This window comes from Sphingobacterium paramultivorum (assembly GCF_014109745.1).
Lineage (GTDB): Bacteria > Bacteroidota > Bacteroidia > Sphingobacteriales > Sphingobacteriaceae > Sphingobacterium > Sphingobacterium paramultivorum.
In genome coordinates, this window is record NZ_CP058555.1 from 3170790 (window position 1) to 3228460 (window position 57671).

Here is a 57671-nt window from a genome sequence, read left to right on the forward strand (position 1 = left end):
TCCAGACCTACCCCAGCATTGGCACTCTGATTATTTCCAGCTCTATTTTTAACCAGCGCATCATTTTCATATCCCTTGGTATCCACCTCAGGATCCCATCCAGAATAATTGCTAATCGTAAATAAGTTTTCCGCCATACCATATACCCGTATCGATTGAACCGCTTTTGTTTTCAATGGAATGGTATAACCCAGTGTCAGATTACGCAGCCGCAAAAAGGAAGCATTCTCAATAAAATGGTCATTGATATAGCCACCATAGTTCATGTAGTAAAATCCGTTTCTTGGAATCTCCGTATTGGTGTTTGTCGGAGTCCATCGATTTAAAGCTTCTGTGGTACGTTTCCACTCCAGATTCATACGTGTCATATTGAGGAGATCGTTTCCGACATTTCCATAAATGAAGGCCGTCAGATCAAAGTTTTTATACGCGAATGTATTGGTCATACCAAAATTGAACTTCGGATAACCACGACCGATGATCGTCCGGTCCGCAGAATTGATTGTACCATCGCCGTTCACATCCGCGAACTTCGGATCGCCGGGTTTAGAATTTGGCTGTGGCGCATAGTTTTCTCCTTGTTGAATAACCCCCAGGTATCTATAGCCAAATAAAGAGCCCAACGATTCCCCAACACGAATAACCGAATAAGCTTCTTCAGAAACATTACCCATTGGTTTTGACGAAGTCAACAATTGTTCAGGCTCTCCACCCAAGCTTGACACCTTATTGCGGTTCATCGTTAAATTCAATTTTGTCTCCCAGGTAAACGCTCCGGTCATATTCTTACTGGTTACCGAAAACTCCAACCCTTTGTTATTCATCGTACCTAGATTGCGCTGTCCGGAGGTATATCCTGTGTAATAAGGCAATATACTCTTAATCAAAAGATCATTGGTTTTCTTATAATAGGCATCTACGGTAAAGGCTAATCGATTCTTAAAAAATGAAAAATCAAGTCCGACGTTATATTGCGTCGTGGATTCCCATTTTAATTTATCGTTTTCAGGATAAGTTGGGTTTTGTTTAACGCCACCCGAATTGGTCACACCATCAAACGTATAGTGCCCATTATCCATCAATCCATAAGAAGCATAATCCGCAACGCGATCATTACCCGTCTGTCCGTAACCCAACCTAAATTTTAGATCCGAAAATAACTGCTGCTCTTTCATGAAATCCTCATTGTTGACCTTCCATGCAAAAGCTGCTGAAGGAAAGGTTCCCCAACGATGGTTGGGACTAAAGCGCGATGATCCATCACGACGTAAGGTTGCAGTCAACAGGTACTTATCAGCATAGGCGTAATTTACGCGCCCGAAAAAAGAGATGACCAAGTTCTCAGCTTTAGCAGAATTTACTCCCGTAATACTAGAGGCCATTCCTAAATTATTGTATTCCAGCAGATCCGTTGAAAAACCTTTTACATTGATCCCCTTATTGTTGCGCACATATTTCTCATACGAATAGCCCCCCATCACACTCAAATTGTGTTTCTCATTAAACACCTTTGCATAGGTAGCATAAAAATCAATCAGGTTATGGGTTTCATTATAATCGGCCTGACTTGCCACACCATCATCTATCCCACCCTGATAAGAGTCTCGAGTCAGATAACTGCCCAATTGATCATGTGTTATTTCCGTTCCTGCATCCATGCGCAAGGTCAGTTCCTTGATCGGATTTACCTCAAGAAAAATATTTCCATTCAACTTGTCCCTTTGCACATCATTGATCCGTGACATCAGGTTGGCCAAGGGATTGTCACCCTGCCCTCCTGGAGGTCTTCCAAAACTACCGTCTGCATTGTAAACAGGTACCGTCGGATCATAGGTCAATATGCTGTACAAAACATTTGAATTCAGGATATTTCCGTCATACACCTGCATATTCGATTTTTCCCGTTGCGCGGATAGGCTCGCCCCAGTGCGGATATAATCGTTTACCTTTTGATCCACGTTGATACGTCCCGAAATTCGATTAAAGTCTGTCGTCTTCAAAACACCCTTTTGATCAAAATAACCTATGCTCGTCAACACCTTGGTTTTCTCACCACCTCCGGAAAACTGTAAATTATGGTTTTGCAAAATGCCGTTCCGCATGGTCTCCTTTACCCAATCCGTATTGACATCAGACTCGAGCTGTGATTTGGTATAGACTGCATATTCCTGATTTTCTTGCCCCTGAATCTCCTTATAAAGTGCATTGGCAAGATTCATATATTGCTTACCGTCGAGAAAAGTGAACGGTATAATCGGTTTCTGTGTTCCCACATAGCCACTATAGGTAATGTTGTTTTTATCCGTAAGACCACGTTTTGTGGTAATGATAATAACACCATTGGCACCTCTGGAACCGTAGATAGCCGTTGCCGAAGCATCCTTTAAGATATCCATGGAAGCAATATCATCAGGATTGATGTTGATTCCATTATTTGTTGGGAATCCATCGATCACATAGAGTGGATCATTACTTCCACTAATCGAATTGGTTCCGCGAATCCGAATAGACGTGCTACCACCCGGCGCCTTTGAATTCTGGGTTACAACGACACCCGAAGCTTTACCTTGTAGGGCCTGCCCTACATTGCTCACCGCTCCTCCTTTCGTTAGTTCGTTGCTGGAAAGCGATGCAATGGCACCTGTCAGATCGCTTTTCTTTTGTTTACCGTATCCAATTACGACAACATCTTCTAGCTGATTCACCTGATCCTCCAAAATAATGGAAAGAGTGGTGGCTCCATCAGCGGAAACCTGCACATTTCGTTCTACATAGCTTTGATACCCGATGTATGAAAAAGTCAGTTCATACCCCTTTCCATTCGGTACATCAGCAAAACGAAAACTCCCATCACTCGCACTCGAGGCTGCTGTTGAAAAACTGCTGCCGGGATTTTTCAAAATTATACTTACCCCTGCCAGCCGTTGCCCCGACGAGTTTTTGATTACACCATTTATTGTTCCCGCTAGACATCGAAAAGATAACAGTGTCAAGACAAGAAAAACAAAAAATGGTTTCTTGGTTAAGTTGAAATTTACCATGATTCTATTTTTTAGGTTTGAGTATATATGTATTATGTTGTTTTTCAAGAATAAACGGATTCACCTCAACAATCAACTGCAGAATAGACGCCGCAAGATCCGTTTTGTCTTTCAGGTCCATTGTTGGATTCTTGCTAAACCGCCCCTTTATCCGATAGTTTTTAACGATTAATGAATCATAGGATATAGGTACATCAAGTTCATGATTGATATATTGAATAATATCGGATACAGCGGTTTCTTCCAATTGGAGCCAATTGGCGCTCTGGTGAATTGTTGCCGGATTGCGGTACGGTTTTTCCGTTGCGGAAAGCATAAGCTGGGCTGGTAGACTTTCCCTCGCGCTCATTTTTGGCGTACCTTTGAAATTTGAAACAAGCATCTTGTTCGCTCCGCCAAAATAAATCTGTTGGCCAGGTTTCAAAATGTTTGTCTCTACTACGGACGGTTCTATAGATTCAACGCGAACTTTCCCCTCAAATAATCGGATCAGAACATGTTCAACTGCCGCATTATAATCCACGATGAATTCTGTTCCCAGCGCTGTGGTCATCAACGTGCCGCTTTCGACAATGAAAGGTTTTGAAGGATCCTTTGCTACTTTAAAATTGACTCTTCCACTGAATAGTTTAACCCGCCGAAAATCAAGATCCGGTTTTATACCTAGCTGAATCAGTGCACCGGGTTCCAAGGTTAAAATCGAATTGTCTGCTGCAATAATTTCTTTAGGCTGAGCAGAAGGGTTGTAGTAAATTTCATGAATGAAGCTTGCTGTTTGTATAGGTTTATCGGTTGATGGGCTCAAAAGATTGGATAAAACGAACAGGAAACCAAACAGGACGAATACAGTAATAATTCTCAACAGGCTATCGCCACCACGTTTTGACTTATTTTCCTGATTGATATAGGATACCCAATCATCTTCCGAAATGAGATCGTCCAATAATGTCGGATCGTCATTCAGCCAGGTGAACACAAGTTTCGCTTCCTCAGCAGAACATTCATTCGCCAGGAATTTATTTAATAAGGATTTGCGATTCATAACAGTTTCTATCCTTTTAGCGGGATAGGTATATAACTGTTATACGAATAGTGATGGGCTTGTCCCCTAAGACAACTTAAAAAATTTTTTAATAAATTTCAGGCCAATGCTAACGTGATTTTCTACAGTCTTCGGGGAGATAGACAATTTGACGGCAATTTCTTTATAACTCAATTCTTCAATTTTATGAAGATAAAACACCTGTTGCCGCATAAAAGGCATTTGTGTAATCAGCTCTTTTACGTATTCTAACTCTCCTTTATAGGCAATTTGTCGTTCAAGATCTTCATATTGGGTCAGTACAAATGGTTTCTCAAACGCTACATATTTTCTATTCAATGCACGCCGGCGCAATTCATCAATCAATTTTGTGCGCGCAATTTGGAAGAGCTGGGTACTGAATTGGATTTGCTGATTCGCATTATTTTTGCGTTCCCAAACAATTAAAAAAGTCTGTTGGACGACATCTTCAGCAAGATTCGAACATTGGGTCTTCTGATACAGAAAATAGTATAATTTCCTGTACCAATAACGATAAGCTAAAAAAAACTCTTTTTCGTTAGTAGGTGCCCGCTGTAGGATTTTATTAATCATAATCTACATTTAGATAGTCTTGTTTCAATGCTGTTATCCTCTTTACAAAGAATATCGAAATTGGTATCTGACAGAATTTCAATTTGATCCATCAAAATGACCCATGCTTTTTGGTTAGTTATGCACCTCTAAAGTGATTATTTTTTATCAAAAAAACAAGATAATATTTTCAATAGAGCAATTGCTTCAATCCCCATTTTATGCACCTTTTTTCCTAAAAGCTTTTTAGTTTCACAAGAACCAACCGTCATGAAAGTAAACTGCTGGTTCTTTCTGGTCAAAAGAAACGAATTGTAAGAAACGACCTGTTTCAAAAAAGAAGGTATTTAGCTGATAAGAGTAAGTTCCTATCAGCTAAATACCTTTCAAAATAAAACGAACTTCGTGAAGTTGCTTGTTTTACTGATGCTTATATAGCAAATTAATAACCCGTATTTTGCTTCAAATTTGGATTGACGGCAATCTGTTGGCTCGGGATTGGATAAACCAATGTTTTGGGATCGGCATCCGCAGCCTTTTCTTGCCAGGCCAATAAAAATTTACCAAAACGAATCAAATCCTGTCTTCTCCAGCCTTCCCAATATAACTCGCGAGCACGCTCATCCAATAAATTATCGAGCGTCAATGCCGTCAAGTTATTAACACCACGGTTCGTCCGAATAGTATTGACCAAACCGAGTGCCTCTGTTGCTGTCCCTGTTCCACCTCTCAGAATAGCCTCTGCTTGCATCAGCAATACGTCGGCATAACGAAATACAACCCAGTCGTTGTTTCGTTGACCAGTGACGGCATAATCAAAAGCATACTTCATTGGACGGATACCAGCTGTTTCCAGGGTTGCACCCGAGGTACGGATGGTCACTTCACGCGTAAAGACCAAAGGTGCATTCGCTGGGTTCCGCGCCATTAAAGGTTTGTTTGTACTCCAATTGTATTGCTGTCCAGCAAAAAAACCAACATTTTGACGTTTGAATTCTTTTGTTCTGTTAGAAGTCGTATCAGCTGGATAATTATAATAAATTCCCCTTCTTTCATCGGTATCCGAAAATTTATCGTAATAATCTGATAAGGTACACCAGCCATTCCAACCCCCTGGATTCATATTATAGTGAGCAATGGTATTCCAGGTACGGTCCACATTTCCACCTCTATCTCCATTTTTATTGTATAAAGTGAAAATATTTTCGGTAGACTTCTCGTCGTTATCCGGCGCAAAATTATCAAAGTATTTGCCCTTCGCAGAAATAGTATAGGATCCCGAAACGGTAATTTCTTTGGCTAAGGTCACTACCTTATTCATATCCTCGGCAGCAAAAGAAGGAGCTTGTCTATTTAAAAAAGTTCCCTTATTCAAATAAATCTTCATCAATAATGCTTTCGCCGCATTTTTATTGGCTACATATGCCGCTCTCGGCCCGTTTGCAGGCAAACTCGCTATGATTTCGTTGAGATCCTTCACCATATAGTCAATAGCCGCCTGTGGCTGTAACACCTCTGGTGCGATTCTAAAATCTTCAAAAGAGGCTCCTTCCCGGACGGGTACTACGCCATAGAGATCCAACATATCAAACATGACCAACGCACGAATAAACTTCGCTTCAGCGCCTTGCTGCGCACTCGGATTATACCGCAACACATTGCCCGCATTATAGATGGCTGTACCCAAACTGACAAAAGTATTGTTCATGTAGCCATTATCTGCATTCCAGGTATGTAAATGGATCGCACGATGCATACCATTATCATCCCAGTCGCCACCCCGTGTAGGGGCCATGGCTGCGTCTGTTGATATTTCCTGCATCACCCAGCGCTGTTCCTGCTGATAAGGGGTATTCAATGAATTATAAGCTGTGATCAACAAGCTTCCAGGATCCACATTGGATGTCCCCTCCTCTAATTCTCCTTTAAATTCCTCCTTTAGTTTAGTACAAGAAAATGTACTTGTTACAATGGAGCCAATTATTCCGATATATAATAAAGTTCTTAATTTCATCTTTTTCATCCGTCTAAATTTGATTATTTATTCATCCATTTTGACTGTAAGGCATTCATACTGCCTTTGGTGTTTCATTCGTAATGGGGCGATCAGATTTATTCATTTTTATTCATTCACTAATACGTTTAAATCCATCTTGACGCTCTCCTCTTTTTATGATCTACAGTATACGCTTAAAGTGAGAAGTTAACCCCCAATAGGATATTTCTTGCCGGTGGATAGGGTAAATATTCGATACCCAACGAAGGAATACCATTTGTTGCACCATCTGTATTCACCTCAGGATCAAATCCTGTATACTTCGTGATGATGAAAAGATTCTGTCCAGTAAGGGATACATTTAAATTCTTAAGTGTTCTACCTACATTTCCAACACGATAGCTTAAAGTAAGATTGGCCATTTTTAGATAATCACCTTTTTCAAGGAATCGCGTCGAAGGCGCTGCTGAATTGGAAGTAGACTCTTTTACAGCCGTATTAAAGAATGCTGAACCGATATTACGTGATGACAGATTACTCAATCCCAAAGTCGTCGCTGCCGTATTATTGAATAGATAATGTCCAAAAGCACCATTCATATTGGCAGCCAAAGAAAACTGTTTGTAATTTACGTTGGTAGAAATACCCAATAAGGTCGTCGGATTTGGACTGTGCATATAGAATTTATTAATTGCAGGGTCGTTGGCCGTACTGATACTACCATCCTGTCCGCGATACATGCTCATGCCTGTCTGCGGATCAATACCTTGGTAATCGGCTAAGTACCATACATTCAATGGTTGTCCATTGGTCATACGTTGTCCCAATACACCTGAAAAACCTTGTCCACGCAATGCCCCTGTTTCGTAATAGCCAACTAGACCACTTACACTGTTTTTCAGGAAAGTTGCATTACCTGTCAAATCCCAAGTCCAATTGTCATTTTTAATAATTGTACCGGTCAACGCGATCTCAACCCCTTTATTTACAATCTCGCCATCCAAATTCACCCAGATACGCCCTGCTGGAGCTGGCTGTGCAAGAGTTTGCTCAAATAGTGCATCTGTGGTCTTTTTATTAAAATAATCAATGGATCCATACAGACGGTTACCCCAAATTCCAAAATCAATACCTGCATTGATCGTGGTCGAAGTCTCCCATTTCAAATCAGGATTACCATAGTTTGCCTGGCTTACACTTTGGTTACCAAAAACCAGCCTATTTAACGATGCCCCCGATGGAAATTCTTGGTTACCTGTTTTTCCCCAGCCTACCCTTACTTTCAACTGATCAAAAATACCGGTAGATTTCAAAAACTCTTCCTGATTCACATTCCAGGCAACGGCCAATGAAGGGAACATGGCGTATTTGTTGTTTGAACCAAATTTCGTCGAGCCATCCCTTCTTACTGTTGCAGTCAATAAGTAGCGATCCAAGTAATTGAATCCGCCACGCAAGAAAAGTGATTGCAATTGGTTGGTTGGACTTCTATACGACGATATTTCACGCGTGGAAACAGGTGTATATTGTAGATAGTCAAAATAATCTAGTCCCATGTAACGAAATCCACCGCCAAAGGAAATGTTGTTGTTGTAGTTATAATCCAAATACTCGTAACCTGCTACCGCATTAACACTCCAATCTGAATTGATTTGTTTATTGTAAGAGAGCATATGCGTCATTTGCAAGTTGGTTTCTCCATTATTGGAAATAAAGGCCTGCTCATTGTTCACAGCTGAAGGATCAATAAGTCCTGCGCGGTACATACCTTCACGGTTTCCAGTTTGTCGCATTGCACTATAGATAAAGCGATATTCCAAATCGTCTGTAATTTTATAGTATGGCGCCAAGTTGATTACCATGGTATTTGTTGTCGCCAAATCTTTAAAGGCGTCAATACTTGTCAATGGGTTTCGCGTAGTTGAACTGACAAAGGTTAAATTGCCTTGATCGTCCCGTAATGGTCGTGTCGGATTCCATTGTAAGGCTTGGGAAATCACATTTCCTTCCGAACCTACCATCGCATTGATCGGTGCGTATTTATTATCCATTTGCGTCAAAAAGACTGCAAAATCCAATCCCAATCGTTTGTTTTCCAGAAAACGGAAATTCCCGTTAAAATTGGCTGTGTATTTCTTCAGCTGTGATCCACGAATAATACCGTTTTGGTTTAAATATCCACCTGAAAGGCGATACTTACCATACTCGGTTCCGCCAGCTACATCAGCATAGTAATTTTGCGTGATCGCTTTTCTTGTGATCGCTTTAAAAGCATCCTCATTGCCACCGAAATCGGCATTTGCGACTTCAGATGGTGTATAATATTTCAACGCTTCTCTAAATCGAGCAGCATCTAATACATCAGGATATTCCCGCATGGTCGAAACTCCTGCTGAGGCTCCTACAGAAACCTCGGGCTGCCCTACTTTACCTCTTTTCGTCGAAATAATGACAACGCCATTTGCCCCACGTGAACCATAAATTGCCGTAGCCGATGCATCTTTAAGGATGTCCATACTAGCAATATCACCCGGATTCAAGTAAGTCAAAGGATTTCCTCTGTCGGAAGAAAAGCCTCCTCTTCCTTCGGGCAGAGGCGAATTACCCGACATAGGCACACCATCCAGCACAAATAATGGGTTGTTACTGGCCCGGATCGATGAGTTTCCACGGATACGTACTGTGGTTGATCCGCCAGGTTGCCCCGTATTATTAATCACCATAACCCCTGGTGTCTTTCCTTGTATTAATTGATCGGGACTCGTCATGATCCCCTTATTGAAGTTTTTCGCTCCAATAGTGACCATAGACCCCGTTAGATCTTTTTTACGGGCGGTACCATAACCGATCACAACGACCTCATCTAGGCCCTGACCGGCACTAGGTTCCAGCGCTACGGTGATATCGTTTCCCACAATGGGTACTTCTTTTAAAGTATATCCAATAAAGGATACTTCCAGCGTTTTCGCTTCACTGGGAATAGTAAATGTAAAGGAACCTTCCGTGTCTGTTGTTGTAGCCGCGGTTCCCCCTTTTACCTTAATTGTAGCTCCTGCCAATGGACCTTGAGTCTCATCTACAACCTTTCCCTTCAAGACTTTCGTCTGGGCAACTACAATAAAAGATACAAGCAAAAATGTAAGCGTCATTACGCATTGTGCAAGTAGTTTATTTTTCATACGCTTTTTGATTGGTGGTTTAATTGATTTTTATATCATGCATCTAGGATACACAAATGATACTAAGTGATTTTTAATGGTATTTTTTAGGCTCCAAAGCCCTTTTGAAATGCGTATAGTCTTCCCCAATAATGGCAAAGACGTAGCGCTCGGTATCAAGGCCTTTAAAGCCAAAATTCAAAACCAAAGTATCGTGAACATAATGTCTCACATGTAAAAACAAAAACCTAACAAACTGAAAAACAAGGATACAGGACTTACCTGTCATAATTCTAGGGCGAAACATACGTTTATATTTGGTTATTATTGTTTTATAAAAATGCATAAATCCTTGTAGCTAGTCCAATCAGAGCGTCTCAATTTTATATCAAAGCGTATCAGTAAAACTCTTTTTTATCTTTTAATTGACTATTTTTAGTTCAACGTAATCAGTTTTGAAAAGAATAACCACCATACTCCTTTTATATATCTTGCTAGCATGTATTAACGTGCAGGCACAATCGATCTATTTTAAAAATTATCAAACCCACGACGGTCTCTCCAATAGCACGGTCAAATGTATTACACAGGATGTTCAGGGTTTTCTATGGTTAGGGACAAGGAATGGTCTCAATCGCTTTGATGGCAATCAATTTAAGATATTTAGACACAATGCTTCAGACTCTACAAGTATCGGAAGTTCGTCCATTTTAAGTATTCTCACAGACAGTAAAGGAGTGCTATGGGTGGGAACCACACGCGGTACCTATTGTTACGATCCCATTAAAGAAAATTTTACAGCATTCAGGGGTGTACCAATCGGTGAAGTAAATGCCATACACGAATACGCCGGTTTTATCTGGTTACTTTCGAACGGAAAACTTTATCGCTATAATTCTTATACAACAGAAATAATTCCATTTGATCAGAACAAAAATACCATTGTAGCGATTACCAGCAGCAAAAAAGGCGGGTTGTGGACAACGGACAATAACAGTACCATACAACGGTATCAGGTAAATACGAGCAAATTTGTCGAAGTTGACCTTAAAAAGATCGATCGAAAAGCATTGGCAAATACAAAAACCGTTTACGCCATCAATGATTCCCTATTGATGGTCGGGACAATCAATTCGGCTTATTTGTTTGATTTCAAAAACGGCCGGTTAAAAAATCTATTTGCAAGTCATTACCCCAATAAAGTCATCCAGGCAAACTGTATTATTCAACAAACGGAGTCAGTATACTGGATCGGAACAGAAACTGGAATATATACCTATGATATTCACACGGGTCAGAGCCAGCACATCAAAAAAGATCTGCTCAATCCATTTGCTATATCTGACAATGCTGTCCTGAATTTCTATCGGGACCGTGAAGATAATATCTGGTTTGGAACATTTTTCGGCGGCTTTAACCAATACAGCAACCAATTCGACAATTTCAAAAAGTATCTATCCGGATTCGGAAAATCGGCCCTATCAGGCAATATTGTACACGATATCAAAAAAGATCGCTATGGAAATTTCTGGATAGGAACAGAAGATGGCGGCCTGAACAAAATTGATGCTCAAACACAACAGATTCAGCATTTCCTTGCCAATGGAAAAAAGGGAAGTATAGCGCATAACAATGTTCATGGCCTGGCAACAATCGGCGACGATCTTTGGGTAGGCTCTACAACACATGGACTAGACATTCTCGACGTAAAAACCGGAAAACTAAAAAAACACTATGATCGTATCGGCAAAGGCCCCTTACAAAGCAGCTTTGCCGTATGCCTCTATAAGTCTAAAGACAACAGCATGTTTGTCGGGACAGACCGCGCACTATACCGCTACAACAAAAATAGCGACAGTTTTGACCTCCTTCCAATTACCGCATGGATACAAGGCATTTATGAAGATGAATATGGTATACTTTGGATCAACACCTACGGTAGTGGGGTCTACCAATATAACCGCAGTTCGGGAGAAATTCAGCATCTGTTATCCGAACAAGGTAAACAAAATACACTCGTCAATAATTACGTCAACGGTCTATTTGAAGACAGCAAAAATAACTTGTGGTTTTGCACCGAAAGCGGCCTCTCAAAATACCGTCGTGATGGGCGCTTCACCAATTATCTGACCGAATCCGGCTTACCTTCTAATCAGGTATTCAAGGTCCTGGAAGATGACAACAGGAGCATCTGGATATCTACCGGTGGTGGACTGGTCAGACTGGACGAAGGTGTTCCGCGTAGGGTCATCTATACATCGAGAGACGGGCTTCCTGCAGATCAGTTTAATTATAATTCGGCTTACAAAGATAGCGACGGGACTTTATATTTCGGGACGATTAAAGGAATGGTTAGCTTCAACCCTACAAAATCCATTAAGAACAGCTTTATTCCACCTATATTCATCAGCGGCATTCAGATTAACAATGTGAGCGTACCGGTTCGTGAAAATGGCATACTGAAAGAATCCATCTCCCTATCAGAAGAGATCCAACTGACCTACGACAATTCCAATATTAGCTTCAATATCGCCGCCTTGAGCTTTGTTTCCCCAAAGAGCAATCCTTATCGTTATATCATGGAAGGTTACGATAAAGACTGGACCGATATTACAGGCAACCAAAAAATCTATTACAATAAACTTCCTCCGGGCACTTATACGTTTAAGTTTAGAGGTGCAAATAACAACAGCGTCTGGAATCCGGATGAAAAAAAACTGCTCATCATCGTTTCGCCCCCCTGGTGGCAGTCAGGTTGGGCATACTTACTTTATTTTTTGAGCTTCGGCACCATTGCATTGCTCGTATTACGGTATTACTTTCTCCTTATAAAGGCCAACAATGCCCAAAAGATGGATAGTTATGAACGAAAAAAAGAACAGGAAATATATAACCTCAAGCTGGAATTCTTCACCAACCTGGCCCACGAAATTCGTACGCCACTCACGCTGATCAAAATGCCCCTTGAGAAAATAATCAATAACCATAAATTTACCGATCGCGACACAGCCAAAGACCTTGCTCTGATTGAAAAAAACACGGCACGATTAATTCGCCTCACCAACCAATTACTGGATTTTAGAAAAGCAGAAACCAACAATATGAGCCTTATTTTTACTAAAACGGATATTAATGCCCTCCTATCCGAAGTATTTCACGATTTAAATTATCTCGCAAAAGATAAACAGCTGCACTATGACCTCAGTCTCCCGCGTATCAGTCTCACGGCTTATGTGGATGAGGAAGCCCTTCGAAAAATATTTACCAACCTGATTCACAACGCTATCAAATATGCGGATCAAGAAGTCTATGTCAAACTCCTCCCTTTTAATAGCGATGATATTATGTTCAATATCGAGTTTAAGAATGATGGTGAGCTCATTCCCTTTGAGAAAAGGGAAAAAATATTTGAACCATTTTATCGCTTAAATGAATCCGATAAAGATACGGGGACGGGCATTGGCCTTCCTTTATCTCGCTCCCTGGTCGAATTGCACCAAGGAAACTTATCCCTTGTACATCTAGAGGAAAACCGCAATATATTCCTGCTATCGATCCCAATTTTTCAAGAACAATCGCTCGACATCAAATCTTTTCAGGAAGATAACGACGATCATGTATTGAATGATAGATCCGATGAACAGGAGGAAGAAAAGCCGGTGATTCTGCTCGTCGAGGATAATAAAGAAATATTGGCCTACCTCAATAAAGAATTGAAAACCAGCTACACTGTTATACGGGCAGGGAACGGTGCCGAGGCCCTCGAAATATTAGACCAAGAGAATGTACAACTTGTACTAACAGATATTATGATGCCCATTATGGATGGTCTGGCGCTATGCAAACGCATCAAAACAGATATTCTGTATAGCCATATTCCCGTGATTTTTCTGACGGCAAAAAATGCGCTGGATTCAAAAATTCAGGGATTAAAAAATGGTGCCGATGCCTATATCGAAAAACCCTTTTCGCTTGAATTCCTCATGGTACAGATACGCAACATCCTCAAAAACCGTAAAATTATCAAGAATTACCTAACCAATTCTTCCAGCTCCAATTTAATGGATATTAACGTTTCAGCACCCGACAAAGATTTTATCAGTCAGCTGAATACGGTTATTTATGAGAATATTTCAACGATAGATCTCAATGTGGATGAACTGGCCAAATTGATGCATATGAGCCGTCCAACCCTTTACCGTAAAATCAAAGGACTATCCGACCTCACGCCCAATGAATTGATCAATATTTCACGATTGAAAAAGGCGGCAGAACTACTCACCCAAAAAGAATATAACATCACCCAGGTATCAACGATGGTCGGTTATACCGTACAATCCAATTTTTCAAGGGACTTTCATAAGCACTATGGCATGTCGCCAAGCAGCTATATTCTTGAAAACAGCAAGTGATGAACACCAGTTCTAGTACCAGGAAGAATATTATTCCAATGGCGTAAAAACTGTTCCCGAGATGCCGAAAGAATATAGGCACTTGATAAAGAAAGAAATAGCCCCTAGGTAAAGAAAGAATCGGGGACAAATACAAGGAACTCGAAAATCTTATTGAAAGACGCTAGTGAAGAAAAAAAAACGTAGACGTAGCGGGTTTAGCCTACGTCTACGATAATGGCATGAACTTAATTCTTACTCTTTGGAACAAAGAATGCCGCCAGCAACATAAATATGCCGGCCAACAACAAGCCATAAATGGATTGGCTATGAAAAAAATATTTGATGATCATTCCGCCAAAAAATCCACACACAATCTGAGGTAGGGTAATGAAAAAATTAAATAGCCCCATATAAACTCCCATTTTACCCGTAGGCAAATGATCGCTCAAAATTGCATAAGGCATTGCCAAAATGCTTCCCCAAGCGATACCAATACCGATCATAGGAAGAATCAGTAGATTGGCATCTTTGATCAGAAATAATGAAATTAACGAAAGCCCACCAATGGAAAGCCCAAAAGCATGTGTTTTTCCACGCCCAAAATGTTTAGCTATCCGCGGAATAAACAAGGCATACAAGGCCGAGACTCCATTGTAAATACCAAAAAGCACACCTACCCAATTGGCAGCCTCCATATAGAGATCCTGCCGATTTCCTTCCCGCAGGTAAAAAACCGAATCAGCAATAGCAGGAGTTGTATACACCCACATCATAAAAAGGGCAAACCAGGAGAAAAACTGGACCCAGCCCAATTTGCGCATGATCAATGGCATCTTACCGATATCACTAAAGATAGAACGCAAACCAAACTTTGGTGCCGCATCCTGTTCAATAGCAACCGCATCCGAAAAAGTCTGAAGCTCTGTTGGTGAGTACTCTTTTGTTTTGAACACAGACCATAACACCGTTAGAAGCAGGACAAAACCGCCTACATAAAAGGAGTAGATAACATTACTCGGTACTTGCCCGGCTTCAGAAGTCCCTGCTACATGAAAATACTTCGTCAACATAAAGGGAAGTAGCGAGCCAAGGACAGCGCCAATCCCGATTAAAAAGGTCTGTACCGAGAAGCCCAGACTCCGCTGACTGCTCGGCAGATTATCACCGATCAGCGCCCGAAAAGGCTCCATCGTCACATTGATGGAAGCATCCATAAACATCAATAAGCCTGCACCGATCCAAAGTGGCGCCAATAATGTTGTCAATAATGCCGCATTGGGCATTAAAAATAAAGTCAGGGTAGTCAACAGTGCCCCCACCAAAATATAAGGTCGCCGCCGGCCCAATCTATTCCAGGTTCGATCGCTATAATGGCCTATAATTGGCTGTACAATCATCCCTGTAATCGGAGCTGCAAGCCAAAAAAGTGAAAGATGCTCCACATCAGCACCAAATGTTTGGAGAATACGGGAGGCGTTGCCATTTTGCAGAGCAAAACCCATTTGTATCCCCAGAAATCCAAAACTCATATTGATGACCTGGCTAATGCTTAATTCAGGTTTATTTCCCATAATAGGCTATCAAAATTTAAGACAAAATACAATTTAATTACCATTTAACCCCTATTTTCAGCAGCATAAGATAGGTTCTTTCACTACTGAAAACTAGGGTTTATCTCAGCTGAAGCACCTGTTTTTTGCTTTGCCCAGGCAGCACGAAAGCTTCGGTTGCCGTCTGGATATGGACTGCAGTATCACTGACATTTTCGATCGTATAGCCATCGGCATCTACTGCAATCAGTAAAGTCGCTCCACGAAATAACACCCGGAATTTATATCCTTCCCATTCTTTGGGCAACATCGGATTTAAATACAATTGTCCGCCCTTAATCCGCATTCCTGCAAAGCCCTCTACGATTGTCATCCAGGTACCCGCCATAGACGTAATATGTAAACCGTCTTCGGTATCGTTATTGTAATCGTCCAGATCCAAACGTGAGGTGCGCAGATAGAATTCATACGCTTTTTCCGGCTTGTTCAATTTAGCGGCCAATATCGCATGTACGCAGGGAGAGAGCGAACTTTCATGCACCGTAAAAGGCTCATAGAATTCATAATGTCGACCTAGGGTCTCCAGGTCAAATTGATCCTCAAGGAAGTAAAAACCTTGCAATACATCGGCCTGTTTGATATAACAGGAACGCAGAATCCTATCCCAACTCCAATGCTGGTTAATAGGGCGATGCGATGGATCAAGTTCTGCCACAGGAATCAGCTCTTTGTCCAAAAAGCCATCTTGCTGCAAATACACATTCCGTTGCGCATCAAAAGGATAATACATGTTATCGACAATGTGCTGCCATTTTTGTTGTTCTCCCGATGCTACGGCCAACTTCGCTTTCAGTACGTCAGCATTCCCGTCGCTCAGCTGAGCCAGCTTTTTTAAACAGTCCAGTGTATATTGCAGACACCATGAAGCAATACGATTGGTGTACCAGTTATTGTTTACGTTGTTTTCATACTCGTTTGGTCCCGTCACGCCCAACATAACATATTGCTGGCGATCGGCACTCCAATTGACACGCTGTGCCCAGAAACGGCTTATCGCAACCAAAACCTCCAATCCATGTGACCAGATATAATCCTGATCTCCGGTGTAACGGACATAATTATAGATCGCAAATGCTATAGCTCCATTGCGATGAATTTCCTCAAATGTAATCTCCCATTCATTATGGCATTCCTCACCATTAATCGTAACCATGGGATAGAGTGCAGCGCCCCGGTTAAAGCCGAGTTTAGCGGCGTTTTCGATTGCCTTTTCCAATTGCTGATGACGATAAATCAACAAATTACGGGCAATCTTTGGTGACTGTGTTGCGAGATAAAATGGAATACAATATGCTTCGGTATCCCAATACGTAACACCACCATATTTTTCACCTGTAAAACCTTTAGGACCAATATTGAGGCGCTCATCTTCGCCGGTATACGTCTGGTTAAGCTGGAAAATATTATAGCGTATTGCCTGCTGCGCTGCGACATCACCACTAATTTCAATATCACTTTCTGCCCAGATCGCTTGCCAGGCTGCTGCCTGTTGAGCCTTTAACTGCTCATAACTCAGCCCATTCAATTGGTGTAGATTAACCGAAGCAGCCTCTTTTAGCTGAGCCGGCAGGTGATTCTGCGAGGTGACAATGGCAACGCGCTTCTCAACACGACAAATTTGAGATTCGGCAAGATCCGTCTGATAGATCTCTGTCATACAGCCCGGACTTGCAACGGTATCTTGCACTTCCACGACCGCTGTTGGACCAGTTACGCTCGTTGTAAGCATGGCATAGACTTCAAACCCCGTTTTCTTAGTGCGCGCTACCACAAAGGTATTTTCACCATCCCTACCCTGCGCTGTACTTTCCCAAAATTGCTCGTCATAGTTACTATCACGGTTAACGACTTCAGCATTTAACTGCGACCTGATCTCCAATGCAATTGGACCAGAAAGCGCCTGGATGTTGTACTGCAATGAAGCTGTTTCGGAAGCAAACAGATGATACATCCGGCTTGCTTCTACCTTAAGCTGTGCTCCGTCTGGCATTTCCACGATAAAACTGCGGTACAAAACGCCATGCTGCATATCCAGTCGGCGCTCAAAAGATTTGACCGTAACTTTGTTCAGATCCAGCACCTGCCCATTGACCAAAATATGCAGGCCTATCCAATCGATGGAATTGATGACCTTGGCGAAATATTCCGGATACCCATTTTTCCACCAGCCTACGCGTGTTTTGTCCGGATAATAAATACCGGCCAAATACGACCCTTGCAAGGATTTCCCGCTGAATTCTTCTTCAAAATTAGCCCTCTGCCCCATCCGACCATTACCAATAGCGAAGATACTTTCCGAAAATTCATTATGTTCGGGGCGAAATGTATCTTCGATAATTTGCCAAGGGTTATGTTTGATATATGTTTTCATCTTTTTATTTTTTTCACTGCATGCTCGGAATCGAAGGCAAATAAATGATTGCCCTATTTACCGATACCATCTACAGCATGCTTTCCGCTATTGAATTTCTCCTAAATTTTAAAATTTATCGACTAAGGTCCCTAAATCCGCTACGACCAAATCCGCTCCCTTTAGATGTTCCTCCAGGCCTACACCTATTACCTGCATACCGGCTGCCCGTGCTGCATCTATTCCAGCCTGCGCATCTTCCAGCACCAGGCAGTGGGCCGGCACAATCTCCAGAACCTTGGCCCCCTTAAGGAAAACTTCCGGGTTGGGTTTAGAAAGCTGCACTACATTCCCATCGATCAGCGCATCGAAATAGGGTATAATTCCGGTTTTTTCAAGGATACCCATTGCATTCTTGCTGGCCGAACCAAGTCCAATCTTAATTCCCTTTTCCTGTAGCTTTTTTAAAAGTTCCAAACTACCCGAAAGCAAGTGGTCAGGACTCAGCTGTTCAATCAACTCCAGGTACCATTGGTTTTTAAGCACCAGTAAATCCGCTTTTTCAGCTTCGGACTTTTCCACCCCGGCCCATTTTAAAATAAGCTCCAGGGATTCGATCCGGCTGACACCTTTCAGCTGCTCATTGTCAACAATGGAAAACGAATAGCCCAAGTCTTCGGCCAATCTATGCCAAGCTTGAAAATGGTAGATTGCCGTATCCACCAACACACCGTCCAAATCAAATATTACGGCTTTTACAGTAGTATAATTAATCATTGAAAAATGAATTCTATAGAATTTTAAATTGTATTAAAACTTAAGCTCCAACACTTTAGTCTCATAAGCTTCCAGTTTCAAGGTATTGTCAGCTGGAGTGGTTTCCTGTTTTTGGATAATATCAACATAGGATCTGACCCTGCTGTTTCTTTCCTTAAAACGATCCAGTTTGATCTCTTTCGTCGAATCATTGCAATTCATCACGACCATAACCGTCTGTTGCTCGTTGTAGCGGAAATACACATACACACCATCTTCGGGCACATACTGCATCGTTTTACCAGTTTGTAATACAGCATGTTGTTTACGATAATTGGCTAGCGTTTGAACAAAAGTCCACATATCCTGCTCTGCCTTAGTCCTTCCGACTGCGGTAAACTTGTTCAGTTTGTCACCCGCGAAACCACCCTGAAAGTCTTCCCGTAGCAAGCCATCTGGATTTGAGAAATTCTTCATCAGAATTTCCGCCCCATAGTACAATTGTGGGATGCCCCTTGTTGTCATAAGCCAAGCCATTGCCGATTTATATTTCTGCACATTTTCACCGACAACGGAGAAAAAACGATCTTTATCGTGGTTATCCAAAAAAAGCACATTTTGCTCGGGACGTGGGTACAGAAAGTCTGAAGCGAGCGTTGAATACAATTTATTGGCTCCGGCTGTCCATTCTGTCTTTTGGTTGAGTGCATCACCTATGGCATAATTAAGCTGAAAATCCGTGACACCCATCAGCTTGGAATCGACATCCTGGCCAACTCGTTTTCCACCCAGAAAATAGGCCTGGTTCCCCACACCATGTACCCATGTTTCACCAAAAAAGGTGAATTTTGGATACTCCTGCAGAATGCGATCTGTCCATTTGGCCATAAAATCAAGATCATTGTACGGATAGGTATCAATTCGGAATCCATCTATTGCCGCAGTCTCTATCCACCAGATATGGCTTTGGGTCAGATAATTTTGAACGTATGGGTTTTGTTCGTTCATATCGGGCATTGTGGGAACAAACCAGCCTTTGACCATTTTCTTTTTGTCATCTGCCGAGGCATAAGGATCAAAAACTGTCTGGTCTTTGTAAGATGTCTGCGTATAGGTAGGCCATTCATTGAGCCAGTCGGCCATCGGTTTGTCTTTTACCGTCCAATGATAACTTCCGATATGATTGGGCACCACATCAAAAATCAGTTTCATCTGACGTTTATGCAGCTGTTCACCCAATTGGACATAGGTATCGTTGCTACCAAAACGGGGATCAATATGATAGGTTTCGGTGTTGGCATAACCATGATATGAAGCCTGGGGCATGTCATTGGTCAACACAGGAGTCAACCACAATGATGTCACCCCAAGATCTTGTAGGTAATCCAGCTTTCCGATAATACCTTCCAGATCACCGCCATGACGCAGATACATCGAGTCTCGGTTTAAACTCATATCCAACATGCCTTTCACCTGATCATTTCCTTTGTTTCCATTGGCAAAACGATCGGGCATAATCAGGTAGATCAAATCAGCACTGTTCACACCCTGTGCTTTTACTTCTTGATCCCTTTGCTTCAACTCATAACGATAGGTTAGTTTTTTCTTTCCTTGGCTAAAGGTAAAAGTTGACCATCCTGGTTTGGCGGAAGCAGCCACCTTGACATCCAAAAACAGGTAGTTGGGATTTTCTACGCGATTGACTTTGACAAGTTCTATCCCTTTGTCCTCCACCTGTACCTCGCTTTTCCCTATCTGAGGTCCATACACAACAAGCTGCAAGGTCGGATTTTCCATTCCTACCCACCAGTTTAAAGGTTCTACGCGTTGGATGGATTGCCCCATTAGGGGGCTCCATCCAAGCACCGTTAGTGCCACGAATACTGTGGTAATCTTTTTATTTCGTTTAAACATCGTTTTTTATTTCTTCGTCAACGTATATGTATTTGCATTGAAATCCACGACGATATCATACGTACCGGCATTGGCAACCGCGATATTGGCCCCGCCGGCAATCAGACTGCCGTTAGCTCCGCCGAAATTCGTTCCCCAATCGTGGTTTTTACGGAATTTGATCTCGCCTGCAGTCAAGCTCACTGTGAGCTTCCATACCTGATTGGCATTGTCGAATTTCATATCCGTATCGGCATCCCAGCCCTTAGGCGTGGCACTACCAATAATGCCCCAATTGTGATCTTTAAATGAAATGGTATTTGCTGTCGTATTGACTTCTATTTCCAGATTTCCTGCACGGGGAGCCTTTATATTTCCACCGCCATTAAAAGCGAGTTTACCATCTGCAGCCTGTCCATAGGAATTTGCCCAATTGCGCTCTGTCGTTATCTTAAATTCCGAATTCGTTTCCGGAAAGGAGATAATGCCCGTATAGATGCCGTTGCTTGTTGGGGAGACTATCGATTCAGCAGTGGCCGGATCCCATCCCTGATAAGCTCCCGGAACATACAAATAGCTGGTCGAAGCAAAAGGGATTGCTTTAAGACTAGCTAACGCAGAAAACACCACCGTAATTTTAGTATTGATACTCGACTTGAGGCGTACATCAAAGTCCGAAGCCGTTCCCGTCGGAACACCAAGAGAAAGTAAATAGCTGTTCAATTCATAGCCTGTAAATCCAAGGCTTGTCCGACCGTTGGGAATGACAACTTCTTTTACTGTTTTAAAATTGTCTCCTTTAAGTGCAAACTGCAGGACGTTGGTTACTGCGGCCTGAAAACCAAAGTCAGGCTGAATCATATTGAGGTGCAGTACCGTATCCTTTGCGTTATCTTTTGACAAGGTTACATTCGTTTTATCGAGGCTTAAAGTTGCAGGCTTTATGCTCTCCCCGCTAGCCAATATAGCGCGCGTCTCGTCTTTTTTACAACTTTGGAACGCCACTATAAATAGCAGCATGATTCCGATATAGTGTCTAATTTTCATCTGTTTAATTTTTGTTTTCAATAGCTGATGAAAGCCCAGGTAACTGACCATTCGCCAATGCGTCGAACAATATGTATTGCCCGGTTTCATCTGTCAACAATTGTCTTATTACAGGTAAGGCTACATTGACCGGAAGAGACTCGCCGTTCTTCCTGTCCGATGCTGATTAATTATAGCCTGGATTCTGTACAAGATTGGAGTTCGCAATAATATCCGAAGCAGGAAGTGGGAACAGCGTCCTATACCCGGCAACTGCCTGACCTGCAAGCACACCACCTTTAAAAGGCCAGAGGTAATTATCACCCGTAAATTTGCCATAGCGGATTAAATCCGAACGTCTAAATCCTTCCCAGTATAATTCTTTCACACGCTCATTGAGAATATCATCCAAAGAAAGATTCGTTAAGTTCCCACTGTTGTTTCCATAGGCACGTACACGCAGTTTATTGACATAGTCCAGTGCTTTGGCCAAGCTGCCGCCAGAGCCGCCACGCAGGGTAGCCTCAGCATAGATCAAGTTCATCTCTGCCAAACGGATCAACGGGAAATCCACCGAAGCAACGAAACCTTCAGCTGCCGGAGGAGCAGTTTTTCCGTCCTTGTTCACATTGCGGAATTTGGTAACCGCCAGCCCTTGCTTATAGACAGCGATATCTTCAATTTTCACGCTTGTATTTAAGTGAAACATTGCCCTCTTGTCCGTTGCTCCAGTGTAGTCACCGAAAATCGTTGCGATATTGTCACGTGTCCGATTTCCGGCCCAACCGCCGCCGGGTACACCGAAAGAAGTGGGATCCATGGTTGCGTCAATAGCTGCATTGATCAGATAAGTTGTACCACCCTTGCTCTGTGTTTTGGTACCATCATAAGGCAGATAGAAAATAAATTCGGGGTTGTTCACATCATTATCCGCGTAGAAGAGCTCCCGATAATTTATCCCCAAACTATAGCCCGAGTTCAGTACTTTTTCTGCGTATGTAATCGCTTCGGTATATTTCTTATTACCAGCACCCAGGTAAACTTCTGCGTTGAGGTATAAACGAGCTAACAGCCCCCATGCCGCAACTTGATCTACACGACCATATACATTCTGTTTGGCACCTTTTAGCTGGCCTGCAACTTCCAACAGCTCTTTCTCTACATAAGCAAAAAGTTCAGGTCGTTTGATCTGGGGCGGCGATACTTTTCCGACAGGAGTTTCTTCGGTTACAAATGGTGGATTTCCAAACAAATCAAGCAGCACCCAATAATTATAAGCACGTAAGAATCTTGCTTCGGCACGATAATAAGCGATTTCTTTTTTATCGGCATCTGAAATACCGCGTTCGGCCAATTTAGCATCTGTACTTTCTCTTAAAAATTCATTGACAAGTGTGGCACTATAGACACAGCGGGTATAAAGACCGCGCAGCATGGGATTGCTATCGTCAAAATCGAGGTAATCCAGTCCGCTAATCCCCGAATCATTGAGCCAGGCACAGGCGGCCTCATCGGTCGTAAGTTCCTGTGCGTTCCAAAAGAGGCGTAAAAAATCCGATGTACCGGCATCCAATCCTCCCAGATCAGAGTTATTCGGCCCCGATGTACTGGTTAAGGTCAATGATCCATATAATCTTGCGAAAGATGAGGTATAGCCTTTAAAATCTTTATAGGCCACATCTGCAGTTACGTCGTTGGTCGGTTTTAGATCCAAATCCTTATGGCAGCTGCTCAGTGCTATAGCCAGCAAGCATACACCTATATATTTATTTAATTTTTTCATTGTTATATCGTTTAAAAACTCACATTTACACCCAATACATAAGTCCTTGGCCTCGGATAAAAGCGATCGTCTATACCGTTAGATATCTCGGGGTCAACACCTTTATAATTGGTGATCGTAAATACATTTTGTACAGTTGCAGAAATCGACATTGAAGCCTTACTATTCCGGATAAATTTTCCAAGGTTATAACTCAGGTTCACATTATCCATTTTCAAAAACGAAGCGTTCTTGATGTAGTAATCACTTCTTAGCTGTTTGAGCAGAAAATTGGTATTAAAAAAATCCACGGGTGCATTATTGATCACCAAAACAGCCTGATCGTTGATATTTGCCCCGCTTCCCAAATTAGAGGAAACATTGTCGTAGACATAATTATCCAGATTTGTGCGCAATACCGTTGTTGCCGACCATTTTTTGTAGCTGTATGCCGCTGTAAAACCCAAAAGATATTTCGGTAACGGTGATTTATACAGATAGCGATCGTTATCGCTGATAACGCCATCTCCATTACGGTCAACATAGACACCTTCGACAGGATGCCCCTGTTCATCATATACCTGTTGGAAAACATTGAAACTGTTTGGCATGAAATTAACCTTATGCGCCTGGATATTTCCGCCTGTACCACCACGGATACCACCTGTCTCTACAATAAAGTTTGGATCATCACTCTGTGTCAGATTGGTTACTTTACTCTTATTATAAGTTAGGTTAAAACCGATGTCCAAGGTCGAATTATCTGTTTTTAGTGGGACGAAGTGTACATTAAACTCCAGCCCCTGGTTTTCCATGTTACCCACGTTGGTCAATAGGAAATTGCTAAAGTTAGAGCCTACAGGAACGGGAATCGTGCTGAGCAGGTCTTTGGTCTTTTTCGAGTAATAATCCACGCTACCATAGACCCGATTGTTGCTAAAGCCAAAATCAACTCCGGCATTATAGGTTGTTGTATTTTCCCAACGAATGTCTTTATCGTAGGCCACAGGTGAATTTAAATAGTAGTATTCATCACCAAAGCGATACATCGACTCGTTGCCGCTGATGGTATAATTAGGCAGATAAGAATAGTTGGCGATGCCATCTTGCTGCCCGGTTTTTCCATAACTTAGACGGAGCTTCAGTTCGGATACTGCAGCTATATCTTTTAAAAAGCCTTCATTTTTGGCGCGCCAGGTAAATCCGACAGAAGGAAAATATCCCCAACGGTTATCAGGACTAAAACGTGAAGAACCATCCGACCGCAAGGTTCCCGACAGAACATACCGATTGTCATAGGTATAAATCAGACGCCCATAATAAGAGATCAACAGATTTTCGGGTTTATCAAAAGGTCGCGTTGGCTCATTTAGGATCTTATCACCTTCCGCATTTGTACGGTTAAAATTATAAACCTTACTGCTATTTTTATAGTAGCCATAGCCCAATGTCGCGTCTATCGTACTTTTGATTGTAGGTAATTCCTTATCATACTTTAAATAAAACTCCAGCGTTTTATTGTTGATATCGGTTTTATACTGGGTTCTTTCACCCCCTTCATTAAAATTACGTGCAGCTATCGCAGGTGTAAATGTGTTCCCTTTCGAACGCGCCAGATCGTATCCAACGTTTAAGTTGGCATGCAGCTCCGGCAGGAAATGAAAACTATAATCCACCTTTGCATTTCCGATACTTCTAAACACATCACCATTATCTTTGCGTAAATCCAACAAGGCTAAAGGATTTCGTGGTGCATTGGGATTAGGTTTCCCCCCCTGAATCCACTCATAATACCCGCCAAAACTATTTTTATCATCCACGTAGACAGGTTGAGTCGGGTCGAACTGAATGGCAGCTCCGATTGCGTCTTGCGTCGCAAATTTCGATTTTGACCAGGTACCACGGACATTTACATCCAATGAAAGATGATTGTCCAGAAATTTTGGCGTTAATGCCAATGCAGCAGTAGTTCGTTTTAAGTTATCATTTTTCAATACCCCATCCTGGTTCATATAGCCCGCAGAGATACGGTAAGGCATATTGCCCGCTTTGGAAGCGATGTTAACGTTATTATCCGTTGTAAATGCATTGCCATAAATCACATCCTGCCAGTCGGTATTTGCTGTTCCCAACAACTTTTTCATGGCATCACTACCATTTGTATTGACATAATCGCGGATTTGATCGGCGTTGAGCAACTTTACTTTATTGGCTACGGTAGCCAATGAATTCTGTGTAGAGAAGTTGATCTGTGTTCCTGAGCGGCTGCCTTTTTTTGTCGTGATCAAAATAACCCCATTCGACGCCCGCGAACCATAGATGGCTGTTGCATTGGCATCTTTCAAGATTGTAAATGTCTCGATATCATTTGGGTTAATCAAACTTAATGGGTTAGCTACCCCAGATACAGAACCACCTGCCAATGGAATTCCATCTACGACAATTAACGGATCGTTACTGGCGTTCAATGAAGCTCCGGTACGAATACGGATTGTGCTTCCTGCGCCCGGCTGCCCCCCACTTGTTGTAATCTGTACGCCTGGAACTTTGCCCATAATGAGTTGCTCTGGCGAGGAGATCTGTCCTTTTTGAAAATCTTTTGCAGATACTGTACTGATTGAACCCGTCAGGTCACTTTTCTTTTGTGTACCATAACCAATCACCACAACCTCTTCCAGTGCACTGGTATTGGATTTAAGGTAAAGGTTTAACGGATGCTGTCCATCGTTGACCTGGATCAAGGTATCCAGGGTCGCGTATCCGACCATACTTACTTTCAGACGTAATTTCCCTGTTTGTAGTCTATCCAAGCTAAAATCCCCATTCGCATTGGTAGACAGTGATTTTTGAATCTCCTCGAAGCGCAGTGTAGCACCGACCAAGGAACTCCCCTTCTGGTCCATTACTCGCCCTTTTAGCGTTGCCTGTTGCGCAAATGCCGAAGCACTTACACCGAGTAGCATGCTCAGAGCCCAAAATGGACGTGATAGCTGTTTGTTCATAAAATAACTGTTTATTTATTTAGTTTTGTTTTGCTTATCAATTGGTACTGCCCAGGGAGGAGACTCAATTTTGACTGGCCTGACCAATTGAGCTCTTTTCCCGTAAAATTATCGATCCACTGCCCCTGCAAAGCTGCCGGCAAGGCAAAGTCCACACTTTCTACCCCAAAATTGCCAAGTACCCCTACTTGTTGTCTCTCCTTTTCGAGAACAAAATATTTAACGGCATCTTTCATAGCCGATGTGATAATCGTCCCGTTTTGGAAAATGCTATTTTTGGTTTTGAAACGTGTAAGTTTGGCATAGGTCTCAAAGAGCTTTTTGCGATCATCTTGTTGTAGATAGCTCCACAACAATGGTTTTTCGCCTGTGCGCCCATTTTCATCGATAGACACATCATAGCCGTATTCGCCAAACTGCCAGATCATCTTAGGTCCAGGCGAAGCCAATAAAAACACGGCGGCCTGTTCCATACGTTTTAATGCCGTACTGAGGTTCTTGATGTTATAGCTACCTGATGAATTGCCGTAATTCAGGCATTTGAACAGCAACCGCTGTTCGTCATGGCTTTCCATATAAGACACAAACGAGGGTTGTGTCATGCCGTGGCTCGAAGGGAATAATCTGCCTAAATCCGAGCCGTTGTTGGCATTCCAGCCCATCGCCGCCTCATTGAAGACCGCATTCATGTTGTTCCATAGCAACATCCCCGATTGCGCAAGTTCGGCCTCTTCCTGATCTCCACCAAGATGTTCGAGAATAATATAACACGAGGGATCGATGCTGCGAATATACTGCTGGTATTGCTTCAAGATAGCCACACGTGACGCATCGTAAGCATTCCATGCACTTAAATCACTTTCTGAGGTACCCGAATTTTTCTGTGTAAACCCTTTAGACAAGTCAAATCGGAACCCATCAATCTTGTACTCCTGCATCCAATAGGTCAAAACATCCTTGACAAAAGTCTGTGTATAACTACTTTCATGGTTAAAGTCGAAGCCAACATTGAACGGATGCTTGGCAACCGTATTGAACCAAGGGCTATTGCCAGCTACGTTGCCCTGCTCAAAATAAAGCTGTACTAGCGGGGATTGACCAAAAGCATGATTAAAAACAACATCCAAAATCACGGCAATACCATTTTCATGACAAGCATCAACGTATGCTTTCAAGTCGTTTTTTAAGCCGTAATATTTATCCAAAGCGCGGTGGAAAGAAGGATTATAACCCCAGGTCGAATTCCCCTCCGATTCCTGTACAGGCATAAGCTCTACCGCATTTACACCCAGCCTTTTTAAATAAGACAAAGAGTCTTTCAATGTGGTATATTGATGTTGTTTGACAAAATCACGGACCAAGAGTTCGTAAATAACTAAATCACCTTGAGCGGGTTTATTAAATAGCGTGGTTTTCCATGAGTAGGATTTGGCTGGGAGATCCAATACGCCAACTACTCCCTGCGCAGCAGCGGGATAAGCGGGTACAGCCGCCGCGGTCAGTCCGAGTGCCGCGTCGTTTTGCGGATCAAGAATCAGCTCAGCATAGGGGTCGGCGATATTCAGCTGACCGTCCACCAAAAACTGATAAGTCTGTTTTTTAGAGAAATCCAGATTCGATACGGTAACCCACCAGGTTTTGCCATCCGGTGTCTGGCTCATCGCATAGGCTGGTAATGCTTTGTAGTTATTAAAATCGCCCAAGACATATACACTCGTTTTTAATGGCGCTGTGAGCGCAAAACTGACCTCTCCTTTTTCCCTGTTTATGGTTGTTCCGTTTGCATTGATGCCTATCGGGAGTGCAACGATGGTAGGTTTTGATTGCACAAATAACTGTGCTTTACTGAAATATATTTTGCCCCCAGCCTCAAGACGTGCTTCAAGCTCGTGCAGGCCATTGCTCTGTAGGCTGAGCGATTTTTCTAATGACAGCCCAGCAGAAGATTCAACAAACAATAAACCATTGTCCCAGATACTGATTTTTCCGGACTGCGTTGCCTGTACTTTTAGCTTCAGATTATCTCCAACGGTGTACATCTGCTCCAGGGTAATTGGATCTGTGGGCTGCAGCGTAGGCGAAACAAAACGAATGGCCTGTGTATTGCTCGTTACAAGAGGAAGAAATAGATCTGAATTATTTTTGTTTCGTTGGACCAGCGACCCATCACCATTGCGGACTAAAAGTGCCATCTGACCAAATTCTCCGCCATTAGTCAGGTTAAAAAATATGGAAGGGGTAAATGTGAATGAATATAAACCAGCAGAAACAAATTTAAGTTTATAAGCATTGTCATTCTTTGACCAATCTGTTGCTACATGTTGCCAGCTGCCCCCATTCACAGGAATCAATCCGGCGTGTAGGTAAAGGTCGGTAGTACTACCTTTTAAAGCCGCATTTCCTTTCGAAAGATCAAATTGCAACGTAATTTCCTGATCCCAATAGATAAATGGGGCGGAAAGATTGAGCAAACCAGATCCCTGCTGTTCAACAACAGGAGGTTGCTCGACATCCACGATATCTTTCTTATTTGCACATGATGATAATAGGACAATCACCCAGAGATACCCTATTAAACGAGAGATATGCTTCCCCATCGATAATTAGCTTTACTTGGAATCTGAAATTGGGAACGTTCCCGAAATCAAGGTAAAAAGAAATCGCTTGTGGCGATTTGCTGGATTTCCCTATCCAATATTTTATACAAATTGATTATTTAAATACTTTCGGGAATGTTCCCGAAAGTAACCAAAGCTAAATAATGGGATTACAAAAAACAAATATTTTTTTTCTTATTTCAGGCTAGATTTTTGAAAAATAAGCTGGGAATCAAGATAAACCGAATTAGCAAACTTAGTATTTTCGGGGTCTTCCATCTTATCCAATAGGTATTTTGTTACTAATTGCCCCATTTCATAGGCTGGTTGTTTCACTACGCTCAGTGCCGGGTCAATCAGATCGGCGATATCCAAACAAGAAAAACAAATGATTTTAAGATCTTCCGGAATACGAATTTCGAGCTGTTTGGCCACCCGTATACTCGAAATAGCAAGACGTTCTACCGAGGCAAATATGGCATCGGGTTTCTCCCGTTCGATCAGGTGGGCAATATCTTTCATATTCTGATCAGCATCATTGACCGTATCCAAAATAAGCTCCGGTCTGATCGGAATTCCCACTTCCTGCAAGCCCTTTTCGTAACCATCTTTACGTACCTTACCGATGGAGACATTCGGATTAATCGCGAGGTAAGCGATCCGTTTACAGGCATTATCGATCAGGTGTTTGGTTGCCAGGTAAGCCGAATCAAAGTCATTACCCGTAATATACCCCCCCTTCCAATCGTCGTATGCACGGTCAAAAAACATGACCGGAATGCCGCGCTCTGCCAAAAGTTGTAAATGCGAATGGTCTTTACCCTCACCCGAAGCCGAAATGATAACGCCATCCACCCGCCCATTAGCCAGTGAACGTACGATTGAGGCTTCATTTTGCACCTGATGATCCGTCACATAAATTAAGGTATGATAGCCCTTGGAACGCGCCACAGCCTCAATTCCTTTGATGGCTTGCGAGAAAAATTTATTACCAAATTCGGGAATAATAATCGCAATGGTCAGACTTTTATTTGCCTTTAGACTACTTGCATAAACATTCGGCGAAAAACCGATTTCTTCGGCCATAGCCAGAATCCGAGCTTTTGTCGCTGGATTAATGTCCACGTTATCCCGAAATGCACGGGAAACGGTCGATTTTGACAAGCCGAGCTTTTTGGCCAGATCTACTATTGTTAATTGCGACATATCTAGATTCCCTTTGCTGTTCGAATGTAATAATTGTTGGATACAAATAAAGCAATTATCTATCCAGAATAGCAAATTTTCTTTTTGTCCTCTTTGTTTTAAATCAGCGGGCCATGTTTTTTTTATCTCCCGATAAGAAAAGCGATCTAGTGATCAAATCGTGTAAATAACCACTTCAATACGCTTGCTTTCATCCGCTTTCCGTTAACAGAAAAACTTGTTTTATATGGCCTTTTGTGTCTACAGCGCTAATGCTGTCTTCGGGTTGTCTTCGTATTGTGTTCGTACCACCTTCGGATGTGGAGAGTCTTGCTACGGCTATTGATCGAAAGTTGAACAAATAATTCCTGTTCAGGGTCTGGTCAATATCTGTTCAGCACCTGTACAATATCTGTATCCCATCCGAATAAGGTACGAAGCAGGTACGAATCTTTCCCCACTATTTGATCAAAAAATTGTGAGACATGCTTAACAGGCTTAGCGTATTTTGCTAAGCCTGTTTACAATTAATCGCCCAATTTCTTTACTAGAACTTTCTAAAATCCCATTCCCCGCGATAAGGGCGACTGCGCATGAGATTAGCATAGTCATTGTCGAACTGTTCTTTTTGTGGATTCCATTTTAAATCCTTTTGAAGTTCATACGCAATATTGATGGCATTGCACACTGAGCTCGTCCGGTGACCTATTTCAACATCACAGATAGGCTTACTTCTTTTTTTAATCGCATCAACCCAGTCCTGATAGTGATTATCACTATAATACAAACGACGATCAGAAGATGTCAGTTTAAGATTCGCCAAATTTTCCGGGTTCGAGCGGATAAATTCGCGGCTTACTTCAATCTTACCTTTTTCACCAATAAATTGGATCGCATTATGTACTCCCCACTGTACATGGTTTACCCGAACGCCATTGGCATAGCTAAACGAGAGTCCGCTATTGCTATTGGCTTCCTTGGGTGGATTAAACTGAACAGGGCCCGATTCATCCATGCCCAAGGCCCATTGCACGATGTCAAACATATGTGCACCCCAATCGGTGATGTAACCGCCGCCAAAATCACGGTAACCACGCCACCAGGCCCAATTATCGTCCTCTAAAGGTGGGCTTAATATCGGATTATAACCCCGATATGGTGAAGGTCCTACCCACATATCCCAATCGAGATAATCGGGGGCTGGCATAGCGGGAAGGTCACATTGTTTGACCGGTTCGCCCACAGAAACATTGATTTCCTTGATTTTGCCGATATAGCCATTGAGAACCAGTTCTGCTGCCTGTCTAAAATTATAGGAAGAACGCTGCATGCTGCCCGTCTGAAATACACGTTTATATTTTCGGGTTGCATCGACCATTGCACGACCTTCGGCAATGGTCAATGCAAGGGGTTTCTCACAATAAATATCTTTGCCAGCTTTAGCCGCATCAACTGCAATCTGCGCATGCCAATGATCGGGTGTAGCAATGACAACAGCATCAATATCTTTCCGATCCAATAGTTCCCGATAATGATGATAGGCCTTGATCTCGGTCTGTGCTTTTGACAATTCCGTTTGTTTTTTCGCTGTCGCCGCAATAAATGCAGCCAACTTATTACGGTCTACATCACAGGCAGCCAGACTTGCAATTTCCTTGCAGCGATTGAGGCCATTCATCAAGGTATAGGATTGTTTTCCGACACCAATAAATCCAAGATTGATACGATCACTTGGCGCAAGAAATCCATTGCCTCCCAACACAACGCGCGGGACAATTGTAAAAGCCAAAGAGGATACAATTCCCTTGGCTATAAATTCTCTTCTTTTCATTCTTTATGAATAGTTTATTTTTCTGCTCGTCTTTATTGGTACTTCCTCAGTCCTTGACGGCAAAATGGTTTATGTATGGATTGTTCAGTTTTTCTTATAAAAAGTTTATTCTTGAATCGGCACCAAAGTAATCGAAGCAATCTCGGGCAAAGTATCGCCTTCGATGGCTGTAGCCTGCAAAATCACCTTCGTACTAGGCTCACCAATTACTTGCTGGGATACCTCAATGTTCCCCATAGCCACCTCCTTAAATTTAGCTTCTTTTTCAGCTACGAATGTCCACGGGAGCTGCTGTCCGAGCATCGAGAGCACAATCTTTCCGTGCTGCTTGCTATTCGCCAGATAATTGACGAGCACACGATACTTCCCTGGTTTTTGAATTTTGATATCCCAAAAGACTTTATCCGCAAGGTCTTTCCATTGACCAATGGCGTTCGGGCGGTTTGGATCATGGGTATGTGCACCAATAATTTTTAATCCCTTTCCTTCCTGTAATTTTGCATTATTTGCGTTCATCACGATACGTCCATCTGCCTGGGTTTGGGTCAGGCTTTCCTCAACAATTGGTTTTCCCTGGATTTCGACCACAATAACCTTCGGTCCCTTCTTACTGTCGAAGATATCGACAGGAATTGCTGGTCTTCCGTTTTCTAAAGTGGATTTTAACTTCATTTTAGGTGAAGCTAGGGCGTAGACAGCCGTCACTTTATTTTTGATGGGCAGATTTATTTTTCCATCGGCCGGACGATCAAAAACATGCAGGTACAGCTTCCCATTTTTTTGGGTACAATACCCCCAATCCAAGGCTTGGAAAGGGCTCGCGGTGGTACCGTAAATAGATTCGCCATTGATCTTCATCCATTCCCCGATTTGCTCCATAATCCGCACCGCAGGTTCAGGAATGGCTCCGTCACCATCGGGTCCGACATTTAATAGGAAATTTCCCCCTTTACTCACCGTTTCCACAAATAATTGCATGATCTTGGGAAAGCTTTTCCAATTTTGATCATGAGCACTGTAGCCATAACTTTCATTCATGGTATGGCTTACCTCCCAGTACATACCCGGCAAACCTGTTGGTGGAATATATTTTTCGGGAGTTCCGATATCTCCGTTCTTATTTTCGAGTCCGTTCCAAAATCGATTATTGATAATAATATTGGGCTGCCATTTGATCAGATCTGTCAAAATATGCTTTGTCCCCCAGGCTTCCCCCTCATGCTGTTTGCTGCTGAAATCGGGCCACAGCATGTCCAGCCGCCCGTAATTTTGTGCAAGTTCTTTAATTTGGCCATAGAGATAGGCTTTGTAACGTTCATGATCTGGCTGATGCTTATCCACATTCGGGTTCAGCTGAAAGGCCTCATAAGAATCGGGATGTTGCCAATCCAGGAGCGAATAATAAGCTCCTACTTTCATTCCCTCCTGACGGAAAGCATCCATAATTTCGCGGTAAAGATCTCTTCCTTTCGGCGATAAATTTGCCGTACCCGTAACATCATTTTTCAAGGCATAAGGCTGTTGGCTATTGAACAGGCTAAAGCCTTCGTGGTGTCGGGAGGTCAGCACCATATACTTCATTCCCGTTTTTTTTGCAAGGCGTGCCCAGGATTGTGGATCAAAAGAACCTAAAGTAAATTTTGGTTTCAGTACTTCAGCATAATGCTTACTGGGAATTTTCCCCCAGGTTTGTATCCATTCGGCATAATGCTGTGGATATTGTTTCCCTTCAAAAGAACCACCTGCTGCACTGTACAATCCCCAATGGATAAATAGTCCAAAACGGGCCTCTTTAAACCATTCCATGCGTTTATCTTGCGTCTCCTGCCAACCGGCAACACCTTCATAAGGTGCCGATTTGGTCTGTGAAATAGCAACATCGGTCATGCACAGCAACATTCCCACTGCTGCTGCACACTTCCACTTAAAAAAATTGATTTTCATCATGATATAGATTTATACATAAAAGTTCATTTATTCGGATTACAAGCTATCGTCGATCAGAAACCCAACGCTTGAATTTCATCTTGAATAGCAGCATATGCTTTGCTTGCATCTTCTATTGGAATTCCCTTGGATAGTCCAGGTCGTTTATGACCTGTATAGGTTAGCCATGCGTCTTTCATCATCGTCTGCCTTTTCAAAACAAGCGTATATAACTGGCGAAGTTTTGGCTGATTGCGCAAATTGTCATCCCATGTGCTTTCAATAGGGAAATCAGGCATCAGGTGCTGTACAATTTCCTTTGCCATTAGCCAATGCCCCAGCTCTCCGGGGTGCACCCCATCTGCAGCCAGCTTAAACTGAGCGTCTTTCTCGATCCCAGCTTCCAAATAGCGACGCATGGGAAAATGCAGGTCTATGATTTCCCAGGACTGCATTTTAGTATAGCCGATAAGCCATTCGGCATAACGATCCAATACTTTATTGTAGCCATTGAGCCGAAGCTGCGGATCATCATGAACTGGAGGTGTCATCCATAGGATGCGTTTGACGCCCTGATCGACCAAACGTTTGTGCAGACGGATAATTCCATTTTTATAGGCTTCAAAACGGATAGCATCAAAAGGGAGGTAAATGCCGTCATTCATGCCATAACAGACGAAAACCACCTCAGGTTTGATTTTATCAAGCACATTGTCCAGTCGATCAAATAGACAAGGGCGTGGAAATTTTCCATCGGCATGATTCGGTTCACTGAGTCCAGAAACGGTCTCACTTGGTAACCCCGAATTAATAAACTGAGGTTTCCTTTTCGGGTGACTGCTCAGGAATAGACTTTCGGTCATGGCGACATATTGCCCCGCATAAGTAATACTATTGCCTAAAAAAAGTACTTTTTGTCCATCACTCAAACTAAAGTCCTTAACATGACTTTGCCCCTTTACTTGCATAGACAAAAGGCCTAAGCACAATAGCAATACAAAAAAACGAAGTTCTTTTCTACGAAATGATAAATTTAACATTGTGTAATATTGGATCAGTTGGACAAGTACCAAACCTTACATATCTCATTGGTTTAGGTTGATACCAATATGCGCAAAAGACTTATTAGATAACTATTGAGCGCTGTCCATAATTGATTATTTTGGTCATTAAATTAATCAATAAGCACATGAATTCAAATTAAATTACTGAAAGACAGAAGATTGTTACATTTACATCTTCTATCAGTTATTCAAGAACACTTGTTGATAACAAAAGGGCTGTCCAAAAGGCAAAAAAAAAGCCTGTCCAACCAAGTCGGACAGGCTTATATTCTTAAGCAATTAAGTCTTATTGTGTATTAAATTTGGAGATACTCAGTTCTTTAAACTCCAGCTTTTTATCTCCCACGACACGCAGCTTGGTTATTGGCCTGTTCGGAAAAAATAAACTGGTCATTACCGTTAGCCCCTCGTCTGCAAAAAGTTCCACAGAGCTCACATCAACATACAAACTAAAAGAAAGTGCTCCCTTACTTTGCAGCCGTTTTGCCAAAGCTGTCTTTGGAAATTCTCCATTAAAAGACACTTCACCGGACTTAGAACGATCGATATAATAGGTATTTTGGTCTTCACGATAACCAATAACCAATTCGTCACCAGATTCATTCGATAAGATGACTTTAAAAGCCTGCCGCTTCAAATCTTTGAGGTCCAAACGGTACGCTTGTGGGAGATGTTGCTCGAACGAAACTTCCTTCGTTCCGCCGCCATGATATTTTTTTAGCGGACGAAATGCGGTATCAATTTCTTTGGGCACAGTACTCGCAACGTAGAACGACTGTCCAACTTTTCCTAAAGATAAAACACGAGGTATGGTTGAGGAGGAACGCCATTTTGTGGTAGGAACCACATTGGCATATTGCCAGTTGCTCATCCAGCCAATCATCAGGTGCCTATCCCCTAGGTTACTCCAGGTTACGCCGGCATAGTTATCGGGGCCCCAATCCAACCACTTTATTTTAGTATCCGCTGTTCGGAACTGATGCCCATCAAAATCACCCACAAAATATTGTGTCACCGAGCCGCCGTTGGGTCCACCTGGATTGATGCTCACCAGCAAAACCCATTTTGTAGCTCCTTTGTAATCCATGGGGATAAGATCAGGGCATTCCCAGACACCACCATGGGCACCCACCTCTTTGCCAAACTCACTTTCCTTCTGCCATGTTTTCAAATCTTTGGAAGAATAGAAAGTAATACAATCTTTTGTAGCCAAGGTCATAATCCAACGCTGGCTATGCACATGCCACATCACCTTTGGATCTCTGAAATCCCATATACCAGGGTTTGGCAATACCGGATTGCCTTTATACTTTGTCCAGGTAAGGCCCTTGTCCAAACTATAAGCCAAACTTTGATTTTGATGCAATCCTGTTTTTCGATCCTCTTCCTGATGATTGTGATGGGTAAAAATGGCGACCATAGCACCTTTTCCAAAACCTGCCGTGTTATCTTTATCGATTACAGCACTACCGGAGAAAATAGTCCCCAAACTATCGGGGTACAATGCGATCTTCTGCTCGTCCCAATGGATTAAATCTTTACTGATCGCATGGCCCCAATGCATAGGCCCCCAAACGGGTTTTTCGGGATTATGCTGAAAAAAAAGATGATAATTACCGTCCAGATAAACCAGTCCATTGGGGTCGTTCATCCAGCCCTGCTGTGGGGTAAAATGGTAAAGTGGGCGATACTTTTCTTCGGGATCCCCTTGTTTATGCTGTCCCGTCTGTGCCAGACTTGTACCAAAAACACTTAGCAGGAGCATCAAAACACCGTATTTCTTTAATCTTATCATTTTTCTTTTGTTTACATTTCTAATTAGGTTATTGTTCGCTTCAATAGGCAAATATAGTCTCAATTGTCAGGAAGATTTTTCTATTTTCAACCCATTCACTTGTACTGTTCCCTGATCCGCGAAAATAGTCCAAGGGTTTTGATCCATTTTATAGATCCGGTTGGTAAAAGCAACACGATCATTCACATATACGATACCAATCGATTTTTCAATAATAATTTTCACGTTAAAAATCCGGTTGGTCGGTACTGTAAGTGGCGTAAAATTGAGTTCTGTTTTGCTTCCGCCGCCATCGCGTGCCTCCTTGTTCATAAACAGTGCTGGCATGTTCCAACGATTGGATGAAGTCAGATCAAAAGCAATGCTATATACTTCGGTCGGATCATCACATGCGCCAAATGAAAAACCAAATTTGCTGGATTGGGAAGCATCAATGGTCATTGTCACTTTCACGGATGAAGTGTTCCGGTTAAATTGTGCATAACTTCTTCCGCCCGATTGCGCTGTCAAACTATAGGTTTTATTCGATTCGGAAACTTGACCAACATTGCTCAGCTTTTCAAAGGCGACTTCCTTATTGAATTTACTGTTTAGGGCTTCCGGAATTTTAGGATATAAACGTCCTGAAGCTCCCTGAACCAACTGGTGTGAAATTAAATTTCCAGCCCAGGGCAGTTCGTTGTTATTATTTACTGTTTGCCCGGTTGAACACCATCCCGAAAGATAACGTGTCGTACCGTCGCTAGCCGTTTTGCCCGCATAGAGATAGCGTCCGTCGAAGGTTTCATGATGTCCTTCGCTATCCCGACAGATCGTCCAAGGGCCATCCGGAGAATCCGCAACACGATAAAATGTCTTTCGATGTTCATCCCGGTTGATCCGCGAAAACAAGAGATACCATTTATTGCCCATTTTAAATAAATCCGGGCATTCCAATAGTTCTGCATCTGTTTCGATTCCATATTTCTCTACTGTCCCTGTGGTCGCAACGAGCGGTTCAATCATTGACCAACTGCTTAAATCTGTCGACTGATAACGTGCCAGCGTTCCTTTTCCGTCTTTTCGTGTCGTGACTAACATGACGTAGGCATTGCGGCCTTCATCCCAATAAACCTGTGGATCACGAAAATTATTTTGATCATAGCCCGCTGCAGCCTGCAGCGCCATTGCTGGTTGCTTGGTCCAATTCATTAAATCAGTTGACGTAGCCAACATAATCTTTTCCGCAGGCGTAAAAACATTGTTATGACCGGTATAGAAACAGTAATACAATGTTCCTTTTTTAATAAAACTTCCTGTTCCGATCCATTCATCCTGACTCCCCACAGCACCCGACGACAAGACTTCGGTATAGCCCTCAAATGTACCGTAATCACTTGTCCGCGTACTATAAATCGGATGCCTGTTGGCATTTTCATACAGATAAAACAAGTAGAACTTGTTATCGTTGACATTGTAGTAAGGCATGGGATCGCCCACAAACCCCTGCTGGGGTCTGTAGAACCTTTGATAAGGGCCCGCCTCCTGCCCCGAAATACATACCGTAGAACTATCCACAGGCAGTATTTCCATGGGCCTATCCAGCCCTGTCGAACTCTCGTCCCCATTCTTGCAACTTGTCAACAAACTTAGCAAGAATACTGTCGGAAGCAAATACGTCTTTGGTCTCATGATTTAAATCTTTCTATTAATCCCTGATTAGCTATCATTTTTGCTTTTATAATAACTTGTTTTGTTTGTATTCGATTACTCTTTAGGTAATGCCTTCAATTCGTCCCAGTACATCCGTTGGGTAGGAAATACCACGGGCTGTCCATTAGGATGCTCATGTGGCATTACCAATATATTGTTAATTATAGCTTTTCTTCCGGCAGGAATCTGAAAAACCAATTCTTGCCACTCACCGACATGATCTTTCGAATAATTGGCACGCAACCAATCTTTATTCTGTTCGCCATCCGATTGAATCTCCAATTGCACATCACCAGCAACATCTTTCAATACCATCATCGAGAAACTCCCGTATTCTGCCGGATTGATCGTCACTTTATTTGCATTCCAGAGCGCTCCACCGTGCCAGCCTTCACCAGTTTTATTGTCCCGTACAAAAGACGCACAGAAGGGTGTTGCATTAATTCCAGTGGTTTTCGGATTGGGATAAGGTGAATCTACCGTACTCACCCCTAACCCATCGAAATGTGGAACGCTGGTTTCGCCATTATAAATCATAAGGATTTGTTTGGGTTCTGTACCCAATAGGGCAGTTACCGTGTATTGGAAAGTCTGCCCCATATACGCAAGGCTGTATTTTATGGGGGAACTTAAATCTACGGGCCCACTCTGATTGGGCGTTATGCTTGCTCCGGCTGTAAATTCTATCACAGGTGATAGGTTCTTTAGGTCTGTCCCCAGGGGTAGGTAAATTTTAATGCTTTTATTTTTCTGATCAATGATCCCTGCTTTTTCTCCGATGCGGAATGCCGTTATTTCTGCTTTGATTTCTTTGACGGTTACTTGGTAGGTATTAAATAGATTACCATTAAACACACGGTAAGTAATCGGTGTTGTGCTAGAAAATGAAAAATTCTGGGCGATGCCTGAAGCTGGAGAAACCTTTGCATTGCTGGGCAATTCAATTGTCGGAGCCACCGCCGAAAGATCTGTACCTTCAGGAACCATGACAAGAATGGTACCTTTTGCCTGATCTACTTTCCCAATGGTATTGCCGACCTTGAAAGAAAGTACATCTACATCTGCACTCAAATTGAGTGTACTCTCAGCATCACGCTTGCAGGCCGCGAGAAGCCCGATAAACAGGATGGTAATCCCTACTTTTATATAATTGTTTAATGTGTTCATTGGAATAATTGGTTATGCTAATCGTTCAACAATAAATGCCTGTTTAATAGCCTGGATTTTGTTTGTACAGATACTTACTTAATCTGATCTGTGCTTCGGGAATCGGCAGATATTCATTCCTATCTGCTGTAAAATGTGCCGAGGAATAATAAGATCGACGTGACTTTTCTACATCATAATAGGCATTCATGGCCTGGTCTGCAATTCCCCAACGTACCAGATCAAAGAATCTTCCATTTTCCATCGCGAGCTCTAAGCGTCTTTCCCAACGTAACGCTTTCCGGGCATTTTCTTCGGTCCACACAATATTATCTCCATTTTTGTAGGTTTCGATCAGCGTTTTATCATTTGCATATCCCGTAAGTGAGGTACTATTTTTTGCGCGCGTACGCACTTGATTGATCAATGGCAATGCTTCAGCCGAACGATGCAGCTCGATAAGCGCCTCTGCCCGCATCAACAGCACATCGGCAAAGCGCAATACAATTCGATTCTTTGTATTCGCATAGAAGGGAACCATGGGGACGAAACAATCACAGTCGGGATCTACATTTTCTTTTAACGAGGCATAAACAGCATACTCCGCCGGATTACGATTCCAGCTTTCTTCGTATGTTCTTTTGCTACTATACTTGTACGGTAAGCCCGGGATTGCAACTGTATGGAATAACCTCGGGTCATACTTCTCGGAGGTATTAAAGCTATTCAACGCATTATAATTATCCAGTGGTAGACCTTTACCCGTTGTGCGAAACGCATTGACAAGGCTTTGACTCGGTTTATTGAAATCACAACAGCCCACCCCCATAGGTACAGATAGCACATCAGAAAAGTTAACACGCCCAAATTTTGTCCCGTCATCTTTTGAAAACTGAACTGAAAACAGCGCTTCTGTCCCATTTTCATACTTACCCGGCAAGAAGTTAAATGCAAAGTCGGTTTCCAGCGTATGGTTCGATGAAAGCACAATATCCGTATTTTGTACAACCTTTTCCAAATCTCCCGCATCGATACCCGTCACCATATTACGTTCGGCATTGTCCTGACGGTATCCCTTATACAGGTAAGCTTTGGCGAGATAAGCGGCAGCGGCGATACGATTGGCCCGACCGACCTCCGTTTGCACAGCAGGAAGATGATCTACCGCATACTGAAAATCCGCTACAATCTTTTGCCATAGTGCATCGTTGCTTAGTGCTCTATTCGATATGGTTTCATAGCTGTCTACTGGTACATTTTCATCGATATAAGGCACATATTTGAAAAGGATCTTGAGCATAAAGTAAAAATGCCCCCGCAGAAAACGTGCTTCACCCAGTTTTTCTTCCTTCCCGTCGAAATTGTCCATTTCCTGTATGGTCTTGATTGTTGTATTGGCACGCGAAATTGCAACGTACAATTGAAACCACAATTTATCCACCTCCGCGAAATTGGTTGTAATGTTATTTGAGACCTCAAGAAAATGAAAGGTCTGGATATCCTGTGGTCCCGATCCGCCTTTATAAGCATCGTCCGACCGAACCGTACCATAGGGCCATAAGCTAAAAGGGACATCATAATGATCATTGCCCAAAGCGGCATAGGTCGCTGTCAATAATCGTTCTGGCTCCTTAACCTGATCGGAGCTCAGCACACCATTGGGTGTTTGATCCAAAAATTTGGTACATCCTGGAAGTAGTCCAGCAAGAACCATAAGTATCGCTATTTTAGTGGTTATTTTTTTCATCCGTATAAATTATTTATAAGTGTATAGCCTTATTTCTCCCCTTTTTAAAATCCAATATTTACCCCGGCTGTCCAGGTCGTTGGAATTGGATAACCCCAACCTACATTTTCAGGATCTACACCTGTAAAATTCTTTGACTTAACGGTAAATAGGTTCTGACCGGTCACATAGATCCTTAGCCGGCTCATACGCAGGCGTGAGGCTGTTGCTGTTGGCAAGGTATAGCCCAGAGACAGATTCCGGAGTTTCATATAAGATCCATTCTCGATAAAGTAATTTGACAGGCGGCCCTCGTCATTGTTGTTTGTCGTTTGTAAGGCCGGAATTGTCGACGTTGGATTTTGTGGTGTCCATGCATTCAGCAACCGCAGGCCTTTATTGGAATTGACGTCATCCACACTCCAGAAGTCTGTTTGCTTTTTCAGCCAGTTTTCGACATCTATCCCCTGTACCCCCTGAAAGTATGCCGATAGGTCAAACCCTTTATATTTCAGCACAATATTGAGACTATAGGAAAAATCAGGATGTGGACTACCGATCCAAGTACGGTCCATATCCGTAATCTGCTTGTCCGCATCATAGACGTTGACGTAACGTAAACGTCCTATCCCCTTACCGGTCTGATTGACGTGCGCATCCACTTCGTCCTGATTCTGAAAAATACCGTCGGTGACATAGCCATAGAATGATCCCAGCGGCCGGCCGATAATATTATCTCCCTGACGACCTCCATAAGAGTTTTCTACCGCTTCGGGCAAATGTGTCACCTTGTTTTTATAGGTAGAGAACACAGCCATCACATCATAATCTAGTCCAAACGATGTTTTATTGCGATATCCGGCCGATAGGTCCAAACCTTTATTTTCCATGGAGGCACCATTCGCCCAACGGTAACCACCCTCTCCGACCACACCGATATAGGCTGGATTGATCAACATATCTTTGGTTGCTTTGACATACCAGTCAATCGAACCATATAGACTTTGATTAAACAATGAAAAGTCCAAACCGATATTCGTCTGCGTTGTGGTTTCCCATTTCAGGTCATTGTTTTCTGTTTGGATTTTGCGATATCCCGACGGTAATTTTCCCGTTCCAGCGCCCGAGAGATCGTAGGCTGTGCCATCCACGATGTTCCATGTGGGATCAGCAACACCATATTCGGGGACGAACAGTGCATAGGTAGCCAGATTGCCTATGCCCTGGTTACCTGTCTGCCCCCATCCAACACGCAGCTTGAGGTCCGAAATATAGTTTTTCGTACTTGCCATAAAACGCTCGGACGAAATCCGCCACCCCGCTGTTACCGCCGGGAAAGTTGCAAAGCGGTTATTTTTACCGAAGCGGGAAGAGCCATCGTGCCGCACGGTGAAGGAAGCCAGATAGCGGTCATCATAGGAATAATTGGCCTTTCCAAAATAGGATAACAGCGAGAATCCCGTAGAGCCACCACCTACTGCCGCTGTGCCCGTACTCACACCTGGCCACATATACTCAGGTGTCTCTATGGCAAAGGCGCCATCTCCGGCAGTATAGGCATTAAAATTGATATCATTCTGACGGTTCATTTCCATACCGGCAAGCACATCTAAGGTATGTTTATCAATCTCTTTCCGATAAGTCGCCGTATTGGACCAAGTCCACTTCATCCCATGGGACTGTTCCATATTAACCCCACTCCGGCTGCTGTTCATAAATCCCGAACGATAGGATACTTCCAAATTACGTTTGTAAAAATTACTATAATCCAAACCGTAACTGGTGCGGACATGCAAACCTTTTATGAGCTGTAGATCGGCATAGGCATTTCCAAACAACCGCCAATAGTTATATTTATTGTTCCGGTTGTCGTAAAGTACTCGCATGGGATTATGGCGGTCGTTCATCCCCAATGCTGGCCCACCCCATCCTATTCCATCTACTGTATGGACAGGAATAATGGGCAATGCTTTTAACGAAAGGTCAAGCACATCGCCAGGTACCTGCACTTCACCGGTATTGTTTACCGTAAAATTCTCGCCCACCACCAAACGTCCATCGAATAATTTATAATCGGCATTCATCCGGGCTGATATCCGCTGGAAATCCGTGTAACGGAGTGTCCCATTGTTGTGCAAATAACCTAAGGAGAAAAAGGAACTGGATTTTTCTGTACCGGAGCTTAATGTCGCATTGTAAGATTGTTGCAATCCCGGTTTTGAAACTTCCTTAAACCAATCGGTATCGGAAGCGTACATGGTATGTTCACGGTCGATATACTTGGAAACAAAAACAGTATTGAGCTGAGGTACGCCATTTGCGTCGTTATTCCATTCAAACTGATAACCAATATTATTTCCGTTAGGGTTTCCACCATTATTGATGGTGGCCTGCCACAATGCACGACCATATTGTTGGGCATCCAGCACTTTCATGCGATTATTAAAATGCGTACTGGTGGCATAGGCGTCTACTGTAAGTTTAGGGGCACCTATCTTTCCTTTTTTTGTCGTGATGACAATAACACCATTCGCTGCGCGCGAACCATAGATACTCGCCGAAGAAGCGTCCTTTAAAACCTGAATACTTTCGATATCATTCGAATTGAGTTCATGCATTCCCCCCTGTGTAGGGGTTCCATCAATGACATACAAGGGATCCTGACTACTGTTGATGGAACTGATTCCGCGCATACGCACTGTTGCCGCTCCACTTGGACTACCATCCGAAGTTACTGTCATACCAGCTACTCTTCCTTGCAGCGCTTTCATCGGGTTATTTTCCGGAGCCTTCATCATCTCAGCAACATTAACAACACTCACTGCACCCGTCAAATCCTTCTTCCGTTCTGTTTGATATCCCGTAACGACCACTTCATCGAGCCCCTTTTCGGTAGGCGCAAGCTGAATATCGAGGAACTTTCTTCCTGCTACAGCAATCGCCTGGGAGGCATAGCCGACATAGCTTATTTCCAATGTGCCCTGATTGCCCGAAGTCTGAAGGACAAATTCTCCCTTTTCATTTGTCTTGGTGGCTATTGTGGTTCCCTTCACCACTAAAGATGCCCCTACTATAGGTGCTGCTGTCCCACTATCCGTAATTCTTCCCCGGATTTCAGTCTGTTGCGCAAATGCGACAACAGAAAAAAGTGCCAAAGACGGGAGCAGCATTGCTTTCTGTCTTGTAAACATAATTGGTTATAAGTAAATGGTTAATGATTTAGATTGATTATTTGATTATGATAGCGGGTAGACTGCTTCGTAAAGAAGCAGTTTACCTACTGTTGCTTCTGAGCTCCATTGAAGATCGGATGCAACCATTGGAATCGATTGATGACCTCATCGTTATATTCAGGACAAGCCCCCCGGCTCTGTGTCACAAATCCACTTAAGGTGGCCGCAAATTCCAGTACTTCCTCCAGCTGAACACCTTCCTGCATCTGAAACCTTTTGGTCAGGAAAGCCGCCAAAAAAGAATCACCACTTCCGATGGTATCTTCTACCTGAACTTTCAAGGCTGGAAAATGATAACTGATATTGTCTTTTTTATAATGATATACCGCTCCATCTGCACCATAGGTTACAATTGCCTCCTGAACTGCAAAACGCTCCATGATCAAGTCTACACGCTGCTGATCGGTATAGGTATCCGTCGCGCCATTCCAGTTGGAAATAACATGCAGTTCCTCGGCATTCATTTTCACAAAATCAGCGTATCCCAACAGTTTATGTATTTTTTCCGGACCAAAATAAGGTGTACGCAGGTTGACATCCATCACCCGGAAGCGGGCTTTTTCAAGCAATAATAGCAAGCTTTGAAAACTTACTTCATCCCGACAGGCCAGACTGCCATACACCAAAAAACCCACCGCTGTAACTGCCTCAAGAACAACATTGTCCACCGCTATTCTATCCCAAGCTACAGGATAAACGATATCGTAATGCACGTCGCGTTTTGCATCGATCGAAACCTCTACTGTTGAAGTTGGTAACAAGTCATCGTACTGGAAGAAATCGGTCGGGATACCCAGATCTTCACATACGTTACGCAGCTCGTAACCATTATCGTCACGCCCTATGCGCGTTAGCATACGCGTCGTAACCCCCAATTTATTGAGGTGATAAGCCACATTCAAAGGCGCACCGCCTAATTTTTTACCTGTAGGAAGATTGTCCCAAAGAACCTCGCCAAAACAAATACCCTGTATTGATTTATCTCCGTTTTTCATATTTTCTCCTTTTTATACAAAGCTTCGGCCGAGCGCCAAAAACCAAGTAACAAATTGATTATTATATTTCCCTTTAAATTCAATGTTGACAATAGATACACACAACATGCTATCACATTGTCTTTGATTAAATAACTTTAGATAGGCGCCAGTCGCGTCATGGCTACTCCGACACCTATTAGTGTAGTCCAGCTAAAGACTAATGTAGATTGATGGTATGCCCAAGATCTTCCAATGATTTCCCTTTTGTCTCCGGCATAAACTTAAGCACATAAACAAGCTGCAGCACCATAAATAGGGCAAAGATCAAGAAGGTACCACCGCCGCCGAGCATTTCTGTCAAGGCTGGAAAACAAAAAGTGATAATCGCCGCCATCACCCAATGTGTCAAGCTACCAAATGTCTGCCCTTTGGCGCGTACATCATTCGGAAAAATTTCCGAAATAAACACCCAAATCACCGCACCTTGCGAGAATGCGAAAAAAGCAATGAAACTCATCAGATAGATTGTGATCGCAAAACCCGTCGTCTGGTTGGTATAAAAAGCATGGGAAACGAGTGCCAATGAAACAATCAGCCCGATTGAGCCCACCAACATTAATTTTCTTCTGCCCACCTTATCGATGAAATTGATCGCCAGCAACGTAAAAATAAAATTGACAACCCCTATACCAACTGTCGAAAGCAATGAACTCTGCGAGCCCAGGCCAGCCATTTCAAATACGCGGGGCGCATAATATATAATCGCGTTGATACCTGAAACTTGATTGAACAGCGCAAAACAAAAGGCCAATAAAATAGGTTTGGCATTTTCGCGAACGAAGAGTTTGCCTTCTCCTGCGGAATTGTTTTTGGACTCCTGAATTTTTGAAATCTCCAGCTCGTAACCATCCGAATTAATTTTTTTCATAATTCGTGTTGCCTCGGCCAAATTCCCCCTGTGCAGCAGCAACCATCTCGGACTTTCCGGAATGAGGAAGATCAAACAGAAGAATAACAACGACGGAAAGCACTGTACCCCCAGCATCCAGCGCCAGGACTCTTCGCCAACCTGACCGATAAAATAATTGGACAAATAGGCTATCAAAATACCTAATACAACGTTGAATTGAAAAAGCCCTACCAACTTACCCCGCGATGCTGCCGGGGAGATTTCCGATATATAGATTGGTGCCGTTACCGAAGAGACGCCAACTCCTATGCCACCCAAAAAGCGGAATAAAATAAATATCGTCCAGTCATTCGCCAGTGCACTACCAATAGCTGAAATAAAGTAAAGGGCTGCAACAGCAAATAAGGTATTTTTACGGCCTAATTTATCGGAAGGCAGTGCACCTAATGCTGCGCCGACAACTGTCCCTATCAAGGCGATGGCCATTGTCAGTCCATGCTGAAACTCACTCAAATGCCAATGCTCCTGAACGGCCTTTTCTGCTCCCGAAATAACCGCTGTATCAAATCCAAATAAAAATCCGCCTAAAGCCACTACAAAGGACCAAGCTAATACCGTGTTTTTGTTCATGTGATGATCTATAATTGATTAATCCAAATTTAACACGTGCTTCATCTTAACTTAAATTTGGACTTCGCAAAAACATTTATTTATGTAACATTTTTTCAAAAACACTAAAACACTAAAAATCTAACACTTACATTCAATTTACTTTTCAAAACTTTCACTTTTTAAACAGAAAATTTAGAAAATGATACATTTTTGAAGGTTCCTATTTTAGTGTAAAATATACACTAACACAACCACTGTTACCCAAAAAAATCTAAATAATGTATATTCGGATATTTAAGGGGAAAAATCATGGGAAAATATTTCATTTTTAGTGGCATATTGACCTTGCTTCTTTTTTGTGGATGTCAACCAATGGTCCGGAAGAAAAAGCAGGTCATCGCTTTTTCGCAGTGTATCGGAAACGATGCCTGGCGAAAAACGATGCTCGAGGAAATGAAAAGGGAACTTTCCTTCAATCCCGATATTGACTTTCTTTATCGCGACGCACATGGCGACAATAATGTACAGATCAATCAAATTCGCGAATTAGTCAAACAGGACATCGATCTTCTGATTGTATCCCCAAATGAGGCCGAGCCACTCACGCCAATTGTGGATTCTGTATTCCAACGCAATATACCTGTCATCGTAACAGACCGTAAGACGTCCTCCGGCCAATATAATGCTTATGTGGGCGCCGACAATCTCGCCATCGGGAAACTGGCCGGCCAATATAGCCGCACGATTTTGCAAGGAAAGGGTTCGGTCGGATTAGTCACAGGGCTATCGGGCACCTCGGCTTCAATAGAGCGTGAAAAAGGCTTTATGCAGCAAATTGGAGATGCCACAGCGGTTCGGGTGAGCGGCGTCATTCACGGCGGCTGGGAGAAAAATAAAGCCTATCTGGAAATGCGTAAGCATATAAACGTCATGAGCCAGAGTGATATCATCTTTACATTCAATGATCAGATGGCCATGGGGGTAAAAAAAGCATTGGACGAAGCCCAGATCAAAAAGGACATTAAGATAATTGGTGTTGATGCTCTTCCTGGTCCCGGAAATGGCCTTGAACAGATCATACAGGGCAAAATGTTTGCTTCCATACTCTATCCCACTGGCGGGGCCGAAGCCATTCGAACGGCTTTGGCTATCATCAACCACCAAAACTATCGCCGCGAGAATATACTCGCAACCTCTGTCATCGATAAAACCAACGCAGAGTTGCTTGCCCTGCAGTCGGATAAAATAAAACAACAGCAGCTCGATATCGACAAAAGACAGGAGTTCATTACGGAACAGAATAAGATTTACCAAAGCCAAAAGTCCGTTCTTAATGTATTGGTCGTTAGCTTGGTGCTAGCTGTTGTCTTTGGAGGAATTTCTATTATCGTGATCAGGAGCAACTGGGAAAAGAACAAACATCTGGAAATCCAGAATAGCGAGATTCTTGCGCAACAAAAACAGATCGTCGAAATGAACAGTCAAATTCAGCAAGCGGCAGAAATCAAAAATAATTTCTTCACCAATATCTCGCATGAATTTAAAACCCCGCTGACCCTTATCATCGCGCCTATCGAGGACCTTGAATTACGAAAAGATCTTAGCGAAGAGGTCAGAGAACAGTTGTCGCGCATCAAACGGAATGCAAAAAAACTACAACGTTTGGTCAGCGACCTCATTGATATCCATCGCATCAGTAAATCGAAGATTAAGCTACATGCTGCCATCGTTTACATTGACCCATTTATTCAGCAGGTAATAGGTAGTTTCAAACCCTTGTTTAAGAAAAACAGGATCTCCGTCAGTTATGTCAACAAAACAAGCTTGAAAGAGGTTTGGATGGACGAATACCTCATGGAACAGGTATTATCCAATTTATTGTCCAACGCGATCAAACATACGGCGGCAAGTGGCAGAATTGAAATTATATTGGAAGAAAACAATTTCAAAGACTATTTCTATCTACGTGTATTGGATAATGGTCTGGGGATTGCTCCAAGTGATATTGAGCATATTTTTGATCCTTTTTATCAGGGCGCCAGTAGTCGTAATGGCTCCGGAATCGGCCTCTCCTACACCAAACAGATCATCGAACTGCATCATGGCCAAATCACTGTGAGTAGCAAACCCGGCCATGGGTCGATATTCACCCTACGTATGCCAATTGGAAATAGTCACTACGAGCCTGCTGAACTGGCCGATTTCGACAAAGGAGAAAAACCGCTGTTTCAACAAGACGACCTATTGGACGCCACACGAAAGATGGTAGACAACAATCTTTCTTTTCGATCCAACAAATCAAAAAGTATTATGGTCGTCGAAGATAATGATGAAATCAGAGATTATCTCCGCTCCCTCTTAGAAAGGGATTACAATCTTTTCCTGGCAAAAGATGTGCAACAAGCCAATGGGATGTTGAAAACACATTTTCCAGATCTAGTCATTACGGATATTATGCTTCCCGATGGTAGCGGTCTGGATATTCTAAAGGACATCAAAGCATTTTATCAGACCGCACATATTCCTGTCATCTTACTGAGTGCGCTCGCCAATGAAGATACGATGCTCGAAGGAAGTAAATTAATGGCCGATGACTACATTACTAAACCTTTCAATGCCGAATTACTGCGGACACGGATTTCAAACATCCTACAGTCACGCCATCAGCTTAAAGAAAAATACAGCAGCAATGTGGAACAGTTTGATAGCGCTCAAGCTGAGCAGGTCAATGATAACGATAGACGTTTTCTGAACAATTTCTCAGCGATTGTCGAATCCAAATTATCAGACCCGCGATTGAGTGTCGACGGCATTGCCAACGAGCTTCATCTCTCCCGCGTGCAGCTCTACCGTAAAGTCAAACAGTTGCTTGACTGCAGCGTCAATGATTACATTATCGAGCGAAGATTAAAGAAAGCCAAAAGCCTTATGGCTGAAGGACTAAACATCAACGAAATATTTAGCAGTGTCGGTTTTTCCTCGGCATCCTATTTCGCTTCGGCCTTTAAAAAGAAATATGGCCAGTCCCCAAGTACTTATAAAAAAGAACTTGACAAAAAATAGCCGATCAGGTGTACCCACAAATTAAAACTGTCCTTTCCGCTTGAATAAGTAAAAACTGATCAATAGAAATATGACGAGCATCAGTAAGTTGCTGTAGTCTAGCCGTGCAAAGGAATCATTCTCGGATAAGATATTCATTACCGCATTATAGGCACCTGTATAAGGGATAAAATCCGAAAAACTTTTCTGTGCGACAAGCACGGAAAAGACCAACATAAACATGCCTACTCCAATTGGGTAGATAAAGCTTCTGAACAATAGGCTTAGGGCAAGCTGAATCATAGCGATAGCCGAGAGCGTAATAAAAAGTTTCAAAAACGTATAAAAGATTACGACCCTAAAATCATAATTCTGAAACCCCAGTACGGGGTAAATCAGGCTGAGCAGATAACCACTGATCAGAAATGCAGCGTAAGCAAAAAGTATTGAAAACAGTAAGGTCAGCAGGATAAAGACGGCTTTGGAAAAGAAAATATTCGATTTACTGATGGGTAGGGTAAAGAGTATTTTATAATTGTTATTCTTATACTCGACATCACAACAGGCATAGACGAATAAAGCGACAAGGATGGGATAGAGCAGGTAAAAAAACTGAAAAACATATCGGCCAAGCAGAAGTTTCCAAGGGTTAGGAACCGCCACTGCCCCTCCTGAATCTATAACATCATAAATAATATAACCGGCAATCGCAAAAACGAGCACCATAGGGACGATCAGTACCCCAAAAATCTCCCTATTGCGTAGGAGTTTGTACTTTTCCGACAAGAAAGCGGTATAGAATGTATTAGCCATTTACACGAGCGATTAGATTTATAAAAATTTGTTCAAGATCAGCACTACGGGATTCCAATCCATAAATATCAATCTGCTTTTCGACCAAAGATTTGATCATAAGACCAAATTGCAGATCATCGCCGATAGTGACGGTAACGCTTTCTCCATCGATTTTAACACCAGAAAACCCGCTATTTCGCAAAACCGAAGCCGTTGCTTCCGGGCTGGCTGTACGTAGGTACACCTCTCGGTCAACCTGTCCCAGCAACTCCTGTTTGGTTCCCTGGAAAATCATTTTCCCACCTTCAATGATACCAATGTGTGTCGCTATTTTTTCAAGCTCACTCAAAATATGACTCGAAAGAAAGATCGTTTTTCCCTGTTCGTTGAGATGACAAAACAAATTGCGCATTTCGACAATTCCCTGTGGATCGAGACCATTTAATGGTTCGTCCAGGATAAGCAATTGCGGATCATGAAAAATCGCCATCGCTATTCCCAGCCGCTGTTTCATCCCCATGGACAGGGCACTGGCTTTTTTCTTCTTTTCCCGATGAAGATCTACCATTTCCAATACTTCATCAATGCGTTTGTTGCCTTTTTTGTGAATGATATCCAAGTACTTTAAATTTTCAAAAACGGTCAATTTAGTATAATAGCATGGGGCCTCAATCAAGTTCCCAACATTGGCATAAACACCTGTGGGATGTGCCTTTAGACTATTTCCCTGAATAAAAATCGTATCTGCCTGATCCTCCAAAAGACCTAAAAGCAATTTGATTGTTGTGGATTTTCCCGCCCCATTTCGGCCGAGATATCCATAAATACTCCTGTCTGGGACTTGTAGGCTAATATTATCCAAGATTGTTTTTGCGCCTATTTTAAAGCTAAGTTGTTGTGTTAAGATACTTTCCATGCTGTTAGCGGTAAATTGGATCTTTATTGATATCGATATAGAAAATACCATCGATAAACTCGTGCCATTTTCTTTCTTCATCAATCCCCTGATTAATGACTGAACTAAAACGCTGTTTTAACATGCTATTGTTGGGCAATTGACGAAGATCCAAAAAGAAATAGGGTGATTTAGTGGTATGAAATACATTTTCCACGGCCAACTTACCCACTCTATCGACAACACGGCCAGTTTTATCGTATCGTCCATAGGAAGTAAAATCCAGGCTATACGCTTGAGCGCCATATTTACGCTTTAGATAAGTCCCGAGGGGCCGATAATCTTTATTGTATGGCGCAGAAAAGCTATGGATATTGGCACACCAGACGATAATCTTTTTGCCGGCGTAAAGCGAATCGATCTGATAGGTTAGATTTTCCGCCATCAATGAATCTCTAAAATGCATGCTCTGCATCGACCCAGTTTTATAGCGCCAAGATTTGTCAAAGTTGTTCTTCATATCAGACAGATATCGGCTATAGATCAGATGCTCCGAGTCTTTTACGCCGCTGCGGATCCTAAGGTTCAACTCATCCAGTTCTGCCAGGAACTGTTTTTTTTTGTTCGCATTGAGCCGTTTACTGGCAAAAGGTTCATAAGTTAGATACTCCAGCCTGTTGCTATTTTTTTTCAATAAAGGATATTTGGTCGAATCTATCCCGTTTTTAAGCAGGAAATCTTCCAATAATTTTACGCGTATATTTGATAAGCCCCTGCCTGAAAATTGGATATCAAATCCGCCGAGGATCATTGGACGCTCTGTTGATTTTGTTTTTTTATAATACGTTAAGAGGGGCTGATTTTCCTGATTTTGCCACCAGAAGTCAAATAGTCCAGTACCGCCGATCGTTTTTTCCTGCGACTTATCCATCAGGGTATCCATCTGTGCATTCATCATCCACATATCATACTGCCCTGCCTCATATAAAACAACATCATAATCCAGATGTTCGTGGAGGTAACGGATGATCCTGGCTTTCGCTTTAAAAGTTTCGCCATCATTGTGCATCATTTCGCCCAACATCAGGATTCTATTGTTTTTTAGCATAGTATCAAAAAAACTTAAATCCGAAAAATTACTATCGGTCATTAAGATACTTTTGACCTCTTGTTTATGACGATTTACTTCGGTTAATACTATCGTAGCGTTAGCTACGGGCATATCATCATAAACGAGTTTATTAAACGATAAGATTAGGATAATCGTTACCGCAAGTGCGCATAGAACACTTCTCATTTATCTTAGTTTATATAATTTATAATTGATCTATCTACTGCGTATCACGCTAAAGTAGGATATATTTTAATATAAGATGATCATTTTTTCTTTTTCCATAAAAAATTACACAAAAAAAATTAGAAATATAATATGACAATAAAAAGGCGGTTAAGTGAGTATATCACTTAACCGCCTTGCTTGCTTGCTTGCTTGCTTGCTTGCTTGCTTGCTTGCTTGCTTGCTTGCTTGCTTGCTTGCTTGCTTGCTTGCTTCGTAAAAAATATAGCAGGAGAAAATTAATACCCTACATTTTGCTTCAACGTTCCTTTACTATTATCAATGACAGCTTGTGGAATTGGCCACAATTCATTTTTTCCAGCTTTGAACGATCTATTTTCAGAGAAAAAACGATCAGTTAACGAAGTATAAGTAACCTTGCCTGTTTTAGGATCCACCGTACCTTTGGACAGCGCGCCATTTACAGGACCGTTCATTACGTCTTTGGCTATTCCCCAACGAATAATATCAAAGCGACGACGTCCTTCTCCGGCGAATTCTACACGCAGCTCACGACGTACCAATTCACGCAGTTTGCTCTGGCCACTGTATACGGATTTGTCTACTTTTGGCATCTTAGCGCGCTGGCGAACCAGATCGATATTATCATATACGGTATTATCGATAATCCCCAATTCAATCTTTGCTTCCGTATTTAACAAAAGCATTTCGGCATAACGCATCACAATAATGTTGGTACCTACGTTCCAAATGTTCGCATAACTGCCCGGATTTTGGATATATTTTTTATAGTTGTAAGCTGTGCTAGATGCATTATCTGGACCAGATGGATAATCTTCCGATTTCGGATTTAATGGATCGAAATATTTACCGTTGTACAGTGCTCCTGGGTAAACAATTGTTGCGCCCAGGCGTGGGTCTCTTTTTTCATATGGACTGGCAGGGTCATAAGATTTTGACTCGCCAATAGTCTGTCCATCGGCAGTTTCGTAAGCATCTACCAGACTCTGTGTTGGTACAATAGAACCCCATCCTCCCATTGAATTGGGCAGCATAATACCAAGTGAAGTATATCCTTGAATATTTACCAAATATTCGATATTCATCATGACCTCACTGTTATTTTCATTTGCCTCTTCAAATAAGGTCGCATAATCATCGAATAATTTATAATTAGCCGAAGAAATGATCTCCTGTGTTGTATTGATGACATCCTGGTATTTCTTTTCAAAAGCATAACAGCGTGCCAATAAACCAAGGGCACCACCTTTGGACATACGGCCGCCCCCCTTAGCAAACGACAAATCTGCAGCAGCTTCTTTCAATTCTTTTTCCACAAATTCCAATACTTCCTTTTGCGTATTTGCAGGCACAAACGAATTTTCTGTCGTCAAAGTTTTCGTAATGATAGGTACTCCCCCAAATAAGGTTGCCATATCAAAATACTTGTATGCTCGTATAACGCGTACCTCGGCGGTCAGCCGCTTCTTCTTTTCAGCATTAACCGGCGATTTTTCAATATTTTCAAGGATGTAATTGGCTCGACGGATATGCTCGTACGTATAGCGTGCCTCTGCATTTCCAGAGTTTGTCGGTGTTGCGGTGCCATTTCCTAAAGCCTGGAATCCTTCCCAAGGGAAATCACTATTGGAGTTATCCGACGTACAGTCCATGTAAAAGATCTGGGTACCGTCTTCCCAAGCAGATCCTTCGGCCAGCTTACCGTCACTTCCCCTTGTACCACTGTACAAACCTGTTACAGCAAAATCGGTTTCAGCTTCCGTTTTCCAAAAATTATCGGCATTATATGCATCCAACGGTTCCTGATCGAGTTTTTGACAAGAGAACAGTAAGGTGGCTACGCTCAATGCAATCGTTATATTTCTAAGTTTCATGATTTTCAATTAAAAGTTTACGTTAAGACCAAACACATTTGTTTTCACTTGTGGGTAATAATTACCTCTAGAATCCGCTGGAGCCTCCGGATCAAATCCTTTAGCAAAACCGGTAAAAGTCAAGAGATTTTGTCCACTATAGTATACTTTAGCCCCCTTAATACCGATTCTATCCGTAAACGTTTTTGGTAAGGTATAACCGAAGGTGATATTCTTCAAGCGGACATAACTTGCATTCTGGATCCAGAAATCGGAAGGTGTGCCTGAAGGACTATTTTGTGACCAACTGGTCAATGCCCTCGGCATAGATCCGTTTGGATTGGTCTCTGCATTGAAACGATCTGCAAAAATGGTTGTCGGTTTATCTGATCCCGAGATCCCGCCAATAGCTTCGCCCCAAAGATAGCCCTGTACTTTAGCCGCACCTTGGAAGAATAGGCTCAGATCAAAGTTTTTATAACTCATATTGGAGGTCAGACCAAAAATAAATTTTGGATCGGGCGAACCAAGATATACACGGTCATTTCCATCGATTTTCTTATCGCCATTCTGATCTTTATAGATAATATCACCAGCACCTACAGTTCCGTTAACGCCTTGAATGCCACTGTTTTTATATTCTTCGTCCGAACGATAGATTCCAGCAGTTTCGTAGCCATAAAACGAACGGATTGGTCGTCCCTGCTCATAGATATAGAAAGTTCCATTGACCTGAGGTTCGTCACTAGCCCATTTTTTGATCTGGTTGTTGATATAAGAACCGTTTGCGGCAATGCTATATTTGAAATCTCCGATACTATTTTGATAGTTTACTTGTAGCTCTACCCCATTATTTTGCACTTTCCCTGCATTTTGGTAAGGCGCTGGAAGACCATATAAGTTCGATACAGGCAGTTTTAACAACACCCCATCAGTTTTACGGTCAAAGTATTCAAATACAAAGCCCAGATTATTTTTGAAGTTCAGATCCAAACCAATGTTGGTACTTGTCGTTGACTCCCATTTTAATATTGGGTTTGCCGATTCTACGATGGCCCCACCGGAACTAATCTCACCACCAAAAGAATAGTTATAACCAGGAGTAATGGTAAATAAGCCTGGATAATAAGCGTCGGAAGAAGGATATGAATTGTCTGATGTTGCCGCTAATTGTTGGTTTCCTAGTTTACCCCAACCGCCTCTTAATTTCAATTCTGAGATTACATCGGACAAAGAAGATTCTTTAAAGAAATCTTCCTGAGAAATACGCCAGCCGGCTGAAAACGACGGGAATGTACTCCAACGATTGCTTCCCAAGAATCGCGATGTTCCATCACGTCTCACATTGGCTTCCAATAGGTACTTGTCCGCAAATGCATAATTGATACGACCGAAGAAAGAGCGTAATATTAGCTTTTTGGCTCCTCCATCGACTTTCATTCCGTCCTTGCTACCCAAATTCAGTTCCGAAAAATCATTATTTAAGAAACCTTGTGCATAAGCACTGGAGTAATCCGCACGGAATGTTTCATCCATAAAACCGCCTAAAACATTGATCTGATGGTTACCAATCTTTTTGTCATAGGTCATCAAGGTTTGAAAAGTCAATCGTTCGGATTGGAAGTTATAAACAGTCAAATTATTCACCCCTTGCTTAGGTCCCAAATCACCATTTGGCGCATAGTATTGGATGTCTTTGACAAATTTGGAAGACATATTGTCAATCGGTTGAAAGCCTACAACCTGTTTGATCTTCAGTCCATCCATAATCTGAAATTCGCCGGAGAAATTGACCTGTGTATGTTTATAGGTCATATTATCCTTGGCTTCGAGATCCATCCAAGCAATTGGGTTACCATCGCTACCACGACCATATACGCCATTGCTGTATTTATAAGGAATAAAACTAGGAATACGGTTTACCTGTCTAAAGATCTGCGCCATATCACCGGTATAGGGGTTTACGGGTTCGGTGATGCGTTGATAATTATACGCCAGTCCTAAATCAAATCGAAGTCTTGAAGATACTTTTGCACCAACATTTGTGCGTAAATTATAACGGTCAGAGCTCGCTACCTTGATAACGCCTTTTTGTCCTAAGTAGCCTCCCGAAGCCATATATTGCACATCTTCTGTTCCACCTGTGACCTGCAAATTATGTGATTGTTGAAAGCCCGATCCTTTGTAGAGCAGTCCTAACCAATCCGTATTGGGATGACCGTCCGGATCAGATCCATTTTTGAAAAGTTCAAGATCCTGCTGGGAAAAACGCTGTGTCTTCCCTTCATTTTTAAGGGCTTCATTTAAGATAACAGCATGGTCATAAGAGTTCATATACTCCGGTAGACGTGTTGGATCCTGAATACCGGCATAGCCTGTATAATTCAATTGCGGCTTGCCACTACCGCCCTTTTTGGTCGTAATCAAGATAACCCCGTTTGCAGCCTTAGAGCCATAAATTGCTGCACTAG

31 protein-coding genes (2 of these 31 cut by a window edge) are annotated in these 57671 nt (G+C 42.4%); 2 read left to right on the forward strand and 29 right to left on the reverse strand.

Annotated features, from left to right (window positions below; genetic code table 11):
- The 5 genes from HS960_RS13575 to HS960_RS13595 all read right to left on the reverse strand — a co-directional run.
- Nucleotides 1-3041 carry the 5' portion of a SusC/RagA family TonB-linked outer membrane protein gene (locus HS960_RS13575; RefSeq protein ID WP_159729273.1) on the reverse strand. The gene continues 58 nt to the left of window position 1, outside the view, so only the first 3041 of its 3099 coding nucleotides appear in the window; the start codon lies at nucleotides 3039-3041; the stop codon falls past the left edge of the window.
- Nucleotides 3042-3045: 4 nt separating this feature from the next.
- Complete coding sequence (locus HS960_RS13580) at nucleotides 3046-4083, reverse strand: FecR family protein (protein WP_182332986.1); 1038 nt, start codon at nucleotides 4081-4083, stop codon at nucleotides 3046-3048.
- Nucleotides 4084-4149: 66 nt separating this feature from the next.
- A complete protein-coding gene (locus HS960_RS13585) occupies nucleotides 4150-4677 on the reverse strand; it encodes an RNA polymerase sigma factor (protein ID WP_075991636.1) in 528 nt (175 codons plus the stop codon).
- A gap of 421 nt (nucleotides 4678-5098) precedes the next feature.
- Nucleotides 5099-6670 (reverse strand): RagB/SusD family nutrient uptake outer membrane protein, encoded by a 1572-nt coding sequence (locus tag HS960_RS13590; RefSeq protein ID WP_182332988.1) that lies wholly within the window; start codon nucleotides 6668-6670, stop codon nucleotides 5099-5101.
- A 176-nt stretch (nucleotides 6671-6846) separates the two neighbouring features.
- Complete coding sequence (locus tag HS960_RS13595; protein ID WP_182332990.1) at nucleotides 6847-9831, reverse strand: SusC/RagA family TonB-linked outer membrane protein; 2985 nt, start codon at nucleotides 9829-9831, stop codon at nucleotides 6847-6849.
- Nucleotides 9832-10265: 434 nt separating this feature from the next.
- Here HS960_RS13595 and HS960_RS13600 point away from each other — a divergent pair, with 434 nt between their 5' ends.
- Nucleotides 10266-14222, forward strand: coding sequence for a hybrid sensor histidine kinase/response regulator transcription factor (locus tag HS960_RS13600; protein WP_228280333.1), 3957 nt, complete (start codon nucleotides 10266-10268; stop codon nucleotides 14220-14222).
- 227 nt (nucleotides 14223-14449) lie between these two features.
- On the opposite strand, the gene HS960_RS13605 is transcribed toward HS960_RS13600, so the two are convergent.
- The 19 genes from HS960_RS13605 to HS960_RS13695 all read right to left on the reverse strand — a co-directional run bounded on the left by HS960_RS13605 (nucleotide 14450) and on the right by HS960_RS13695 (nucleotide 47315).
- A complete protein-coding gene (locus HS960_RS13605) occupies nucleotides 14450-15775 on the reverse strand; it encodes an MFS transporter (protein ID WP_182332992.1) in 1326 nt (441 codons plus the stop codon).
- Between the two features lie 100 nt (nucleotides 15776-15875).
- The gene (locus HS960_RS13610) at nucleotides 15876-18185 is read right to left on the reverse strand and encodes a family 65 glycosyl hydrolase domain-containing protein (RefSeq protein WP_182332994.1); all 2310 of its coding nucleotides are present in this window, start codon (nucleotides 18183-18185) and stop codon (nucleotides 15876-15878) included.
- A 108-nt stretch (nucleotides 18186-18293) separates the two neighbouring features.
- Nucleotides 18294-18941: a beta-phosphoglucomutase gene (gene pgmB, locus HS960_RS13615; protein WP_182332996.1), complete on the reverse strand. Its 648-nt coding sequence runs from the start codon at nucleotides 18939-18941 to the stop codon at nucleotides 18294-18296.
- Nucleotides 18942-18974: 33 nt separating this feature from the next.
- Complete coding sequence (locus HS960_RS13620) at nucleotides 18975-20834, reverse strand: glycoside hydrolase family 13 protein (RefSeq protein ID WP_182332998.1); 1860 nt, start codon at nucleotides 20832-20834, stop codon at nucleotides 18975-18977.
- A gap of 6 nt (nucleotides 20835-20840) precedes the next feature.
- On the reverse strand, nucleotides 20841-21860 hold the full coding sequence (locus HS960_RS13625; protein ID WP_182333000.1) for a SusE domain-containing protein: 1020 nt from the start codon (nucleotides 21858-21860) through the stop codon (nucleotides 20841-20843).
- Nucleotides 21861-22026: 166 nt separating this feature from the next.
- Nucleotides 22027-23622 carry a RagB/SusD family nutrient uptake outer membrane protein gene (locus HS960_RS13630; protein WP_182333002.1) on the reverse strand — a complete coding sequence of 532 codons (1596 nt, stop codon included), beginning with the start codon at nucleotides 23620-23622 and terminating at the stop codon, nucleotides 22027-22029.
- An 11-nt stretch (nucleotides 23623-23633) separates the two neighbouring features.
- The gene (locus tag HS960_RS13635) at nucleotides 23634-26603 is read right to left on the reverse strand and encodes a SusC/RagA family TonB-linked outer membrane protein (RefSeq protein WP_182333004.1); all 2970 of its coding nucleotides are present in this window, start codon (nucleotides 26601-26603) and stop codon (nucleotides 23634-23636) included.
- A gap of 11 nt (nucleotides 26604-26614) precedes the next feature.
- Nucleotides 26615-29200 carry an alpha-amylase family glycosyl hydrolase gene (locus HS960_RS13640; protein ID WP_182333006.1) on the reverse strand — a complete coding sequence of 862 codons (2586 nt, stop codon included), beginning with the start codon at nucleotides 29198-29200 and terminating at the stop codon, nucleotides 26615-26617.
- 195 nt (nucleotides 29201-29395) lie between these two features.
- The gene (locus HS960_RS13645; RefSeq protein ID WP_182333008.1) at nucleotides 29396-30406 is read right to left on the reverse strand and encodes a LacI family DNA-binding transcriptional regulator; all 1011 of its coding nucleotides are present in this window, start codon (nucleotides 30404-30406) and stop codon (nucleotides 29396-29398) included.
- A 526-nt stretch (nucleotides 30407-30932) separates the two neighbouring features.
- Nucleotides 30933-32216 (reverse strand): Gfo/Idh/MocA family protein, encoded by a 1284-nt coding sequence (locus tag HS960_RS13650; RefSeq protein WP_182333010.1) that lies wholly within the window; start codon nucleotides 32214-32216, stop codon nucleotides 30933-30935.
- Nucleotides 32217-32321: 105 nt separating this feature from the next.
- Nucleotides 32322-34163: an alpha-L-fucosidase gene (locus tag HS960_RS13655; RefSeq protein ID WP_182333012.1), complete on the reverse strand. Its 1842-nt coding sequence runs from the start codon at nucleotides 34161-34163 to the stop codon at nucleotides 32322-32324.
- Nucleotides 34164-34216: 53 nt separating this feature from the next.
- Nucleotides 34217-35182, reverse strand: a complete 966-nt coding sequence (locus HS960_RS13660; RefSeq protein ID WP_159729295.1) for an SGNH/GDSL hydrolase family protein — start codon at nucleotides 35180-35182, stop codon at nucleotides 34217-34219.
- Nucleotides 35183-35492: 310 nt separating this feature from the next.
- On the reverse strand, nucleotides 35493-37001 hold the full coding sequence (locus tag HS960_RS13665; RefSeq protein WP_200845614.1) for a glycoside hydrolase family 32 protein: 1509 nt from the start codon (nucleotides 36999-37001) through the stop codon (nucleotides 35493-35495).
- Between the two features lie 66 nt (nucleotides 37002-37067).
- Nucleotides 37068-38672: a glycoside hydrolase family 32 protein gene (locus HS960_RS13670; RefSeq protein WP_159729297.1), complete on the reverse strand. Its 1605-nt coding sequence runs from the start codon at nucleotides 38670-38672 to the stop codon at nucleotides 37068-37070.
- Between the two features lie 75 nt (nucleotides 38673-38747).
- Nucleotides 38748-39860, reverse strand: a complete 1113-nt coding sequence (locus tag HS960_RS13675; RefSeq protein WP_159729299.1) for a hypothetical protein — start codon at nucleotides 39858-39860, stop codon at nucleotides 38748-38750.
- A gap of 43 nt (nucleotides 39861-39903) precedes the next feature.
- The gene (locus tag HS960_RS13680) at nucleotides 39904-41586 is read right to left on the reverse strand and encodes a RagB/SusD family nutrient uptake outer membrane protein (protein ID WP_182333014.1); all 1683 of its coding nucleotides are present in this window, start codon (nucleotides 41584-41586) and stop codon (nucleotides 39904-39906) included.
- Nucleotides 41587-41630: 44 nt separating this feature from the next.
- Entirely contained in the window at nucleotides 41631-44756 is a 3126-nt protein-coding gene (locus tag HS960_RS13685) for a SusC/RagA family TonB-linked outer membrane protein (RefSeq protein ID WP_182333016.1), read from the reverse strand.
- An 86-nt stretch (nucleotides 44757-44842) separates the two neighbouring features.
- Entirely contained in the window at nucleotides 44843-45793 is a 951-nt protein-coding gene (locus HS960_RS13690; protein ID WP_182333018.1) for a carbohydrate kinase family protein, read from the reverse strand.
- A 199-nt stretch (nucleotides 45794-45992) separates the two neighbouring features.
- A complete protein-coding gene (locus HS960_RS13695) occupies nucleotides 45993-47315 on the reverse strand; it encodes a sugar porter family MFS transporter (protein ID WP_075991614.1) in 1323 nt (440 codons plus the stop codon).
- A 291-nt stretch (nucleotides 47316-47606) separates the two neighbouring features.
- On the opposite strand from HS960_RS13695, the gene HS960_RS13700 reads away from it, so the two are divergent.
- Entirely contained in the window at nucleotides 47607-50360 is a 2754-nt protein-coding gene (locus HS960_RS13700) for a hybrid sensor histidine kinase/response regulator transcription factor (protein ID WP_182329534.1), read from the forward strand.
- Between the two features lie 21 nt (nucleotides 50361-50381).
- Here the strand turns inward: HS960_RS13700 and HS960_RS13705 are convergent, their stop codons facing one another.
- The 5 genes from HS960_RS13705 to HS960_RS13725 form a co-directional block, all read right to left on the reverse strand.
- Complete coding sequence (locus HS960_RS13705) at nucleotides 50382-51152, reverse strand: ABC transporter permease (RefSeq protein ID WP_159729311.1); 771 nt, start codon at nucleotides 51150-51152, stop codon at nucleotides 50382-50384.
- Nucleotides 51145-52050 (reverse strand): ABC transporter ATP-binding protein, encoded by a 906-nt coding sequence (locus tag HS960_RS13710; protein ID WP_159729313.1) that lies wholly within the window; start codon nucleotides 52048-52050, stop codon nucleotides 51145-51147. The genes HS960_RS13705 and HS960_RS13710 overlap by 8 nt, the downstream gene beginning before the upstream one ends.
- A gap of 4 nt (nucleotides 52051-52054) precedes the next feature.
- Complete coding sequence (locus HS960_RS13715) at nucleotides 52055-53326, reverse strand: erythromycin esterase family protein (protein WP_182329536.1); 1272 nt, start codon at nucleotides 53324-53326, stop codon at nucleotides 52055-52057.
- A gap of 278 nt (nucleotides 53327-53604) precedes the next feature.
- The gene (locus HS960_RS13720) at nucleotides 53605-55221 is read right to left on the reverse strand and encodes a RagB/SusD family nutrient uptake outer membrane protein (RefSeq protein WP_182329539.1); all 1617 of its coding nucleotides are present in this window, start codon (nucleotides 55219-55221) and stop codon (nucleotides 53605-53607) included.
- 9 nt (nucleotides 55222-55230) lie between these two features.
- Nucleotides 55231-57671: the 3' portion of a SusC/RagA family TonB-linked outer membrane protein gene (locus tag HS960_RS13725; protein ID WP_182329541.1), read on the reverse strand. 673 nt of this gene lie beyond the right edge of the window; the window shows 2441 of its 3114 coding nt (coding positions 674-3114); the start codon falls outside the window, past its right edge — the gene reads right to left on this strand; its stop codon occupies nucleotides 55231-55233.

Excerpts from the sequence above, each read along its gene's own strand:
- HS960_RS13620 (WP_182332998.1), bottom strand. The coding sequence starts at position 20,834 with ATGTTTAAACGAAATAAAAAGATTACCACAGTATTCGTGGCACTAACG.
- HS960_RS13720 (WP_182329539.1), bottom strand. The coding sequence starts at position 55,221 with ATGAAACTTAGAAATATAACGATTGCATTGAGCGTAGCCACCTTACTG.
- HS960_RS13580 (WP_182332986.1), bottom strand. The coding sequence starts at position 4,083 with ATGAATCGCAAATCCTTATTAAATAAATTCCTGGCGAATGAATGTTCT.
- HS960_RS13715 (WP_182329536.1), bottom strand. The coding sequence starts at position 53,326 with ATGAGAAGTGTTCTATGCGCACTTGCGGTAACGATTATCCTAATCTTA.
- HS960_RS13645 (WP_182333008.1), bottom strand. The coding sequence starts at position 30,406 with ATGTCGCAATTAACAATAGTAGATCTGGCCAAAAAGCTCGGCTTGTCA.
- HS960_RS13630 (WP_182333002.1), bottom strand. The coding sequence starts at position 23,622 with ATGAAAAAATTAAATAAATATATAGGTGTATGCTTGCTGGCTATAGCA.
- HS960_RS13610 (WP_182332994.1), bottom strand. The coding sequence starts at position 18,185 with ATGAAAACATATATCAAACATAACCCTTGGCAAATTATCGAAGATACA.
- HS960_RS13710 (WP_159729313.1), bottom strand. The coding sequence starts at position 52,050 with ATGGAAAGTATCTTAACACAACAACTTAGCTTTAAAATAGGCGCAAAA.
- HS960_RS13585 (WP_075991636.1), bottom strand. The coding sequence starts at position 4,677 with ATGATTAATAAAATCCTACAGCGGGCACCTACTAACGAAAAAGAGTTT.
- HS960_RS13685 (WP_182333016.1), bottom strand. The coding sequence starts at position 44,756 with ATGTTTACAAGACAGAAAGCAATGCTGCTCCCGTCTTTGGCACTTTTT.
- pgmB (WP_182332996.1), bottom strand. The coding sequence starts at position 18,941 with ATGATTAATTATACTACTGTAAAAGCCGTAATATTTGATTTGGACGGT.
- HS960_RS13705 (WP_159729311.1), bottom strand. The coding sequence starts at position 51,152 with ATGGCTAATACATTCTATACCGCTTTCTTGTCGGAAAAGTACAAACTC.
- HS960_RS13635 (WP_182333004.1), bottom strand. The coding sequence starts at position 26,603 with ATGAACAAACAGCTATCACGTCCATTTTGGGCTCTGAGCATGCTACTC.
- HS960_RS13665 (WP_200845614.1), bottom strand. The coding sequence starts at position 37,001 with ATGATAAGATTAAAGAAATACGGTGTTTTGATGCTCCTGCTAAGTGTT.
- HS960_RS13690 (WP_182333018.1), bottom strand. The coding sequence starts at position 45,793 with ATGAAAAACGGAGATAAATCAATACAGGGTATTTGTTTTGGCGAGGTT.
- HS960_RS13640 (WP_182333006.1), bottom strand. The coding sequence starts at position 29,200 with ATGGGGAAGCATATCTCTCGTTTAATAGGGTATCTCTGGGTGATTGTC.
- HS960_RS13605 (WP_182332992.1), bottom strand. The coding sequence starts at position 15,775 with ATGGGAAATAAACCTGAATTAAGCATTAGCCAGGTCATCAATATGAGT.
- HS960_RS13590 (WP_182332988.1), bottom strand. The coding sequence starts at position 6,670 with ATGAAATTAAGAACTTTATTATATATCGGAATAATTGGCTCCATTGTA.
- HS960_RS13670 (WP_159729297.1), bottom strand. The coding sequence starts at position 38,672 with ATGAGACCAAAGACGTATTTGCTTCCGACAGTATTCTTGCTAAGTTTG.
- HS960_RS13695 (WP_075991614.1), bottom strand. The coding sequence starts at position 47,315 with ATGAACAAAAACACGGTATTAGCTTGGTCCTTTGTAGTGGCTTTAGGC.
- HS960_RS13625 (WP_182333000.1), bottom strand. The coding sequence starts at position 21,860 with ATGAAAATTAGACACTATATCGGAATCATGCTGCTATTTATAGTGGCG.
- HS960_RS13675 (WP_159729299.1), bottom strand. The coding sequence starts at position 39,860 with ATGAACACATTAAACAATTATATAAAAGTAGGGATTACCATCCTGTTT.
- HS960_RS13595 (WP_182332990.1), bottom strand. The coding sequence starts at position 9,831 with ATGAAAAATAAACTACTTGCACAATGCGTAATGACGCTTACATTTTTG.
- HS960_RS13660 (WP_159729295.1), bottom strand. The coding sequence starts at position 35,182 with ATGTTAAATTTATCATTTCGTAGAAAAGAACTTCGTTTTTTTGTATTG.
- HS960_RS13700 (WP_182329534.1), top strand. The coding sequence starts at position 47,607 with ATGGGAAAATATTTCATTTTTAGTGGCATATTGACCTTGCTTCTTTTT.
- HS960_RS13655 (WP_182333012.1), bottom strand. The coding sequence starts at position 34,163 with ATGATGAAAATCAATTTTTTTAAGTGGAAGTGTGCAGCAGCAGTGGGA.
- HS960_RS13650 (WP_182333010.1), bottom strand. The coding sequence starts at position 32,216 with ATGAAAAGAAGAGAATTTATAGCCAAGGGAATTGTATCCTCTTTGGCT.
- HS960_RS13680 (WP_182333014.1), bottom strand. The coding sequence starts at position 41,586 with ATGAAAAAAATAACCACTAAAATAGCGATACTTATGGTTCTTGCTGGA.